Here is a 55,642-nt window from a genome sequence, read left to right as displayed (position 1 = left end):
CCAGCAGGTCCCGCAGGTCCAGTTTCACCAGTAGGTCCAGTAGCTCCAGTTTCGCCAGCAGGTCCCGCAGGTCCAGTTTCACCAGCAGGTCCAGTAGCTCCAGTTTCACCAGTAAGTCCAGTAGCTCCAGTTTCACCAGTAAGTCCAGTAGCTCCAGTTTCGCCAGCAGGTCCAGTAGCTCCAGTTTCACCAGCAGGTCCAGTAGGTCCTGTTTCTCCTATAGGTCCTGGTGTAGAACTACCTGAAGTTTTCGCATATAAAGCATAAGGCACACTCATTAATTGACTGATACCTGTAATTGTATAGTTAGAACCTCCTGTTGGATCGATTTCAGTTTTAATAAAATATAAATTATTTCCCCAGTCAATTGTATTAAAAGAGCCAGTTGTATTATTTCCAGTACCGATTTCTATAGATAGTAATCCATTGTTATTTGTAGTTGGATTTTGAGTTTCAATATAAATAGCATTGCCATTAATTGAGCCTTGTAAAAGACTAATTTGTATGCCTATATTTTGATTAATTAATATTTGGTCACTAGTATTTCTTACTATCGCTTGATAGCTGATTTTATCTGGAGCTTGAGCCTTAGCGGATAGTGAGGTTACAATCAAGATAAGAATTAAAGTAATTTTTTTCATTTTGGTTAGTTTTTAACGATTTTAAAGATTTGGGTTGTTTGGTCTATTGTATTTTCAATTAGTAGTAAATATGTGGCCATTTCTAAATGGTTAACATTAATTGTGGTAGTTTTAGTAGCTACATTTCCTTCGGTTACTAATTGACCTAAAACGTTATATAATTTATAAGTAAGTGTATTGGGTTTAAAATCATCTATGTTAATGTTTAGCTTCGATGACGTAGGGTTGGGGTAAGTAGTGATTTCTAAATTTGTTTTTATATCGACTACCGTTAATGATTGGTCTTCAAAATAAAATTGAATACCTTGGAAAACGGAGGTGTCTGCGTTGATTATTGTATTCTGAACAACTTGTCCGACAGAATAATTAACTGTACCACCCGTGTCTGTGATATCGCCACCTGCGGTTACTATTGTTTCTTGAGCTTCCATATAATTGAAGCTTGAAATAAGCACTCCGAAAAGTAAAAAAGGTCTAGGGCTTAAACGCGATAGACATGCGTTAGCCAATTTAATTGGTTTCATAAAGTAGGTTTTAAAATTTGGTAAATCACTTATTTCATCGACGAAACGATGATTTAAGTAGATCAAATGTAGTTTAAATTAATACAATAAAAAATTGATTTTATATTTTATTAATTTCTGAAGCTTTAAACCTCAATACAAACAGAAATATTTTTGAAATTTGTATAAATATTATTACAAACTAACGTGATTTTAAAGCGAGCAATAGCAAGTGACTTTAATATTATAAATTGAAGGCTTTGTAAAACTTCTTTAAATTCGAATAAAAATTACGTTCAAATATTTATTAAAAGTTAATAATTAGCCTTAAGAATATCAGTATGATGCTCCACATGATGCGCTGTCCACATAATAATTTCTCTAACAGGCATTTTTCCCATTAAAGGATGTGGTAAAACTACAGTATCTAAATTTACATCGCTGATGCGTCTGGTTTTATATTGTATTTTTTTTGCTTCGGTTTGCAATCTGTTTAAAAAATATTGTTTGTCTTCAAGCTTTGGGATTTTCATGTTTTGAGAGCCTTTAAACGTTTTGCCTTTGGCATCTGCTAAACGTTCTTGATAGCGTTTTACAATAGCATCGTATGGTCTTACGGGTCTATTTGCTTTTCCGAATTTTAAACGCAGTAAAAACTTAGGCATACTCAAAGCATTGTTAAGAGGAACTATACTTTGTAACAAATGGAGTGCTTGCTGACCTGTAGTCCACTTACCTTCTGGTCCGAGTGTCCAAGAGTCGTCTGGCTGGTTTTCTAACCAAGTAATTAATTCTGAATGTTTAGCTTCAATTAAATCGGCAATAGCATCTTTATCCATGTCAGTCATTTTGATAAAGAAAAGATACGAAGAAAAGTTGAATTTTAGTTTTGTTTATTCTAGTGCTATTAGGTGTTAAGTCGACTACAGTTTTATTGCAAACTATTTTTCAACTTCTTTCTCCTGAATTACAATTTTATCTTTCTTAAAAATAGGAACTAAGTAAGATAAGTTAAAACCAAAACCTCCACCGAAGCTACTACTGTCATAAGTTCTGTTGTAACCAGGAATATAAAGATTTTCGTAATCATCGATTTCTTTTTCGGTAATTAAGACTTTTAGTTGAATGTTGAATCCAGCAAAGAAATTATTAAAGATTTCGGCTTTTAATCCTATTTGTAATTCTGTCCAAAGTGCCGTTAAGCCATTATATTCTTTAGCTTCATTAACAGTGTAGCGATCACCCCAATATTGATTGTTAATATCATAAACGGTATAGCTGTTTCGTGTTTGATTAAAAGAACTTGCACCAATACGGAATCCGGCATAAACCATATTCTCCATATCTAGCCAGTTTTGATAGAAATTCATATCAAATCCAGCTTTAAAATAACTACCTTTTGTGGTATTGCTTAAAATTTCGTTTTCGAGAATGCGTTCTTCATTTCCAATTTCGCCAGCGATATAAATACGTTTGGTTAAACGATAATCACCCATAATTTCAAAACCCGAATAGTCATCATCTAAAAAAGTTCTCGCGAGTTTGCTTATATCAGTACCAAGTCTAAGACCATATTTTTGCTTAAATACTAATGTATCGTTGACCGTTTTTTTCTTTTCTTGCGCAAAAGCCATTGTAGAAAACAACAGCAATACGATTACGCTTCTAGTGATAGATGCGTACATGTGTTGTGTTTTCATTTTCTATAAGTGCTTGTGTGGTTTCTTCGATTTCTATATTGGTAATCCATTGATCAGCATCCGTTACTCTTGCAATTCCTAGACTCTTAAAATTACTTTTGTAACCGCAAGCTCTAGACACGTAAACAAATTCAGTATTATAAGAGATTTCTATAATATCTATATTTGAATTCGTTAAAGGATCATCATCGAGCCTAAGATCGGTGTCTTTTTCTAAGATAAAACGTGTTGTTATAAGTTCTTGTTCTGCACCAACTACAAGGGGTAATTCTACTGAATTTGCAATTTCGTTAAAGAGCAGCGTGGCATCCGAAGATACCGTTGGCTCAATAGGATTACCATCACCATCTAATTCTAATAAACCATCACCATATACTGTAATTCTAGACACATTTAATAATTCATCAGTCTCAGAGGCATCATAGAATTCTACTATTAATCTGGGTGTGGTCTGTGTAGAGGCAGGGCAAATATCATCGCGCTCGCAACAGAGCAACAATAGTGCGATTAGTAATATTATAAGACTTTTATAATTATTCATTTAATTATTTGGTGAGTTTATTAAGTAGTTCTTTCGTTATCGGTTCACTTGGTCGGTATTCAAAACCTCCATATAGCATTTTACCATTTTTATCGAAAATATTATAATTAGGAAATCCAGTAATGTCTAAATATTTAGTCAACATTAAATTTTGTTTCTCAGTTACAAAATAATGTTTTCCTTCTAATTTATATTGCGCAATCATAGGTTTCCATAACGTCTCATCAGATTTATGGCAGATGTAAATAAATTCTACTGAATCAGAAAATTCCTTTTTTAGTTGTGGTGTCGCTTCTTTAAATTCGGATCGACATGGAGAACACCAAACAGCCCAATTATCTATGTATATGATTTTTTTATCAGAAGTACGAGTTATATCCTCAATGAAAGCTTCAGCAGTGTCATAATTAAATTCTAAAAGCTCAGCGTTTTTTGGAATTTCAGGATTTTTTACTAATAATTTTATAGTTTCGGTTCTAGTATTTATGATATTTTCAAAAATACTATTAGTATACAAGTTTTCAATAAAATCTTTTTCGTTAGTCAGAAAATCTAAATTGTTGTTTTCAAATGAATAATTAATAATGTCGTAAACAGCTAACTGTAGTAAAAGCTTGTTGCTGTTAAAATCTTGTTTTAGTTCTCTTATAACTAATGAATCTAGTTTTTTAATTTCTGTTTTAACACCTTTAGGGCTTAGTTTTTTTGAATAATGAAATCTTAAATAGTTTCCAATACTATTAATTTTAGAATTAACTAAATGAGATGCTTTAAGTTCTGGTAATCTTTCTAAGTTGCTAAAAAAACTGTCATTATATTGTACTGTTTTTGATGCTTCGGGATGAAACATCTCGTAATATAATGGAAACCCTAAAAGGTTGTCAACGGGCACGTAATGTTTTTCTACAAACAACCAATCCTTTAATGTTTGACTAACATTATTTTCAGCTAAAAAACGATCAATATTATTGGCATCAGCACCAAAAATACTGTCATAAAAGGTTTTGTAAGAATCAGGATTTAAGTCTTTCAGTTTGTTGTAATAAGTTCTCATGTTCAATTCTCTTGAAGCTAAAAACGTAAACAACTCTTTGTTTAATGCTGCTAATGACCCACTAAGTTTTGCATCCGTAAAAACATCTTTTTTGGTGTCGTAATTGTCTTTAAAAATAATGTTTACAGAATCACTTGGTTTTAGAATCAAATTAAATTCAACAGCTTTATATGCCAGTGTGATCGTTTGAGGATTATTAAGTAATAATGAGGTTCTAAATTCACCTGAATCTTCAATGCTTATGGTCTCAACTTTAAATTGCTCATCACCTAATAAATTATTGATATAAATTTTAAAAGTATTGATGGTATCATTAATAGGTCTATTCTCTATTGTGCCCGAAACAATGACTTCGGAATAATCATTATTACTGATTTCGCTGTCGTAAGATTTTTCATCTTGACAAGAAATTAGGAACGGAATGATTAAAAAATAAAGAATTCTTTTCATTTTTACTTTTTCTCAAATAACACAACCGTTTCAATATGCGCTGTATGCGGAAACTGATCTACTAAACTTAATTTTTTAATGGTGTAACCAGACTCCATTAATTGTTCTGTATCTCTGGCTTGTGTTGCAGGATTACAAGATACATAAACCAAACGTTCTGCATTTAGGTTTATTATTTTTTTAAGAGTTTTTGGCGCAATTCCGGCTCTTGCAGGATCTAGAATAATCGTTCTAATTTTATTGGTGTATTCTGGGTGTTCTGATAAGAATTTACCAACATCAGCTGCAAAGAATTTTAAGCCTTCAATATTATTTCGTTTGGCGTTTTCTTTAGCGTCTTCAATAGCAGCAGCCACAATATCCACTCCAACAATTTTAGTATTATCAGATTTGTTTGCTATAATTTGACCAATAGTTCCTGTACCACAGAATAAATCTAATACCACCGTATTGTCAATGGCATCTTTATTTTCTAAGGCATAATCGACAACTTTAGAATATAATTTCTCAGCACATTTAGGGTTGGTTTGAAAAAAGCTTTTCATGCTGATTTCAAAATTTAAGCCTAATAATTCTTCAACAATTTTATCGTCACCATACACTAGAGAAATACTTCCGGTTGTAGCAATCGTTCGATCTCCGGTTTCGTCGTTAATTGTATGTAGTAAACCAGCAACACGATCGCCAAACAACTCCACTAAATAATTTGCAAATTTATCTAAGTCAAATTCTGGTAAATCATGAGAGGTTGTGACTAAGTTGAAAAGTAATTGATTGGTTTTAAAAGATTTTCTAACGACAAAATATCTAAAAAAGCCTTCTCTTTTTGGTGGATGCCAAGGTGCTAATCTGGTGTCTACGCAATACGCTTTGATGTCTTTTAGTCGGTTTTCAAATTCAGCGTCAAATAAACCAGAATCTTCTTTAAGATCGTCACCACACCACCATGTACCGCGTTTTTTGAATCCTAATGTAAATTCATCTACATCGGTTTTTAATTCGTGATTATAACCAATGGCAGAAAAACCGTATTCCATTTTATTTCTATAATGAAATGTGTTTGGAGAGGTCACAAATTCGTCAAACTTATCTTCAATGTCAGCAACTTTACCAATGCGCTTAAATAACTCTAAAGTACTTTGCTTTTTGTATTCGTGTTGCTTTTCTATTGGTAAGTTAATATATGGAGCGCCAGGAATGGTTTGGTAAGGCATGTCTATTTCATCTTCCGATGGTTTTAAGACTTCAAAAAGTTTACATTCGGCATACTTTTTACTCGTCTTTTTTACATGTCCTTTAACCAATTGACCTGGCAATGTATTAGGAACAAAAACAACGAATTCTCCATGTTCATTTCTAATACGACCAATACCTTTGCCGCCAAAAGCATAGTCTTCAATTAAAATCTCAATGATTTCCCCGCGTCTTACAAATTTATTCCGTTCTCTCTTTGGCATTTCTTATTATAATTTGAGTGCAAAGATATTCTTATTTTATAAATAGTTAGACTGAATTGGGTCTGTATAATTTAGATTAACTTTAAAAAGAATTTCAAAATAAAATGAACCTTTTCATAATTCTTTCGTCTTTAAAGTATGAGAGTGAAAAATAGACATACCAGAACAATCCATCAGCCTAAAGAAAAGGTGTCTCAATTATTTAAAACATTAGCGTCCTCCGAAGATTTAGTTTGGCCTTCTGAAAATTGGCCAGCCATAAAATTCAAGAATGGATTGCAAGTTGGAAGTAGAGGCGGTCATGGTCACATTAGGTATACCGTTATTGAGATGAATGATTTCGATTTTATTAAATTTCAGTTTTCTAAACCTGTAGGATTTATCGGAACGCACGAGTTTAATATTGAAGCTCTAAATGCGAATACAACCGTTATACATCACGAAATTAATATGACCACAACATTTAAAGCGTCGTTATTATGGAGTTTGGTCGTTAGGTGGTTACACGATGCATTAATAGAAGACGCTTTTGATAACGTAGAAAATTACTATACCACTGCTAAAAAGGAAACCTCATATAATGTTTGGGTAAAAGTATTAAGAGCGATGTATATGAGAACATCGCGACCAACTAAAACCGTTTAATTGAAAACCGACCAAAGTAGAGATGAAGCATTAGTTGAAGCTTATAAAGCCGGCAATAAAAAAGCACTTGCTATTTTGGTAAAGCGATGGCATAAACTGTTTCGTGATAAAGCTTATTGGTTGGTTAAGGACAAGGATGTGGCAAAAGACATTGCACAAGAGAGTTGGACTACTATTATACATAAGCTTGAAAGTCTAAAAGATCCTAAACAATTTAAATTTTGGGCTTATAGAATTGTTTGTAATAAAGCCATGGATTGGCTAAGAGTACAATCTAAAAATCAAAAACAAACTTTAGAATCCAATTTTGAAATTGTAAGTGAGGACAAAGCTTATTCTGAGAATGACCATTTAAAAGCACAACTGGCAAAAGCGTTAAAAGCATTACCTAATAATCAGAAAATGGTAGTTCAGCTATTTTATATAGAATCGTATAGCTTAAAACAAATAAGTGATTTGCTAGAAATTTCAGTAGGAACAGCAAAATCGAGATTATTTCACGCAAGAGAGACGTTAAAAATAACATTAAAACATATAAATTATGACCACTAATACAGAAGACATAGACCAATTAATTAAAGAGACCTTAACACAAGAAGAAGCTAAATTCTATGACGATTTAGACGAGCAAAATCTATCGCAAATGATATTCGGAATCTTTAGCGGCAAGAATAGTTGGATTGTAATTGTAATGAGCATTGTGCAAGTAATATTCTTTGGAATTTTTATTTACTGCGCCATTCAATTTTTTAATGTAGAGGCAACAAACGATCTTATAAAATGGGGTGTTTTTGGAACCCTGAGTTTGGTCGTATCTAGTATGCTAAAACTGTTTTCTTGGATGCAAATGGATAAAAAGGCGATTCTACGAGAAATAAAAAGATTAGAGCTTCAAGTTTCATCATTGTCAGGAAAAATAACGGAGTAAGTTTTAAATCGAAAAGAATATTTATTAATTTGCACGTTCTTAGGGATGATTTCTCTCCCACGCTGCTTTTTCAATACTTTGAAAGAATAAAGGTGATGAAGGAATGGATATTTTATTCATTTATTAAATTATTTTTAAAATGGCTGTTATAGACCAATTAACATCGCAAGAAGCGATAGATTTAGAAAACAAATATGGTGCGCACAATTACCATCCACTACCTGTAGTATTGAGTAGAGGAGAAGGTGTATATGTTTGGGATGTAGAAGGTAAAAAATATTACGATTTTTTGTCTGCTTATTCTGCCGTAAACCAAGGACATTGTCATCCTAAAATTGTTGCTGCGATGACTGAGCAAGCACAAACACTAACCTTAACATCAAGAGCATTTTATAATGACATGTTAGGTAAGTATGAAAAGTATGCTTCCGAAACATTTAATTTCGATAAGCTTTTACCAATGAATACAGGTGCCGAAGCTGTAGAAACCGCTTTGAAAATTTGTAGAAAATGGGCTTATGAAGTCAAAGGAATCGATGAAAATGAAGCTGAAATCGTTGTCTGTGAAAACAACTTCCATGGAAGAACAACGACAATCATTTCGTTTAGTAACGATCCTGTAGCGCGTAAAAACTTTGGACCTTATACGAATGGTTTCATAAAGATTGAATACAATAATCTAGAGGCTTTAGAGCAGACTTTGAAAAACAATTCTAATGTTGCTGGGTTTTTAGTTGAACCAATTCAAGGTGAAGCTGGAGTGTATGTTCCTACAGAAGGGTACTTATCAAAAGCAAAAGCAATTTGTGAAGCTCATAATGTTTTATTCATTGCAGATGAAGTACAAACAGGAATAGCGAGAACAGGTAAAATGTTAGCTGTAGACCATGAAAACGTAAAACCAGATATTTTAATCTTAGGAAAAGCCTTATCAGGTGGTGCTTATCCTGTATCTGCTGTGTTAGCAGATGAAAGCATTATGAATGTTATAAAACCAGGAAATCACGGAAGTACGTTTGGAGGAAATCCAATTGCAGCAGCAGTGGCTATTGCAGCTTTAGAAGTGGTGAAGAACGAAGATTTAGCAAATAATGCTCAAGTATTAGGTGAATTATTTAGAAGTGAATTATCTAAATTTATTGAAACAAGTTCTATTGTTAATTCAGTAAGAGGTAAAGGCTTATTAAACGCTATTTTAATAAACGATGACGAAGACAGCGATACCGCGTGGAATATTTGTTTAAAATTAAGAGATAACGGTCTGTTAGCAAAACCAACACATGGAAATATTATTCGTTTTGCTCCACCTTTAGTAATGACGAGAGAGCAATTATTAGATTGTGTGTCTATTATCACTAAGACTTTAAAAGAATTTGAAGTTTAGAACTTACTAAATAATACGTATAAAAAAAAGCGATTTTCAATTAAGAAAATCGCTTTTTTGTGTTTTGTAGATAAGACTATTGTCCCATCATTTCTTGCATTTTCTCTTGCATTAATTCTTGATTTTGTAAAGTTTCCCATCCAAAATAAGAAATAATCCATAGTATATAAGCTACCATTAAGATACTTAAAACGACACCAATAATTCCCATTATTCGACCTGCTTTAACATTTCCAAAACCTGAATAGCTTTCAGGTGCTTCCATGTATAATTTAGTGGCTTTACCACCAAGAATAATTGCTACGATTCCGAAAATTAATCCAGGTAAACCGTAACAACAGCATCCAATAATTGATAAGATTCCCATGATTAGGACTAAGGTACCATTTGGTATTTGTTGTTTCTCCATTGTGTTAGTTGTTTTAGTTGGTTAAAAAGGTTTTTATGATAAAACTTATTACAATAATACTAATATTTAATAAAAAAAGCCCAAAAATTATTCTATGACCGTTTTTAAATTGAAATTTAAGATGCAATACTAAAAAAGAAAATAGGGCAATAAGCGAATAAATTGCAGGATACATATAGAAAGCAGCAACAAAATCTCCACTTAAAATTAATGACATAGAACGTTGCATACCACAACCCATGCAGTCGATATTAAACGTTTGTTTCCATAAGCATGGTAACATATAATCATCAAGTCCTTTTGCGAGTATTAACATTTTGCTAAATTAACAATTTGCTAAAAACTATTGTAATTGCTATTACTATTTTTCTAAACCTTATTTTTGTGTCTTGTTTTAATTATTGAATTATGAATATATCTAGACTCATCAATTTTATCTGTATTGTGGTCGGTGGAGCAGTCGCTTTCTATGCACAAGCACAACAAGAACAAAACACCTATATCTTAATGGGGGGTATTGTATTATTGGTTTTTGGTATTTATAGAACGTCTAGAAATATACCGAGTAAATTTGATAAAGAAGAAGCGTCTTTTATAAAAACAGAAAGAGAAGATGAAGTTTAAAGTTGGAGATACTGTTGAAACTATTGATGATGCCATTTCTGGAATTATAACCAAAATTTCAGGAGACACTATTACCGTTGAAGATACTGATGGATTTGATATTACATTTGAAGCTCGAGAACTCATGCTAATGGCTTCGGGTAATAGTTTAGAGAATGCTGTTTATAATACCGATTTCGAAGCTGTAAAAAAAGAGAAAGAATCTAAAAAACGAAAGTCAGAACCTACAGTTAAACCAAAAGAACGTCACGCTCCAAAATTTGAAGTGGATTTGCATATTCATCATCTCACAAAATCGTCGAGAGGGATGTCTAATTTTGATATGCTCAATCTGCAGTTAGATACTGCTAGAGGTCAGTTAGAATTCGCCATGCGAAAACGTATTCCTAAAGTTGTATTTATACATGGAGTAGGAGAAGGCGTATTACGCCAAGAGTTAGAAACGCTTTTTAGTCGTTATAATAATGTGAAGTTTTATGATGCCGATTACAAAACTTATGGATTAGGCGCCACAGAAGTTAGGATCCTTCAAAATGTTGAACCTTAATCGTCTTCAGGGTCAAAGTCAGATATAACGGTGGTTAATGTACCAAGGTTGATTTCTGTTGATCTGAATATCGTTAAATCCGTGTCTTTTACTATAAAGTTGGTTGTAACAGTTCTTGTATATTTATTCTCAAAAGCATCATAATCTTCAAAGTCATAGGGTGTATCTTCCAAAGGATTTAAATAAAGTAGTACTAAAACACCATTAACAGCTATACGATCATCTCCAGGACCATTTTCTCCATTAGCGTCTTCTAAACGTGTCGGAATTTCGTCACCATCGTCATCAGGATCTAAATAATCAGGAAGATCATCACTGTTTGTTGGATGATTTGCATCAGTATTTAAAGGGTTAGTTAAAGGATCACCATCCCCGTCTTCATCCAATTCGTCAAGTTCATTTTTTGTTAATACATTATCACCATCATCATCGATATCGAGATAATCTGGTATACCGTCTCCGTCTGTGTCTTTTGGGTTTTCTATACCGCCTGGGCCGTATTCAGAAATACTTGGTACTCCATCATTATCATCATCTACTATGGTAGAGGTTATATAAACATCTCCAGATAATGCTTCATAATCTTCTCGTATAGTTAAATTAGAGGGTGGGATTACAGCACAAATATCACTAGCGCTTAATTCTCTATTATACGTTCTGTAGATAAAACGTGTAGTACTTGCATTAATCGTTAATTCTGATGGTACGTCTACTGTTGTGGCTGATGTAAACAGTGCATCATTAGTGGTAGACTTTGGGAATATTAAAATAAGTGCTTCATTCGGATCATCTCGTGTGTCATAGACTAAATGATAGTCTTCGAAATTAGTGCAGTATGCTAATTCTTCATCAAACTCTAAGTCTACTGTTAAGATATCACCATCATCACAGGCGGTTAAAAAAGCAAAACAAAATAGGATAAAAAAACGACGGATCATAGATTCAAATTTTAACAAAAATAACGGATTTGTAAAATTATAACGCTCCATTATCTAAATAATTTTATTTACAATATTTTTGCAAGATGAAATGAGCATGTTTAACATTTTATCATTCAAACAAATGATAAATGGCCAACCGCATGTGTCCATAAAACTTCAATACCTATAAGCACATGAATTCAGTATATTTAGATAACGCAGCCACTACAGCTTTACGACCCGAAGTTGTTGAGCGCATGACGCAAGTGCTAAACGAAAGTTATGGAAATGCATCCTCTACACATAGTTTTGGTCGTTCGTCAAAAGCACTTTTAGAACAATGTAGAAAAAATATAGCTTCTTATTTTAATGTTTCGGCTTCAGAGATTGTTTTTACATCTGGAGGCACAGAAGCTGATAATTTGGCGATGCGAAGCGCTGTAAGAGATTTAGGTGTTACCGAAATAATTACGTCTAAAATTGAACATCATGCCGTTTTGCATACAGCAGAACAACTACAAAAAGAATATAACATAGATATACGCTATGTAGATTTAGACGATTGTGGTCTCGTAAATTTCACACATTTAGAGCATTTATTGCAATCTGCGAATAAGCCACTCGTAAGCTTAATGCATATTAATAATGAGGTTGGTAATATTTTAGATATTGAAAACGTAGCTAATCTCTGTAAAACACATAAGGCATTGTTTCATTCGGATATGGTACAATCTGTTGGGCATTACAAAATAGATTTAAAAGAAATCCCTATAGATTTTATGGCCGCTAGTGCGCATAAGTTTCATGGACCAAAAGGAGTTGGGTTTTGTTTTATACGAAAAGAATCAGGTTTAAAACCGTTGATTTTTGGAGGAGAGCAAGAGCGTGGTTATAGAGCAGGTACAGAATCTATACACAATATTGTAGGTATGGATGAAGCCTTAAAAATAGCATATGCTAATCTTGATGAGGATAAAAAATACGTTTCGGACTTAAAAGACTATTTCATTCAGCAAATAAAAACACATTTACCCGAGGCTAGTTTTAATGGTAGTTGTGAAACTGTTGAGAATAGTACATATACATTGATTAATGTCTGTTTACCAATTGCCCCAGCAAAAGCACCAATGTTACAGTTTCAACTCGATTTAAAAGGTATTGCCTGTTCAAAAGGAAGTGCTTGCCAAAGTGGAAGTAGTCAACAATCGCATGTGTTATCTGCAATTTTAGCTAATGATAAACTAAAACAACCTTCTGTGCGCTTTTCGTTCAGTATTTATAACACCAAAGAAGAGTTAGATTATGTGATTTCTGTTTTGAAAGAATTTGTTAATTCTTAACAATTATCTTTTGCGATTTCGCTGTTGTGTTTGCATGAGAAGTTACATTCACCACATATACACCATCACTTAAACGTAACGTAGATAAGTTATATAGATCTTCGACAGCATCAAAACGGACTTGAATCATACGTTTACCTGTAACATCGTAAACCGCTATAGTGTTAATATCTAAACCATTTGGGTTTTGTACAGATAGTTGGTGAAGATTATTGTCTTGGTTTATTGTTAATGCGGTGGTATCAAATTCTTCAACATCTAAAGCTTGATTTGTAAACACAATAGTAAAACGATCCGTATAATTACCTGGTGTGATGTTTAGTTCGTAATCCAAATTTCTTAAATTAACGTAGGTGTCAGTGTCATTATCATGAATGTAAATACCTTGAGAATCATCGAAATTCTGAATGTCAAATATTCTAAAACGCAACGGTTGTTCTTGTTCAATATTAATGGCTACAGGAATCACAAGTGCTTCTTCAAAAGGAAAAGCCTGACCAGAATACACCTTGTCATCTAAAGAAAAATAGGCATCTGAGTTGTAGCTTTCCGTACGGATTAATTCTAACCCATAATCAAATCCGGCAGTTGCAGAATCATGAAAATTCAAAACCAATTGTCTTGTGTATTGCGATTCGTCATCACTAAAATCGACATTAATTCTAAAGCGCTTATAATCTTCAGGTATAATAGAAAGTCCATTGTTTTGGTATTGAATTCCTGATGGTTCAGTCGTTTCAGAAGAATTAGAATCATTCGAGTTGCTTCTAAAAAAATAACTGTCACCATCAGATTCTTTTGCAAACGCACGATGTGAATTTCTTGCATATACTTTTGCGGGAACACTAGGTGTGCCTGCGATACCTTCAACCATAAAGCCTTGCCCAATTGGTATGTAGCGTAAAGCTTCCTTTGTACCAATGCCTCCTGGACCAGGTGGTAAAGGAAATGGTCCATTATCCTGCTCGTCATAAGTAAAGAAAACAGCAGGAGTGGTAGTAATAATTGCACCAGCAGCATCTATTGTAAATAAAGAGTACCCACCAATATAATCTTGTAACACATGAGAGGGTACATTACCATCTTGTTCCCAAAATTGTAAAGTGCCATTAATTGATGCTTGGTTGTCTACGTCGTGTATAAATGCAGCAGAATCCATAGCACTAGGATACGGATTGCCGACTAAAGTATTTAAGCCATTTGCGACATCATTCGTAATAGTACCATTATTTGGCTTGCCTCTAAAATCATAAATTTGACTTCCTACTAAACCCGTTCCGTTACCTTTCATGGTAAAACCAAGTCCTGGTTTTATATTTCCGGTAGCACCTACAAAAACCCAATCGAGATATTGATCAGACGTTTGATATGTCCATAACCAACGTTGGGATATAGTTAAAGGGCTGGAAGAGCCATCATAACTAGAGGTAAATAATGCATCAGCACTAGAGATTAATCCTGTAGCATCATCAATTAAATTAACGCGTGCATCTTCATTTCCAAAAGCTGCTGAATTATTTCCAATAGGGGAACACCAATAATTATAACTCCATTGGTTTACGGTTCCCGTTTGATAGACACTTAATTGACCATTACCAGAGTTGCCAGTAGTCCCATTGCCTTGAAGTAGTTGAGCTTCGTCTCTTAGATATATTTTTGAATCTGCATCATCAATGTTAACATCATCCGTAACATAAATAGATTGGTTTTTCACAAAAACATACGCGTCATTTTGAACACTAAGTTGAGCAAAAGAAATACTACAGCAAAGGAGTAGAAATGAACTGAGGGAAAGTTTCATAATTTTTAAATTTTGAACTAAAGTTTAAAGAGAGTAAAGTACCTAAAAAAATTAGCTAGTCAAAATTAGTCATATAAAATGATTTCAATTTGCTGAATTCATCCAAAAGCATACTCATTTCGTTCTAAAACAGGATATAATCTAAAAACGGGCAGACAATCTCACATTAAAGACACGTGGTGTTAGATAATTTGGAATCGCATATTGTTGCTTGCTATATACATCTCTAACCCAAGTATTGGTAATAGAGTTTTGGTTGTTAAACATATTATAGATTTCAAAACCGATAGATAATTCTCTAAACGCTTCTTTCCATTTAGAATTGTATGTTTTTTCAGGATTAACTATTTCATATGAAATTCCTAAATCGGCACGTCTATAATCACGCAGTCTCAATTGATAATTATAAGGATCTGCATAACTCGGAGAACCACCAGGAACGCCTGTGTTATACACTAAATTCAAATACATTTTTAAATCTGGCATGTTCGGCACATAATCCTGAAACAAAGCTCCAAATTTTAAACGTTGATCTGTAGGTCTGGCAATATAACCACGGTCATCAATATTTTCTTCTGTTTTTAAATAACCAAAGCTAAACCAAGATTCTGTGCCTGGTACAAATTCTCCATTAAGTCTTAAATCTAAACCGTAAGCATAAGCTTTTGCATTGTTGTCGGCACTGTAGCGAATTCTTACGTTTTCTAAAGTGTAAGGATTAACATCAGTCATTCCTTTATAATAGGCTTCGGTAACTAGTTTAAATGGTCGGTCCCATATTTCGAAACTATATTCATTACCCAAAACAATATGAAACGATTTCTGTGCTTTAACGTTAGGATTCACGACGCCTTCAGAATCTCTCAACTCTCTATAAAAAGGAGGTTGGTAATACAAACCTGCAGCAACTCTAAAGAGCATGTCTTTTTCCCAATTAGGTTTAATAGCAAACTGCCCTCTTGGACTAATAACGGTTTGTGTTTTATTATCTGTAATGCCATCGCCACTGACATTCCAAGTATGTGTTCTTACACCAGCGTTATAAAATACCTCGTTGCCATTCCAATCCGTTCGTTTACTGTATTGTGCAAAAGCTTGAAGTCTATTTATTTGTATACGATTTGTGGCTCTAGTATCTTCAAATGCAACTAATGGTCCAGAAAAAGGAGTATAAGGTTGTGGATTTGTTTGACTAAAGATTGGAGGTCTAATTGAAAACCCAGCAGAATCTATAACTTCGTATTCAACCAAGCGATCTCTAATATCTTCATTCGTGTATTTTACAGACCACTCAACAGTACTTTCGTCATCAATTTTATAATCTCCTCGGTGTTCGGCATTAATAATGAAGGCATCTAAATCGTTACGCGCATGGGTTAATTGTGATCCGATTCCTTCACTAAACTCGACCTCTCCTAAATTTTCATCTCCAATATTCGTATTGACTTCTCCTAAACGGTATTGTGCCAAGATGTCGAAGTATTCTTGTTCTGTAGTATGATAAGCCGAAGCCACGAGTTTAAGCGTTAAATCTTCACTCGCAAAATAATTAGCTTTAAAAGCACCAAAATAGGTTTGGTATTGGTCTTTTTCTTGACCATCATAAAACACTAATAGCGCAACTGGGTCTTGTAAGGTTCCGAAATTAGTTTGTCTGTTTTCGGGTTTAAAATTGTATTTGTTTGAAGAGATATTCCCTAAAAAATTTAAATGAAATTTACTAGAAAAGCGGTACGTTAAATAGGTTTGTGCATCTGCAAAGACAGGTTCTACATTGCCTTCAGTCTCAAGACTATTTAGTAATAAACTATTGTCTCTATAACGTACACCTGCAATTCCTGAAAACTTACCATCTTTTGAAACAGTTTCAGCAGTAAGACTTCCTCCGAGTAAACTTAAATCTGCTCGTATACCGAAGTCAACCGGATTTCGATAGGTGATATCTAAAACAGACGATAACTTATCTCCATACTTCGCTTGAAATCCACCAGCTGAAAAATCGACATTATGGACCATATCGGTATTCACAAAACTCAAACCTTCTTGGTTTCCTGAACGAATTAAAAATGGTCTATAGACTTCAATTTCGTTGACATAAACTAAGTTTTCATCAAAATTCCCACCTCGTACAGAATATTGTGTACTTAATTCATTAGAAATATTAACTCCCGGTAATGTTTTTAAAATGTTCTCAACTCCTGGTTGTGCCCCTTTAATAGTTCTAATCATTTGTGGTGAAATGGAGGTGACTCCATCAACCGATTGTCTGGTGTTTGTATTAATAACCACCGTGGCAATTTGTTCAATCTCAATGAGCATTACAGGGTTGTATTCTATTTCTTGTCCGTTTTTTAAGTTGAATTTTTGTTCCACGCGCTTATGAGAAACGTGCGTGTAAATTACAGTAACTTCAACTCCAAAAGGGATTTTGAGTTCGTAAAACCCATTGCTGTTGGTCGCTGTGCCTTCGCCTGTATTTGTTGTGATATTTACTCCTTCTATAGGAAAATTACCTTCATCTAAAATAACACCTCTAATTATTGCGGATTGCGAAAAGGAAAGCAAACTAAACAGTAAGCTTATAAGGACTATAAAATGTAAGCGTTTCAAATATTTTATTTTTTTTAGTTAGCTTGAAATCAGGGTTTAGTATTAAACTTTAAATCTTTCTTGATATTGTATTAGACAGTTATTTTATCCAAACCAAAAAAGGAAAGGCCAAAAAGTAACTCGAAAAGTACAATAAACTTCAATTTACAGTTAGCTTAAATCAATGCGTAAAATTAATTTAAACTAAAGGTGTAAGAAAATTAGAGTCTATTTTCTAAAAAATGTCGCTTCAAATGTAGAACTATTTCCAACATTATCTGTTACAATTATTTTTAATTCGTTCTTGGTATCTTTTACGATATTATCATTAAAATCGTGTATTAAAGTATCTGTTTTATAATCGTATTCCATTAAAATCCATTTGCCATTAACTGTGGCTCTATATTTACTAATCCCAGTTAATTTGTCATCAATTTTAACTTTAAGATAGCGATAGTTACTGATCCATTTCTTATCATGAAAGTTGATAGGTGTTATAGTCGGAGGATCCATGTCAGTTGATAATGCATAGGTTCCTAAAGCTTTGCTACTAGCAGTTAAAATATTACCTTTCCGAGAAGTAGAAACATAGTAAGGCTTCCAATAATTACCATAAAATCTGGCGACATAAAGTTTGTCTTGATGTTCAGCTTTGTAATTGCTTAAGTCGTAATTAATATAAAAATTTTTCTGCATGGCGATGTTGTCATCACCAAGGAAAAGCGTATCAGAGCTGACTTTGAAATCAATATAGGAATCATCATACACTGTGTTTGGGTAGAAGTCAACAGTGATGTTTCCTGAAGTTAATTTTGTGGCTTTATCACTACTCACAAACGATTTTTTAGAGACATCCAAAATGCTATCTTTCTCAATAGTTTCAAGTTTTCCGTTTATAGGGATAACCACCCAAGATTCATTTTGGTTGTAATCTCGAATTCTCACTTTATAAACCGATGAGGTGCTGTCTTTTATTTCAACATAACCATTGTCATAAACATCTTTATAAATACTTAAAGGATTATTCTTTTGAATAAAAAGCTTTTGGATTTTAGCTTTCTTACTCACAAAATATTCATAGTCTAACAGTCGTTTTATGTGTTTGGTTTCTTCAAAACTAATACGTTTAAAATCAATTTCTAAGCTTTTATTTCCATTGAAAAACGTTTGAATATTACTCACTCCATTGTTATTTGGAGCTAAATCTTGTTTGTCAAAAGAGATGACACCAAAACCAACATTACCATAAGCCTTAATTTCTTCCACAGCATAATCTCCAGATTTTTGCGGAATTAATCGTAGTGGAACACGTTCGTTTTTACCATTAATAGTTGCATTTTCATCTTTAGGATAAGCAAAAACACCTGAAACATAAGGTGGTTTAGAGTCTTTAACTTCCATACCAAACAGTAATGGGTTCATTGGTCGTTCTAAGTTGTCTCTTATTTCAAAATGTAAATGAGGGCCACCAGAACTCCCTGTATTACCAGAATAAGCTATTACTTCGTCTGGCTGAATTAGCAATTCTTCGCTATGTGGAAATACCTCTACCTCAAAACTTTCTTTATCGTATTGGCATTGCTTAATATAAGCTTCTAAGCGTTCAGAGAATTTTTGAAGATGACCATAAACGGTGGTATAGCCATTAGGATGGGTTATATAGATCGCTTTTCCGTAACCAAAATGTGAGATCTTTATTCTACTGATATAGCCTTCTGCAGCCGCATAAACTTTTAGGCCTTCTTTTTGTTGCGTTTTAATATCTAATCCACCATGAAAATGAGTAGATCGAAGCTCTCCAAACGTACCCGCAAGCACTAAGGTAATATCCAATGGATGTCTAAAATAATCTTGTGGGTATTCTGATTGCCCGTAAACAGAACACGATATTAAAAAAATGAGAAAAAATTGTTTCATAAAATCAACTATTATAGCGAAAATATCAATTTGATTACGATTTGCAAATTATAAAATCGTATTATTTTTATTAACGGTTTAATTCACTTGAACTTATAATATTAAAAAATAAATGTAAAAGAATTGTATTTCTTCATTAGGTATGTTAACTTTGTTTCGATAGTATTGAATTGCTTTAATGAGTAAAATAGAAGACATTGTTGATGCGTTAGAGAATAAAATCAGTAAGATTTTACATAAGCAGGAGGTTTTAAAACAGACCAATGCTAAACTCTCAGATCAATTAGAACAGCAACAACAAAGGCTTCTAGAGCAGCAGGAAGAAATTTCTGCTTGGGTAGAAAAATATGATACACTCAAAATGGCGAATTCAATGCTTGGTAGTGACGAAAATAAACGAGAAACGAAGCTCAAAATAAATGCACTTATTAGAGATATTGACCACTGTATAGGACAATTATCAGAATAATATTGTAAATTTAGATTATAATGTCAGAACAATTAAAAATTAAACTTTCTATTGCAAATAGAGTTTATCCATTGACGATAAACCCAAGCCAAGAAGAAGGTTTACGTAAGGCCACAAAAAAAATTGAGGCTATGATTGGACAATTTGAGCAGAATTATTCTGTAAGAGATAAGCAAGATGTTTTGGCCATGTGTGCCTTGCAGTTTGCCGCTCAAGTAGAGCAAAAGTCAATAGATAAAGAGTATGTAAATGAAGAGGTACAGGAAAAGCTAGAAGCTTTAAATGAACTTTTAAATCAACATATTTAACTCGTACGTTCTTTTAAATACATAAGGTTACTGCCTACATTAGTTACATTTTTTGATAAACTCAACGATCAATTCTTTAAAAAGGGTGAGTTTAAGTTGTAAAATCGTGCTGTTAGTGCTGAACTCGTTTCAGTATCTTAGACAGATTTTTGATCAGCTTGTTAGCCCTAAACTTGTTTTTAAGGAGTTTATACAAAACCGATAACTGATGTAGGCTTTTTTTTTATACACTAAACTAAATAATGAACATGGACACTAACACAATTTTATATATTGTTGGAGGAGTAATATTAGGAGTAATACTAGGATATATAATAGCTAAATCTTTAGAAAAAGGTAAAGCTTCAAAACTAATTGCAAATGCAGAAAGTGAATCTCAATCTATTTTAAAACAAGCAAAATCGGAAGGAGAATCTCTAAAAAAAGATAAAATACTACAGGCTAAAGAAAAATTTATTGAGCTAAAATCAGAACATGAAAAAGTGATTTTATCTCGTGATAAAAAAATGGCTGAAGCGGAAAAGCGCATTAGAGATAAAGAATCGCATGTTTCTAATGAACTTAGTAAATCAAAAAAGGCTAATCAATCTCTTGAAGATAAAATTAAGGATTATGATTTTAGATTAGAATTTCTAGATAAAAAGCAAGAGGAAATAGAAAAGGCGCATAAAAGCCAAATAAAACAGTTAGAAGTCATTTCTTCATTATCTGCAGAAGAAGCAAAAAGTCAATTGGTAGAATCGCTTAAAGAAGAAGCTAAGACGGATGCTTTGGTGTTTATTCAAAATCACTTAGAAGAAGCTAAGTTAACAGCACAACAAGAAGCAAAGAAGATTATTATAAATACCATTCAACGTATTGGAACAGAAGAAGCTGTTGACAATTGTGTGTCTGTATTTAATATAGAGTCTGATGATGTTAAAGGTAGAATTATTGGTAGAGAAGGTCGAAACATTAGAGCTATTGAAGCGGCTACTGGTGTTGAGATTATTGTAGATGATACGCCGGAAGCTATTATCTTATCTTGTTTTGATTCTGTAAGACGTGAAATTGCACGTTTATCATTACACAAATTGGTGACTGATGGTAGAATACATCCTGCAAGAATTGAAGAGATCGTTAAGAAGACCGAAAAGCAAATTGAACAAGAAATTATAGAAGTAGGTAAGCGTACGGTTATCGATTTAGGAATTCATGGTTTACACCCTGAGTTGATTAAAATGGTAGGTCGTATGAAATACCGTTCGTCTTACGGACAAAACTTACTACAACACTCACGTGAAGTTGCTAAACTTTGTGGCGTAATGGCAGCTGAACTAGGTTTAAATCCTAAATTAGCAAAACGTGCAGGTTTATTACATGATATCGGAAAAGTACCATCATCTGAAACAGATGTTGAAACTCCACACGCTATCTTGGGAATGCAATGGGCAGAGAAACATGGTGAAAAACCAGAGGTTTGTAATGCTATTGGAGCTCACCACGATGAAATTGAAATGACAACGTTATTAGCACCAATTATTCAAGTGTGTGATGCTATTTCTGGTGCAAGACCAGGTGCAAGACGTCAAGTATTAGATTCTTATATACAACGTTTAAAAGATTTAGAAGATGTGGCCTTTGGGTTTACAGGTGTTAAGAAAGCTTATGCGATACAAGCCGGTAGAGAACTGCGTGTTATTGTAGAAAGCGAAAAAGTTACAGATGAGCGCGCTGCAGGTTTATCATTTGAGATTTCTCAAAAAATACAAACCGATATGACGTATCCTGGACAAGTAAAAGTTACAGTGATTAGAGAGACGAGAGCAGTGAATATTGCAAAATAATAAGAGTTACATATGTATTACTAAAATCCGGTTTTATACCGGATTTTTTTATGCCTTTTTTTAACTATCAATTAAATAAAATTAATGGCTCTTTAAAGTTAGACTTTTTTTTTGATGACATTTTTAATAGGCTTCGATGTTTAAGTATATCAACTATTAAATCAATTATTATGAAAAAAATCAATTTCTTGCTGTTTGCTTTTTTTGCATTACAATTAAGTGTCTTTGTCAGTTGTGATAAAGATAGTGAACCTATTGACGACGATGGTGGTGGTGGTGGACCACAAGCAGAATACGCATTAGGATGGAGTGGAGAGGACGACTTGGAAACCATTCCGACTTCAACCAATTTCAGTTTTGGGAACACCAGCTTACCTTCTTCTGTAGACTTGGTGCCTAAATTTCCTCCAATTGGAGATCAAGGTCAATATGGGACGTGTGTATCTTGGGCAGTAGGCTATAATATTAAGACTGCTTTAAATGGAATGAGTAAAGGCTATTCTACATCACAATTGGCTTCTACTTCCAACCAATTTAGCCCTAAAGATTTATTTACAGCTATTCCAGACAACATGAAAGGCGAAGATTGTAATGGAACTAATTTTTCTGAGGCACTCACTATTCTTCAAGATAGAGGTGTTGCTACTATGCAAACTGTACCCTATAGTGCTCTTGGAGATTGTTCTAGCTCTAATTTACAATCGAGTTGGACGAATGAAGCTAGTCAAAATAAAATAAAATATTGGAGAAAAATAGAGGCGAGTATTCAAAGTGTTAAACAGAATTTAGCGAATAATATTCCTGTAATATTAGGTGCGAAACTAGCCGATAATTTTATGAGTTGGGATAGTAATGTGGTTTTATCTTCGAGTACATCTTATAATAATGTAGGGCAACATGCTTATCACGCGATGGTCATTGCAGGGTATGATGATTCAAAAGGATCTGCGGGTGCTTTTAAAGTTATTAATTCTTGGGGTGACTTTTGGGGAGACAACGGATACATTTGGATAGACTATAACTATATGTTGAATGAGTTTTGTTCTGGTGGTAATGGTGACAAGCCACTTTTTATAGCGTCAGATCAAGAGGGAGGGGGAGATAATAATCCTCCAGATAATGTAGATCCGGTCACTACAGGTGTAGATTTAGCTCCATGGGTTTTTGCAGATTATTCAAATTATCAGTTGAGTGGAATTCCAAATGAACGTGTGATTGATTTTAATATTTACAATATTGGAAACCAAACAGCTTCGGCAAATGATGATTGGTCTATCTATTATATTTATTTCAATGCGTATAATGCTAATGATTATGGTGTAATTTATTATGATCAATTCAACACCTCAATTGCTCAAAACACCTACAATTGCCCAACAGCGGATAACTGTGTTTTTAATTTAGAAATTCCATCTGGTAGTAGTTTTACACAAACGGCTTGGGGATTAGATAGTCAGGTGAGAACCTATTATATGCCAGAATTATCAGGATATTATTATTTGGTTCTCATTGCGGATGCTGAAGACAAATTTAATGAACAAGATGAGTTGAACAATCTCTTTTATACAACTCTAAATCCAAAATATTTTGATTTTGGTTACAGTTCTAGATCATCATCTCAAGACGGAAACGAGACCAGTGATAATTTTAGTCAATTCAATTTTGTTAATAACGGTGAGCCAAACTTACAGGCTTTAAAGAAAAATAATCACCAAACCGTGGTTACGGATAATTTTAAAAATGCCTATACACAACAGGAAATTTTAGAGTTTATCAAACGTGAAAAAATCAACGGAAATATCGATAGTAAAGTTGATGCTTATATTCAACATACTAAGGATAAATATTATGGAAATTAAGATTTAAATAATTTATGAAGTTTCAATGCCTATGTTCATTAACGTTAGCATAGGCTTAGAAACTTCATTTCAATATATAAACTACATGAAACATTTCGTTTTAGTATTGCTCGCATTTGTCCAATTATCTTGTGCAACTCAAAATTCTTCACCTGGTGAAGATAACAGCATTAAAAAATTAATCATAAAAGATCAACCCGTTTATATTGAAAACAAGACGATTAATGATATTGTTGATTTTACGTTTTTTTTAGAAAAACATCTCATTAGTGAAGGTGTTTATCAGGTTAATGTAAAATCCGGTATTACCTTTAAAAAATGTATTTTCAAGAAGCCTGTAACTGCTTTTAGGAAAATGGTGGATGGTAAGATTGTACTTACATCTTTTCAAGGGAACGTATCGTTTATAGATTGTGTTTTTCAAGACGAGGTAAATTTTAGAGGAAGCCGCATTATGGGTAGAACAGATTTTACGGGGTCAACCTTCAATGATAGCGCTAATTTTGAAGAATTAAACTGTTATGACAATGCCTATTTCAATCAATGTGTGTTTGAAGGAGTGTCACGATTTCAAAATGCATTTTTCAATCAAAAAGCTAATTTTATGAGTGCTGAATTTGATGAAGTTATAAGCTTCCAAAACAGTATGTTTAATTCAGAATTACAATTTAGTGCGAGCAAGTTCTATAAATATGCGGATTTCACATTAGTTGACTGTAGAGGGAAAGTCCTTTTTAATTATGCTGAATTTACTGAAAAAGCAGATTTTAGCCATTCCATATTTGCTCAAGATTTCCACTTTGTAAGCACAAAAAACAATACTACTAATTTTAACAACTGTAGATTTTTAGGAAAAGTTAGCTTTAATAAGCTAGACGTTTTAAACACGTTGAGTCTTAATGAAAGCTATTTTTTGTTAGACATGCCCAAAATAGATGTTTCATCAAAAAAACTAATTAAAAATAGCAACTAAGCTTGGTCAGAAACAAGTGCTTTTTGCTTTTTAAAAGTTAGAATGAACGCAGTACCTTCATTAAGTTTACTTTCTAATTCAATTTCACCATTTAAAGCTTCAACCTGTGTTTTTGTGATATAGAGTCCAATACCTCTAGAGTCTTTTCTATCTGTGCCATGAAATGTTTGGTACATGTCAAATAATTGATCCTTAAATTTTGCGGTGTCTATACCTATTCCATTATCTGAAATAAGAATTTTTATCGTGTCTTTAGTATGAATAGATTGAATAACTATTTGAGATTTTTTATTAGGATCTGCATATTTTATACCGTTTGAAATTATGTTGTAAAACACGCTTTCTAAATAAGACCGGTTAGAAAATAAGGTTTCATCTTGTCTTAAGGCATTGTGGATCGTAACCTCGTTTTTGGTACTGTCTAATGTTAAACTTTCTGATATTTTGCTAATACAGCTGTGTAAGTTGATATGCTCATTAAACTGGTGTAAATTCACTTTAGACTTTATACTAATAATGTCATCTAAATCAACTATTGTTGTTGTTAACGATTCTGAAATAGATCTTAAATGCCCAATAAGTTCTTTTTTTTCAGATTCTTCTTTAGCCTCATCATAAAACTCTAATATGTTCTTTAGATTCCCAATATGAGTATTCAAATTATGAGAAACGATATGAGTAAAACTGTATAATCGTTTGTTTTGACTAGTGATAAGTTGAAGGTTTTTTTTGAGTTGCGCTTCACTGTTTTTAGTCGTGGTTATATCTGTATGGGTGCCAATAATACGAGAAGGTTTGCCTTTATGATCTCTTTTTGCAATTTTTCCTTTATCTAAAATCCATTTATAAGAACCATTTTTACATTGAATACGATATTCATGTTCATACAAATCAATTTTACCATCCAATAAGGAATTAAAATCACTGTAGTAGGATTCCTTATCATCTTCATGCACCTTATTATCCCAAAATTCAGAAGTGTTTTTTAGCTCATTTTCAGCATAACCAATAATCTGTTTCGATTCTTTAGAGTAAAATACTTTGTTGGTAATAATATTCCAATCCCAAAGTCCAACATTAGATAATTCTAATGCAATTCTATGTTTCTCGTCTTCTAGTGAGCACTCCGAGGTTGTGCCGTTTTTATAACGATTTGACTTATAGTTTTTTAGGCTTAGACTGGGGAATTTCATTGCTTTTTCTTTAATTTTAAGACACAAATAGAATCAGTTTGTCACAATAAAAATGATGTTTTATTTTCTTGGATGAAATTTATTTAAAACCTCACTGAGATGAGAACGATCTACATGCATATATATTTCAGTAGTGGTAATACTTTCATGGCCAAGCATCATTTGTATAGCTCTTAGATCTGCTCCATTTTCTAATAAATGTGTCGCGAAAGAATGTCTAAAAGTATGTGGTGATACGTTTTTATTTAATCCTGTTTTTTCTACAAGTTGTTTGATGATCGTAAAAATCATAGCTCTTGTGAGTTGTTTGCCGCGCCTATTTAAAAATAATATATCTCTGTGTGCATCAATCACAGGTATATGAGGTCTAATATCTTTAATATATATAGTAATGTATTTTTTAGTTAATGGACTTATAGGTACAAAACGTTGTTTATCACCTTTTCCTGTAACTTTTATAAAATCTTCTTCAAAAAATAAATCAGATAGCCTAAGGTTGGTCAGCTCACTAACACGTAAGCCGCAACTGTATAAAGTTTCTATAATCGCTCTGTTGCGTTCTCCTTGTGGTAACGATAAATCTATAGCAGAGATTAACGCATCTATTTCATCTATAGATAACGTATCTGGCAACTTTCTGCCAATTCTTGGGGACTCAATTAAATCTACAGGATTATTTGTTCTATAATTTTCAAAAATTAGGTAATCAAAAAAATTGCGAAGTCCAGAAATCAATCGCGCTTGCGATCTTGGATTTAAGGATTTTGATACCGAGTATATAAATTGCCTTAAACTTTCCGATTCAATTGTCAGTGGACTTTCAGTACTCTCAAATTCATAAAGATATTTGATGAGTTTCTTTACATCAAAAGTGTAATTATCAATTGTGTTCTGGGCTAGACCTCTTTCGATCTTTAAATATTCTATGTACATTTTTATGGCATCTTCCCACTTCATTTAATATTTTTTTTTGAAATCATGCTCACATTTATAAATATAATCGATATGTAAATATATAACGAACTTTAAAACAATTTAAATTATGAAAAATTTATTTTTTGCTGCGTTTGCAGTATTTGCTTTTACAAGCATTAATGCACAATCATTTGGTGCTTTGGGCGGATTATCTTTATTGTCAGCTAAGGTTGAACAAAGTGGTTTTCAGGGTAGTAAAGACTCTCAGGCAGGGTTTCATTTTGGAGCTTTTGGGGAATTTAAAATATCAGACCAGTTTGCGATTCAACCAGAATTAACGTTTACAATCGCGGGTGATGTTTCCATTTTTTCTATTAATGGAATCGCTAAATACTATGTAGCGGAAGGCTTTAATGTCCAAGCAGGTCCACAAATTGGATTTGTAGGTGGTGATTTTGCTAAATCAATTGATACTTATGATAGTGGCTCAAAATTAAATTTTCAACTGGCATTTGGCAGTGGATATGATATTACCGAAAACGTCTTTGTGCAAGCGCGTTATGGTTTTCAATTGAATAATCATTATACCGGTAGTGTAGATGCGAAATCTAAACTCACAGGATTTTTATTCACGGTAGGCTACAAATTTATTTAATTCAAATAAATTTTATAAATAGGTTTTAACAGACGGTTTAACCTTAATAGGTAGCCCACAATTTGAATAGCATTTCGTTAGAAGCGATGGAGAGAATGCTATTCAAATTATGGGCTATGCTATAACTTAGGTATTGCCAATCGGGCAGATTCTGATGGGTTTAATAATAACTTGGGTACATTTCAGTTTAGTGTGGGCTTTAGATTAATTAAGGTAGGTATACTGCTAAAACTGAAAAACATGAATTAAGTTTGTGTTAAATTGTTAATAAGTTAAATTTTAAACATCTAAAAATAAGTTAGTTATTTGCAAGTGTTAAAAATAATGTTAATAACTATACGGTGAAATTTTCATATTAAATAAAAAAGGCTTTAGTTTGTAGTAATCAATTTAAAACTTATAATATTATGAAAAAATTATTTTTATGTGCTGCGTTTGCAGCGTTTGCTTTTACAAATGTAAATGCTCAAGAAGTGAAATTTGGTGCTAAGGCTGGTTTAAATCTTGCTACTATTGGTGGTGATTTTGAAGATGCAGAGTCTCTTACATCATTCCATATTGGAGGTGTTGCTGAGATTATGATTTCTGACAAATTCTCTGTACAGCCAGAATTATTGTATAACTCTGTAGGTGCATCAACTGATTATACTGAATCTTTTGAAGGTGTTACTGTAAATGCTGAAGGTAAAATAAAATTAAACTACATTAGCTTGCCTATTATGGCAAAGTATTATGTGGCTGAAGGTTTTAGTGTTGAGGCAGGTCCACAAATAGGTTTTTTGATGTCAGCAAATGAAGAATATGAAGTTTCTGGTGGAGGTTTTTCGGAAAGCGGTGATGAGGATGTAAAAGATAACTTCAAAAGTATAGATTTTGGATTTGGTATAGGTGCTGGATACAAAATGGAGAGTGGTTTAAATTTTGCATTACGCTATAACTTAGGTTTATCTAATATTGCAGAGGATGCTGGTGATGATTTTTCAGCACAGAATAATGTATTTCAAGTATCAGTAGGATATACGTTCTAAGTAGAATTACTTATTTCAAAATAAATATCAAAGAGAGGCAATTTGCCTCTCTTTTTTTGTTTAAAAACTTTCAGTAGAAGAAGAGTCAGTCTCAATTAATGGTTCAGGAGTCTATTTCAGTTTTTACAGTCTTTACTATAGATGAAAATTTTATATCCATCCAAAATTACAATATGCTTTTATAATGCAAGGTCATATTAAGGAGACGTTTTAGTGATGCCAATATTAGGTAAGTATAAACCCAATGAAAAATTCAGCGTTTTACTTGGGGCACAATTAGATTATATCCTAGAAGAAGGAATAAAAAGGTTAGGCATAAGGATAGCGATTGGTTTATCATATGATGTTACAAAACATTTTTTAATCGATTTACATTATTCTTATAGATTGACTAATAGAATAGAAGATATGGAAGATTTCGATTTTAAATTCAGTAGCAACTTTTTTCAACTTAGGATAGTTAATTTGCCATAATCTGAAAATATATTGTTTATTGTAAAACAGCTAATTAGCTGTTTTATCTGATTAAAAACATATAATATCGATGAAATACACTATATTTTAACATAATTGCGCTTTGTACTATAGAACTAAAGTCTACATTTGCCGACCAATTAAATTATCAATTTAAACTTAAATTATGAAAAAATTATTATTTACAGCTGCAGTAGCAGTATTAGGATTTACAAGTGTAAGTGCACAAGAAGAAGCTACAACTACAGGTTTTGCTAAAGGTGACCTTTTTGTTAGTGGTTCTGTTGGTTTTAACAGTTCTAAAACTGGTGATGCTAAAAGTAACGATTTAAACTTTTCTCCATCTGTTGGTTATTTTATTTCTGAAAACATAGCTTTAGAAGTTAACCTTATGGTAGGTACTGAGGAGAATGCAGCAGAAGATAAATTAACAAGTGTTGGTGCTGGTTTAGGTGCGACTTATTTCTTTACTCCTTCTAGTAAATTTTCATTTACAGTAGGTGCTGGTGTTGATTACGCAAACAGTAAGTTTGAGCCTAATGGAGGTGGTGAAGCAAAAGTAGATACTTTTGGATTTGCTGTTGCACCAGGTGTACATTATTTTATTTCAGACAAATTTGCTTTAAGAGCTTCAGTAGGTGCTTTATCTTACGAAAGTACTAAAGTTGATGGAGCTGATGATGCAACAAACGATTTTGGATTAAACATTGATTTGTCTGATATCAACTTTGGTATCGTTTACAAATTCTAATAAATTTAAAATTTATTTTATATTAAAAACCGAAGCAATCGCTTCGGTTTTTTTATGCGCATATTTTATATATTTACTACATGAAACGAGCATGCTGAAAGTTTTGTTTCAAATGAAGTGTTTACTAGCGAACAGCATGTGACCATAAAAAATAATAGATATAAACACATGAAAAAAATAATCATCATCAACGGTCCTAATCTTAATCTATTAGGTAAGCGCGAAACCAATATATATGGTAATCTCACCTTTATGGAGTTTTTTGATTCTGTAGTAGAAAAATATCCTAATGTAACTTTAGAGCATTTTCAGTCTAATATAGAAGGCGAGCTTATAGATAAATTGCAAGAGGTTGGTTTTACTTACGATGGTGTTATTTTAAATGCTGCCGCTTACACGCATACGTCTGTAGGGATTGGTGATGCTGTTAAAGCTATTACAACTCCGGTTGTAGAAGTGCATATTTCTAATACATTCTCAAGAGAAAAATTCAGACATAAATCGTTTATCTCTCCTAATGCTAAAGGCGTCATTTTAGGCTTTGGCTTGCAGAGTTACGAGTTGGCTATAGAGAGTTTTATTTCAAAATAGTAGCAACAACCCAGACCATAAGCAAAAGCGTTCTAACTGTTGCGACTATTAATTTGTTTTATATGAAGAGGTTGATCAAAATACTTTTATTTTTTATTGTAATAACGGGCTCGGTTGGTTTGCAAGCGCAGACTGATTTTGGTATTAAAGGAGGACTCAATTTCACCTTTTTTAATGTTGAAGAAGCTAATTTTGGTGAGAACTCAGATGTACAATTAGGATTTTATGCAGGTTGCTTTGCCGATTTTGAAATAGAAAACGATTTTCATTTACAACCCGAATTACTTTTTATAAGACTTGGAGATTTTAAGTTTTTAAATGCTCCACTTTATTTAAAGTACAATATCAATGATGATTTTAATATCCTTGTTGGTCCGAGTCTTAATTATTTCTTCGATTTTTTTAATGCTAAACTTAAGGTGAGAGCAGATTTAGGATTTGCTTATAATCTAACTTCAAAATTAGATCTACACATGAAATACACCATAGGTTTTGAAGAAATCTCACCGAACGGATTGTTTCTTGGTTTAGGGTATAAATTATAAATTCCATTGTTTTTTTACAAAAGAGTTAACCTTTATAGTAATAGAGTTGACTAGACCATTAAACTTTTACGATTGTTTTTTTGCGAAAACAACAAACTTGTTAAACAGCTGTTAAGCCTTATTGTTACTAGTATTTTGGTTATTAGCTTTGATGCTTTAACCCAAATAAAACAATAACAATTATGAAAAAATTAATAGTTTTTACAGGAGTATTTTTATTTGCTTTAACATCAGTTAATGCGCAATCAGATTCAAAAACGGTTCAGCTAGGAGCCAAGGGAGGTGTCAACTTTTCTAAGATAACAGGTGACGATTTTGAGGATGTGGATGCAAGAACAAGTTTTAATGTTGGTTTAGTTGCCGAAATTCCGCTTTCGGAACGTATTTCCTTTCAGCCAGAGGTTTTTTATTCAGGTCAAGGTTTTGATATTGTACAAGGTGAAGATAGAATTTTTAACGCTAGTGAAGATATCGAATATCAATTAGACTACATCCAAGTTCCATTACTACTTAAAGCTTATTTAGTAAAAGGATTGAGTGTTGAAGCAGGTCCACAGTTTGGATTTAAAATCCATGAAGAATTTGATTCGGAACCAAACTCAGATGGTGGAGATTTAGAAATAGATGAAGATGATTCTTATGTTAAGGATTTCGATACGAGTTTAGCATTTGGTACGTCATATAAGTTTGATGGTGGTTTCTTTATCAGTGCACGTTACACCATGGGATTATCTAGCATATTTAAAGACGATACACTTTTTGAAAATGTAGATGGTAAAAATGAAGTTTTGCAAGTTGGTCTAGGCTTTATGTTCTAGTCTAACAATCAAAAATAATGGTATAAAAAAAGTTCCAGATAATTCTGGAACTTTTTTGTTTTTGTATAAAATATAATTCTAATTATAAGTGTATCACTTCATCATAAGCAGCTGCAACAGCTTCCATAACGGCTTCACTCATGGTTGGGTGAGGATGCACTGTTTTTAATACTTCATGTCCTGTAGTTTCTAACTTACGACCTAAAACAGCTTCAGCAATCATATCGGTAACACCAGCACCAATCATATGGCAACCTAACCATTCTCCATATTTAGCGTCAAAAATCACTTTTACAAAACCATCTTTTGCACCACTAGCACTTGCTTTACCAGACGCTGAGAATGGGAATTTACCAATCTTAACATCTAAACCTTGTGCTTTGGCTTGTGCTTCGGTTAAACCAACACTTGCAATTTCTGGTGAGCAATACGTACAACCAGGAATATTTCCGTAGTCTAAAGCTTCAACATGTTGACCAGCAATTTTTTCTACACAAAGAATCCCTTCAGCAGAAGCAACGTGTGCTAAAGCTTGTCCTGGAGTAACATCTCCAATAGCATAATAGCCAGGAATGTTTGTTTGGTAGAAATCGTTAACCAAGATTTTATCTCTGTCAACAGCAATACCAACATCTTCTAATCCTATATTTTCAATATTAGATTTAATACCAACCGCAGATAATACGATATCGGCTTCTAATACTTCTTCTCCTTTTTTAGTTTTTACAGTGGCTTTAACTCCAGCACCAGAGGTGTCAACAGAAGTCACTTCTGCAGAAGTCATAATCTTAATACCAGATTTTTTAAAGCTACGTTCTAGTTGTTTAGATACATCGTCATCTTCAACAGGTACTATTTTGTCTAAATACTCTACTATAGTCACTTCTGTTCCTAATGAATTGTAGAAATATGCAAACTCTACACCAATAGCACCAGAACCTACAACAATCATCTTCTTAGGTTGTTTTTCTAAAGTCATGGCTTGTCTGTAACCAATTACTTTTTTACCATCTTGTGGTAAACTTGGTAACTCGCGAGAGCGGGCTCCGGTAGCAATTATAATATGATCAGCAGAATATACAGTCCCGTCAACCTCAACTTTCTTTCCGGTTTTTAGGGTTCCAAAACCTTCAATAACGTCAATTTTATTCTTTTTCATTAAGAATTTTACGCCATTACTCATACCTTCAGCAACACCGCGACTACGTTTTACAACAGCGCCAAAATCGTGTTCAGCACCAGAAACTTTAAGTCCGTAATCTTCAGCATGTTTAAGGTATTCAAATACTTGAGCAGATTTTAAAAGGGCTTTTGTCGGAATACAACCCCAATTTAAGCATACCCCACCAAGGCTTTCTTTTTCTACAACAGCAGTTTTAAATCCTAATTGTGATGCTCTAATTGCAGTTACGTAGCCACCTGGACCACTTCCTAATACTATTATATCGTATTTACTCATGAGAAAGTTTTTTTATTGAATTTTTGAAGTTACAAAAATAACAAATTCCAAAAAGAAAATGCCAAATTCCAAAACGTTTAAAGTGCCATATGTGTTTTCTAAGATGATATTTGGGATTTAGTGCTTGTTATTAAAGGATTATAGCTATAAATCATCTGTAAAATGTTTACGCTTTTTATCGTGTTGAAACTTGTCTTTGTTATAAACTTTTGACTGTCCTTTAGGGATTGATAAAGACTCCCAATGTTCTCCTTTTATTAATTTTCCAATAAATACAATCTGACCAACATGATAAGCGTAATGCATCATTTGTCTATTAATGGCCTCAGTTACAGAATGACCTTGATGTCTTATGTAAATAATGTTCTCTAAATCTGATACGTTCAAAGGAGTAATGGCTTCAAATAGACAACTCCAACCTTGATTCCAGGCCGTTAATAATGCTTCTTTAGAATCAAAATTAGCTATAAATTCTTCGTCGCGATGTCTCCATTCTTTTTCACCATCTTCAGTTAAAAAGTTGGTCCATCGACTCAACATATTACCAACAAGATGTTTTACTATTATGGCAATGGAATTTGAATCTTGAGCAAATTCTTTTTTGAGGTCATCAAAAGACAATTGAGCCATCGTTTTGTCTCCAAGAGATTTGTAATATTCAAATTGTTTTATGGTGCTTGTTAAATAACTATTCAAAATATAGAAGTTTAATAATTGGTGTGAGAAGCTTAAAACAGAGTACCAGTAAGTTACATTATGTAGTCCAATAATTAGGATCTAAATAGGGATGTCTTCATCGGAATTTAAAAAATCAATGCGCTATATAAGTGTAAGTTTTATAACGATTTTAAGACTCTTTAGTAAACTAATCTCTAGTTTTACTAATTTACTATTTATAAATGAATTCTTAATGAGAAATTATATTATTGTCCTTTTCGTTGTTTTGCTTTCGAGCTGTAAAAATGAAAACGCTAACACTATTAAAACAGATTTAGAAACGAATCCGAAGACCTTAAAAGCTGATGCTATTATCAGTAAATCTATTGCCGTTTCTGGTGGTGAACGCTTTAAGCAATCGAGTTTAAAGTTTGAATTTAGAGATGTTTATTACCAAGCATTACGTAAAAATCACGAATTCCTTTTGGTACGTGTTTTGGTGAATGAGAAAGATTCTATTTTTGATATGTTGAGCAATGTAGGGTTTGAGCGTTACCATAACGATGCCTTTGTAAAGCTTGAAGATTCAATCGCTAATGTGTATTCTGCTTCAGTAAATTCGGTGCACTATTTTTCGGTATTACCTTATGGATTAAATGATACCGCGGTTAATAAAACGCTTTTAGAAAGTGAACAAATTAAAAACAAGGATTACCATAAGATAAAAGTAACTTTTGATGAGTTAGGTGGAGGAGAAGACCATGAAGATGTTTTTGTGTATTGGGTAAATAAGGAGACTTTTAAGGTCGATTATTTAGCATATTCATACGCTGAAGTTAGTGGTATTGGTATGCGCTTTAGAGAGGCTTATAACGAACGTTACATTAAAGGACTGCGCTTTGTGGACTATAATAACTATAAAACAGAAGACACGTCTATTCCAGTTGAAAATCTTGGAAAGGCTTTTGAAGCGGATCAGTTAAAATTACTCTCTAAAATTGAACTCGAAAATATAACCGTAGATTTAGTTAACAACTAATTCTTCAGATGTTTTACTGTTTTTTGTTATAGTAACTTTATAAAGACCACCGTTAAAATCGTCGGCCATATCGTCATACTTATCTTCACCTAATAAGCCATTTGCAAATTTTGGTGTGGTATTACTATGACCAACAACTAATACCGTTTTGCCTTTTGTTTTTTCCATAAAGGCATCAACTTGTAAATCAGAAGGATTGTAGAACTGAATTTCTAAATTATTTGCTTTTGCAGTTGGTGTAGCGGTTTGCTTTGTTCTGTTGTAATCTGTGGAATATACAGCGTCAAATTTTATGTCCTTAAAATGTTTTGCCCAATTTTCAGCACGCATGAGACCTATATCCGTAAGATTTGGGTTATGGTTAGAGCTGTCCGTTCTATCTTTTTCTGCATGTCTAATTAAATAATAAGTAGAGACATCTTCTTTCTTTTCTGTTTTCTCAGCACAAGAAGGAAATACAAATAATGAAATAAGCCCTATTAGAAGTAATTTTTTCATAATGAATTGGATTAGTGTATGCTAAGATAATATCTTTAGATTAAAGACGGTAATCTAGATATAAAAATTAAGACGATTGATAAATAAGGTATTAAGGTAACTGATTTAAGTTATCCTATGCCAATTCTAACGCAATCTCTATCATGTTTTTAAACGTGGTTTCACGTTCTTTACTTGTTGTGCTTTCACCTGTAACTAAAGAATCTGAAATGGTTAAAATAGCTAAAGCATTTACCTTATGTTTTGCAGCAACCGTATATAGTCCGGCAGCTTCCATTTCTACACACAGTACCCCAAATTCTGACCATTTTTTATAGGCTTCTTTTGTGTCTTCATAAAAGACATCAGAAGATAAAACGTTACCGGCTTTTATCTTGATATTTTTAGCACGAGCGGCTTCTACAGCTTTCATAAATAAGCCAAAATCTGCAGTTGGAGCATAATTGGCACCACCAAATCGCGACTCATTAACACCAGAGTTAGAAGAGGCAGCCATCGCTAAAACGACGTCTCTTATTTTTACATCCTTTTGATAAGAACCTGCACTACCTACTCTTATGAGGTTTTTTACACCAAATTCTGTTATAAGTTCGTTGGCATAAATTGAAATGCTAGGTACTCCCATGCCTGTTCCCATTGTAGAAACGCGTTTACCTTGGTAAGTCCCAGTATAGCCAAACATACCTCTAACTTCATTGAAGCATTTTGGGTCTTCAAAAAAAGTTTCAGCGATCCATTTGGCTCTTAATGGGTCTCCTGGTAATAATATAGTTTCTGCAATTTCGCCTTTTTGGGCTCCGATATGTACACTCATGCCACAAAGTTAAGCAAAGTGATTTAATTAATAGGCAGCAGTTGACACAAGATTATTCATCATTGCAACTCCAGATGAAGCTCCAATTCTATCGACACCTATATCTATATATTTTTGAGCCGTTTCGGCATCTCTAATACCACCTGAAGCTTTAATTTTAAGTTGCTTTCTTACGGTTTTTCTCATTATTTTAACCGCTGTTAGCGTTGCGCCGCTTTTTGAGAAACCTGTAGACGTTTTTACAAAATCAGCTTTAGCATCTATACAGATTTCACAAGCTTTTACGATTTCGTTTTTTGAAAGTTCACTAATTTCTAAAATAACTTTTAGTGTCGTGTTCCCAATAGCGGTTTTAACTTTGCTGATATCTTTGAGCACTGCAAGGTAATTCTTGCTTTTAAGTCTACCAATATTCATTACCATATCAATTTCTGTGGCACCTTGGTCGATAGCTGTTTTAGCTTCAAATATTTTAGCTTCTGTAGACATGGCTCCTAACGGGAAACCGACGACGCTACAGATTTTTACTTCAGATCTACCCAAAGCTTGTTTAGCTAGTAAAACATTACTACTGTTAACGCAAACAGAGTGGAAATTATATTTTAAAGCTTCGTCGCAAAGTTTTAAAACTTCTGCTTCAGTAGCAGATGCACTTAATAAAGTGTGGTCTATGTATTTATTTAATTTCATTTTATTATAAGTAGGGTTATAACATAATTAGCTTTAGTAATTCTCTGAACATGAGGTATTACTAGACAATAATTAAAAAGTCTTAAAGTTTCGTTGGAATTAAATAGCTCGACAAAACTAATCATTTATCCGTTAAAAGGAGTAATAAAAAAAATATTTTATCATGCAGTTCGTCGAATAATTGTTGATAACTCTTAAACTATTTAATTTTTAGGATGATAGAAACTCAATTTAATAAGATTTTTTTCCAATGTTATTTGTTTTATTAATCATTATAAAAAAGGAAGAGCAACACTCCTTTCAAGCGCTTGAAATTTGTGTTGCTCTTAACCAACCAATCAATATAAGGACTATTTAAAATCTATATTGTTACAATGTTATTAAACTTTCTGTGTAACTAAATCACCTTGATTTCTAAAGACGAGCTGTCCATCGAATTCATCAAGTAAAATAATACTGTCTGTAGTAACACGACCAGCTAATATTTCTTTACTCAGTTGATTTAAAACATCTTTCTGTATCACTCGTTTTACAGGTCTTGCTCCGTATTCTGGATTATAACCTTTATCTGCCAAATAACTTACTGCTTCTGGTGTAGCATCAAACGTAATTCCTTGTTTAGCGATCATTTTAGTGATGCCTTTTAGTTGTAAACCTACAATATCAATAATGTTTTCTTTAGATAATGGAGTAAACATTATGGTATCATCAATTCGATTTAAAAACTCTGGTCGTACGGTTTGTTTTAATATGGCCAAAACATCCACTTTTGCCGCTTCAATTGCTGAAGGAATATCCTTTGTAGCTTCAAAACGCTCTTGTATAATCTGGCTTCCTATATTAGAAGTCATTATTATAATAGTGTTTTTAAAATCAGCAACACGTCCTTTATTGTCCGTTAAACGACCTTCATCTAATACCTGTAATAGGATATTGAAGGTATCTGGATGTGCTTTTTCAATTTCATCTAGCAGCACTACAGAATATGGTTTTCTACGAACGGCTTCTGTTAATTGTCCTCCTTCATCATAACCAACATATCCTGGAGGTGCACCAACCAAACGACTTACAGCGTGGCGTTCTTGATATTCGCTCATATCTATACGTGTCATCGCATTTTCATCATCAAACAAATATTCGGCTAATGCCTTTGCTAACTCCGTTTTACCAACACCTGTTGTTCCTAAGAATAAGAAGGTTCCGACTGGCTTTTGTGGGTTTTGAAGTCCTGCTCTAGAGCGACGGACAGCATCACTAACCGCTTCAATAGCTTCTTCTTGTCCAACAACACGTTTATGTAATTCGTCTTCAAGTTTTAGTAATTTTTCACGATCACTTTGAAGCATTTTGGTTACCGGAATTCCAGTCCATTTCGCAACGACTTCTGCAATATCCTCATAAGTTACTTCCTCTTTAATTAAGGATATTTCATTCTGTTCAGATAATTCCTTTTGAAATTTTTCAAGTTGCTCTGTGGCTTCCTTAATTTTTCCATATCGGATTTCAGCTACTTTACCGTAATCACCATCACGCTCTGCGCGCTCAGCTTCAATCTTAAAGTTTTCGATTTCTTGTTTGATATTCTGAACATTATCGACAACTTCTTTTTCAGATATCCATTTCGCATTCAGCTCATTTCGTTCTTCTTTAAGATTTGCTAAATCAGCTTTTAAGCTTTTTAGTTTTGTCTCATCTTTTTCACGTTTAATGGCTTCATGTTCAATTTCAAGCTGCATAATCTTACGATCTAAAACATCTAACTCTTCTGGTTTAGAGTTGATTTCCATTCGTAATTTAGACGCCGCCTCATCCATTAAATCAATAGCTTTATCTGGTAAAAAACGATTGGTAATATAGCGTTGCGATAATTCTACAGCACCAATAATAGCTTCATCCTTAATTTGAACTTTATGGTGTGCCTCATATTTTTCTTTAATACCACGAAGAATAGAAATAGCGCTTTCTGTATCTGGTTCATCAACTTTTACCATTTGAAAACGACGTTCTAAGGCTTTGTCTTTTTCAAAATATTTTTGATATTCATCTATTGTCGTTGCTCCAATAGCTCTTAACTCTCCACGTGCTAAAGCCGGTTTTAAAATGTTTGCAGCATCCATGGCGCCTTGTCCACCACCAGCACCAACGAGTGTGTGAATCTCGTCAATAAATAGAACGATATCTCCGTCACTTTCTGTAACTTCTTTGATAACTGCTTTTAGGCGTTCTTCGAATTCGCCTTTATATTTTGCGCCAGCAATTAAAGCTCCCATATCTAAAGCAAAGATCTGTTTGTCTTTTAGATTTTCTGGAATGTCACCATCAATTATTCTATGTGCTAAACCTTCGGCAATGGCTGTTTTACCTGTTCCTGGTTCTCCGACTAAAATCGGATTGTTTTTAGTTCTACGCGATAAAATTTGAAGTATTCTTCGTATTTCTTCATCACGTCCAATAACAGGGTCTAATTTTCCATCTCGTGCTAATTGGTTTAAATTTTTGGCATATTTACTAAGGGAGTTATAAGTTTCCTCTTGACTCTGAGACGTTACTCGGTCTCCTTTTCTTAACTCTTCAATAGAGGCATTTAAACCTTTTTCAGTAACACCTTGATCTTTTAAAATTTGAGCAATTTTACTTTTAGATTTAAAAATGGCTAAAACCAAATGTTCAATGGATACGAAATCATCATTCATCTTTTTAGCTATGATTGACGCTTCGTTTAAAGTTTTACTAGCTTCACGTGATAGCATAATATCTCCACCTGAAACTTTAGGAAAACTCTCGAGTTCTTTGTCTAATATTTGTTGAAGTATAGACACGTTAACATTCAACTTTTTAAGTAGGAATGGTAATACGTTTTCATCAACATTGAAAAGCGATTTAAAAATGTGCTCATTTTCAATTTGCTGATGACCAAAACCTTGAGCGAGCTGCTGTGCTTGCTGTATGGCCTCTTGCGATTTAATGGTATAGTTATTAAAGTTCATCTTTTATGTTTTTAGTCGTCACTTTGAGGACAGTCGAAATGTCTTTATGACTAGACTAAACTCAAACCAACTTTGTTTTAATTTATTGTTGTGTTCGGTTAACAATGGGCAATTATCTTACCAATATGAAAATGTAGGAATTAAACGACAAAATGTCTGACTAACTACGTTTAGGTATGACGTTTTGGCTGTTTAGAGGTTGGGATTGTGGATTGTATAGTTCATGTATGGGTTGGTTATAGTGTAACTTTCCAATTACATTCTATTTTTGAAAAAAAAGTACTATACATTATGATCAAATTTTACTTCATTCTATTTTCTCTTTTATGTTTAAATCTCAATGCACAGTCTGTAGAAGACGACTTTGAGGGCATTGGAACAATAACCACATGGTTTGGGGATGATTGTGAAATGGATAGTAGTGCTAATAATCCTTATCAGCAAGGCGTTAATGTTTCTAATACGGTTTTAGAATATAATGATATAGGTGGTCAATATGGCAATGTAAGATTTGATGTTAGTACCAATTTCGACTTAACTATAAAAAATAGCTTCAGCCTCAAGATTTATGTGCCTTCTGGTGGAATTACAGGGAATCAAACAAATCAAATCTCATTAAAACTTCAAGATGGTACATTAAGTGAGCCTTGGACAACTCAGAGTGAAATTATAAAACCTATACTTTTAGACCAATGGCAGGAAGTGATTTTTAATTTTGAAACAGATAATTATATCAATTTAGATGTTGGTTCTGTTCCTCCGATTCAAAGAACAGACTTTAATCGTGTTGTGTTGCAAATTAATGGAGAGAATAATACGGATTTGGTTTTAGCGTATATAGATGATATTTTACATTTAGATGTGGTTAGTAACGATCCTGTTTATGACTATTTAGTATGGTCAGATGAGTTTGATGGCAATGGCGCTATTAATTCTTTGAAATGGTTTCATCAGACACAATTACCAAATGGAGACAGTTGGTATAATGGGGAGGTACAACATTATACAAATCGTGAGGATAATTCTTCGGTTAGTGAAGGGGTTTTAAATTTAGTAGCTAAAAAAGAAACGTACACCGACCAAAATGTAACTAAGCAATATACGTCGGCAAGATTAAATTCAAAATTTGCATTTACTTATGGTAAAGTTGAAATTAGAGCAAAGTTACCATCTGGAGTAGGGACGTGGCCAGCAATATGGATGCTTGGTAAAAATATTAATGAATATGGAGCATATTGGGACAATGAAGGTTTTGATACCACATCATGGCCTGCTTGTGGAGAAGTAGATATTATGGAGCATTGGGGACATAACCAAAATTATGTACAAAGTGCAATGCATACACCTTCTAGTTACGGATGTACATTCAATGTAGGTGGGCAAACCGTAAGCACAGCATCTTCAGCATTTCATGTTTATTCTTTAGAATGGTCACCAGAAAAAATGGTATTTGCTATAGATGGCAATGTACATTATACGTATAATCCAGAAGTGAAAGATGCGAACACATGGCCTTTTGATGCGGAACAGTATTTACTACTTAATTTTGCTATTCAATCTAATATAGAGACTGGTTTTACTCAAGATGCTATGGTGGTTGATTATGTTAGAGTATATCAAGAAAGTCCATTGTATGTTGATGATTTTGAATCTACTGAATTGATGTTTTTCTATCCAAATCCGGTAAAAGATGTTTTAAATATCACTTCTCAACAATTTCCAAATAGTAATGCCACATTACAAATCGTTGACCTTAGTGGTCGTTTAGTTTCTGAAAGTCAGTGTCAATTTATAAATGGTAAAATGAATTTTGATGTTTCAAGTTTAAGCGATGGAGTTTATTTCTTATCGCTAAGTTTTGAAAATATTATAACAGATACGTTTAAATTTATAAAGCAATAAGTCTTGTAAGTTTCTAACTTATATACGACATTTATAGTATGGGAATTTTTGATAAGTTATTTAGTGGTTCTTCTGAACCTAAGGAAGAAAAAATATTGCCTTGGCAAGCGTTAACTGATATTTCGCAGTTAAATACTATAGCCGAAAAATCTATATCCAAAACACAGCTTATTTTTAAGCATTCTACGCGTTGCGGAATTAGTAGCATGGTGATGAAACAGTTTGTAGCGTCATACGATATAGAAATGAACGCAGATTTGTACTATTTAGACTTGCTAAGTTATAGAGATGTCTCTAACGAAATAGGTTATAAGTTTCAAGTGATGCATCAATCTCCTCAGCTTTTAGTGATAAAGAATGGAGTAGTGGTTGCGCATGCGAGCCATGGAGCTATTAATGATATGGCTTTGGATCAGTTTATTTAGATTAATGTTCGTAAAAATTTCATTTACTGCTGTTTAACGAAATAATTTGATGTTTGTAAGTTTATTTTGATTTTTTAACATATTCAAGCGAATTTGATGTTTTGTTAAAATTATCATAATAATTTGCTATATTATATTGACCCCTGATTTTATTAATTGAATCAATTTTGGTGTTAAAATAATATTGCTCTACAACACCGCTTAATGAGATTTAAATATTTACTTCTTTTATCCTTTGTTATTTTTTGTTTATTGTCTTGTGGGCCTTCCAAGGCTTATAAGAGTTGGGAGCGTAATTATAATAAGGGGGTGAGTTTGTTTGAGGCGGATTCTACAAAAGAAGCCTTGGTTTTTATGAAAAATGCCTATGCTATTGGAAATGATATTTTCAGAGATAAGGATTCAATGTTAACCTCCACTACCATTTACTATGCTGATTTTAATAAAAGTCTCAGAAACTTTGATGACGCCGCTGAGCTATATAAAAAAGCTATAAGTATAGCTAAAGCTAATAATGATAAAGAAAAGCAAGTCGGTTTTTATAAAAAGTTAGGTTTAACCTATAAAGGAAGGGATAATAAGGCATCTGTAGAATCTTTTAATGCTTCTAAAATCTTATTAGAGGACCTTAATAAAACAAATACATTGGCTTATGCTGATATACTTTACCAAATGTCATCCATACATAAGTTTTTGGCGGAATATGAGAAAGCGATTGCTTTAGTAGATTCATCTAACGTTGTTGTGAAAAGATTGTTGGATAGTACGAAGCAGTACCCTAGAAATTTGATTATGTTAAGTCAAATCTATTGGAGTCAAAGGAATATAGAAAAAGCAGTTCCAACATTAGAAAAAGCTATTTCTTATTACGTGTCTGAAGAAGATAAATCTACACAAGAATATGCGGCAGCACTTTATACTATGGCCATTTTATATGGTGAAAATGGTGACTATGAAAAAGAAATAGAAGCCTATAAGGAGGTCATGCAAATTTTGGGTGAAAAGCATGGTGCCTATCATAATGTTTTAAATAATATAGGGCAAGCCTATACTAATTTAGGTGATTATGAACAAGCTTTAAATTACACTGAACAATCATTAATAGCCATTAATTCTGAAAACCCAAATTATGCAACGCGACTTCAAAACAAGGCATTTATATTAGTTAGACTAGGAAACTATAATAACGCGGAAGTAGTCTACCAACAGGCATTATCTAGTATGGAAAACCGACTTGGTGAAAATCATCCTAATTATGGGCAACTTTTAAATAATGTTGGTGAGATGTATTATGCTAAAGGTGATTTGTCTAAAGCTAAAGATTATTTTAAAGAGGCTTTGGACGTTTTTTTGAGAAATTATGAAGAGACAGATAAGCGCTACAGCTATCAACTTAGTGATTACGCAAAGACACTTTTTCAATTAAACGAACAGGAAAAGGCAATTGCGTTAATGAAAAAGAACTTAAAATTGGAGGAGGATAACCAACGAATTAATACTCAAAACTATTACAGCTTACAAACCTCCTTAGGTAGAGCTTATAATGAGCTCCAAAACTATTCTGAAGCATTGCCATTATTAGAAAATGCAGCTGTGCAATCACGTTTAATTTCAGGTAAAGACCATCCAGTAAATAGAACAATATTTAGCGAATTAGCAAAAACATACATTGGATTAAATGATATAGATAAAGCAATTCCTACTCTAGAAACGTCTAACGAAAATCTGAAAAATCAAATCGATGAGATTTTTAAATTTAGAAGCGAAAAGGAGAAAAAGCAATTCTTAAACACAGTTATTCACAATTTTAATGCATTACAAGCACTAGAATTTAAAGATAAAGGGGATAAAGAAAAACTTAATGAACTTAATTTGAATAATCAATTAATGTTAAAAGGATTGTTACTCAATAATTCTAAAGATGTATTAAATGAATTAGCTAAACTCAATGATTCTCTAATAAATGCAAGGATAGAATCCTACAAAGCATCAAAACGACAATTGTCTAAGCTTATGACAATAACGGTCGAAAAAAAGACTCAGAAAATAGATAGTTTAAGCACTGTAATTAATGTAAAAGAAACAGAATTAGTTAAATTATACAGTACAAATTTTTCAAATAATTACAGTTTATTAAAAGATTGGACAACGGTTAAAAATGCTTTAAACAATAATGATGTTGCAATTGAATTTTCAAATTATAAAACCTCAACAAGTAATGGTGAAAAAAGTACTCAATATGTAGCCTACATATACACTAAAAATTCTAAAGCGCCAGAGTTAGTGCCCTTATTTGAAGAACGTGAATTAGTTGAAATTTTAGAAAGTTCGTCACCGAATGTATTATATGCAGCGAGAGGTGCAAAAGCGAAAAATGTGGCAAATACAACGGATTTGTACGATTTATTATGGTTGCCTTTACAAAGCCATATAAATAATGTTGAGCGTATCTATTACTCACCAAGTGGATTGTTAAATCAAATTCCTTTTGCTGCTTTAGGAAAAAAAGATGAGTCCATATTAGCGAATCAATATGAAATGATTCAATTAAGCAGTACAAATAATTTAATTGAAGAACAAAATAGTTTAGATACTGATAATGTGCTTTTAATAGGAGGTATAAATTACGATTATAATCCTTCTAATATTACTGTAAATCCTAAAAAAATAAAAACAGACAGTTCTTTGATAGAAAACACTATAAATACAGAGGATACTACTATAGCATGGAAAGCATTACCAGGTACACTAAACGAAATTACGACTATTGAAAAATTATTTTTAACAAATAATAAAAGTCCAGTTGTTTGGACGGATAAGTCAGCAACTGAAACAAAATTTAAAAGTTTGAATGGAAAAAGCCCAAGTGTGATTCATATAGCTACCCATGGTTTCTTTTTTGAAAATCCAGAAGACACCAACAAGAATTATGATTTAGAATCAGAAAGTGTTTATAAGGCTTCTGAGGATCCTCTAATCCGATCAGGATTAATTTTTTCTGGTGCTAACTATGCTTGGGAACATGGTAACAATCCAAACGAGGAAGATGATGGCATTTTAACAGCTTTAGAAATTTCAAATTTAGATTTATCAAATACCGACTTGGTTGTTTTAAGTGCCTGCGAAACAGGGTTAGGAGATATAGATGGAAGTGAAGGTGTTTACGGTTTGCAACGGGCTTTTAAAATGGCTGGTGTAGATTATATCGTTATGAGTTTATGGGAAGTACCAGATAAAGAAACCGCAGAATTTATGGAACTATTTTATAAGGAATGGATTACCAATAAAAAGGAGATCACATTTGCTTTTAATACAACACAACGTTTAATGCATAAAAAATATAAAAATGAACCAGTAAAATGGGCTGCGTTTGTATTGTTTAAATAAAATCATTTTAACCTTTTGAATTATAAGTACTATGGAAAATATGATGTCAATAATAAAATATATTAAGCCACAGATGAAAAAAATAGCTTTAGTCTTACTACTATTAAGTTTTTGTTATAGTAATGCTCAAATAACGACGTATCCTTATTCGGAGAATTTCGAATCTGGACCAGCAGGTTGGAGTTCTCTTGGCACAAATAATAGTTGGGAGCTTGGTAATCCTTCAGGATTTATAATTAATTCTGCGGCTTCAGGGACAATGGCTTGGGTTACCAATTTAGATAGTGAATACGCTAATAATGAGAGTGGTTATGTGCAAAGTCCAATATTTGATTTTTCTTCTTTAACGGAACCTACTGTACAGTTAAATATTTGGTTAGATTGCGGGTCTGGAGATGGTGCTGTTTTACAATCTTCAATTGACTCTGGTGTTACTTGGCAAAATGTTGGTGGTTTTAATGATGATGAAAATTGGTTTAATGATGATTTTATAAACGCTAATCCAGGTGGTCAACCTATTGGATGGGCAGGTGGTGGACCAAGTGGAGACACAGAGAATTGGTTCACGGCAATACACGACTTAACCGAACTAATAGGAGAGAGCAATGTAATTTTTAGAATGGCTTTTGGATCAGACAATACAGGTTTTTCTAACGATGGAATTGCATTTGATAATTTTAAAATATACAGTCAAGATTGTTATGCAGGAGAGGATACAAACTTATTTGCTTGTGTAGGTTCTAGTTCAGGATTACTAAATCTAAATGACTTACTAAGTGAGGGAGTAGCCTCTGGCTATTGGGATCAAGAGGATTCAAATTTTAACATAACAAATGGAGTGATTGATTTAAGTGAGGTTGAATATACTGATTTATATAATTTTACATATACAGTTAATGGTGAAAACAACTGCACTGATTCGGCTTTAATTCAGTTGAATCTCCAAATAATTCCAGATGCAGGATCGGATAATACTTTAACAATATGTACTGCAGGAGAAGTGTATTTATATTCATATTTAGATGATAGTGTCTCTAATGATGGAATATGGGAAAGTTTAAATGAACCACCAGTGTTTATTGAATGGGGAGTAGTCGATTTAAGAGATTACGCTATAGGGTCTTATGACTTTAAATATACAATGACATCCGAAAATTGTGGTGAAGAAGATTCATCAATATTAACCATTGTTATAGAAGCATTAAGTGCTGGTGAAGATGGTGTTTTAGATGTTTGTGACTCTTTTACTGAGGAAGATTTGTTTAATGCTCTAGGTGGAAATCCTGGTCTAGGAGGAGTTTGGTCTCCAGCTATTAATGGACCTGGTAATTATACATATACACAGCCAGCAACAACTAATTGTCCTGAAACTTCCGCGACAGTCGTAGTTAATGAAATTGTACAGTTATCCGCTGGTATAGATACAGTATTAGAATCTTGTAGTGAATCTTCGTTAGAGGAGTTTCTTGTTGAGCTTGGTGGTGATGAAGGTGGAATTTGGAGTCCTAATAATTATAATGGAAGTGGTATCTACACATATACACATCCTAGTACTGATTGTACCGTTGAATCGTCTGCTACTGTTTATTTTTCTATTCCGGATCCACCAAATGCTGGTTCAGACGCTGATGTTAATGGAAATTTTGGCTCTAGTGACTTGGATGATTTAAGAGGCCAATTAAGAAGTGCTAACTATAATAGCAATGTAGATGATGGAATTTGGGTTCAGGTAGATAATGGTTCTCCTAATGTCTTAACTTCCGTAGAAGGTGAAGTTGATTTTCCTAATACAGGTGCTGGTGATGCTCAGGTCTATGAATTTGAGTATCAGGTTAGTGGTGTTTGTACGGATGATATTGCGACAGTTATAGTTAGAATTTATGGTGACGATACTGCAGGTACGGATGGTACATTAATTATTTGCCCAGGTGGAAATTTTTCGTACTCTTATTTATTTAATGAATTAGGTGGTAATCCAAGTATACGAGGATATTGGGTAGAGGATATCGATGGTCCAGGAATTTATACTTATATCGCTCAAGATAATCAAGGATTTGATGCAGATGAAGCAACTGTTACGGTTATCGAAGAAGAATTAAAATCTGCAGGTCAAAATGGTGAATTAAATAGTTGTGTAGGAGAAACACCATTAGAAGAAGATCTATTCTTAGCTTTAGGTGAAACTGCAGAACTAGGAGGCTCATGGGAAGAAACTACCACAGGTGTTTATGAGTATAGCCATGCCGCAACAGCATGTTATCCAGTAGTTTCAGCTACGGTAACACTAATTGAAGAACTACAAAAATCTGCAGGTACTGATGCATCTATAAACATTTGTGAAGGAGAAACCCTAACTAATGCGGAATTATTTTCTGCCTTAGGAGAAACAGCAGACACAGGTGGAATATGGGAAGAAACTACTACAGGAGTTTATGAGTATAGCCATGCTGCTACAACATGTTATCCTTTAGTTTCAGCTACAGTAACATTAATTGAAGAAATACAAAAATCAGCTGGTGAAAATGGAACACTAGAAATAGGAAATGGCACAATAGTTACTGAAACACAATTATTTGAAGCTCTAGAAGGTAGTCCTGACCTCGGAGGAACCTGGTCGCCAGAACTTGCAGGAGAAGGTACGTATACATATACACATGTAGAAGGTATATGCTCGGAAAGTTCTGCAGAAGTAGTCGTTATTGAAGGCTCATTATCTATTGATGACGAAGACTTAGAGACTATTAGTGTATACCCTAATCCAGCTAAAGCGGTTATACAAATTAGGAACTCAAATACTATAGCTATTAAAGCTATAGAAGTATTTACGATTACTGGTCAATTGGTAATGCGGGTTGAAGATAATTTCACTGAAATTAATGTCTCTAAACTAGAATCTGCAATGTATTTTCTTCAGATTAAAACAGAAATAGGACAACAAACAATAAAGTTTATAAAGGAGTAAGGTATTATAGAGAATAATTAATAAGTAAATTAAAAGGGATTATTGTTATGTATATCTACTGAAATAAAAAGGATATAACTGAAGTGTGCGAAATACTCTAATGGTTCATAAAATATCACCGTACTATACATGTTCCGATTGTATTATCTCGTTTGGGTTTTTATAAAAAACAAATTGTCATTTTCAATCCTAGAAAACCTGCAATAGCTGCGAGGAAATTTTCTGTAGAATATGTTTGTTTCCACCCAAAAAGTAGGTTAATGATTTCTTTAAAAGCATATGCCGTGCGATTGAAGCCAAGGCAATAATCTAATGTTTAGTTTTGTCTTCTGGTTTTCCATTGAAGTTTATCTTCGAAAAGTTAAAATGATAAGCCACTTTTTTTATAAAACTTTGATCCTAGTGGTTAGGACGGGGTATTGCTAATACAACATAAAAACGGATATAAAACAAAACCCTCAAAACCTTTATGGTTTTGAGGGTTTTGTTTTTCTTGCATGTAGGTCATTGAATGTATAGGGATATTCAAGAAAAATGCCTTTAGGAGTAGGGTTTAAAAACCAAACCTAAAGGCATTACTTATTAAATACAATAGATGCTATTATCTATTATATTTAATAATTATCTTCTTACTAAATGTTGCTGTTTCTGTTTCAGCTTTAATAATATAAGCTCCTTCCGAAATGTGCTTCACAGGTATTTTAATATCATGTGACATTGGTAGGTTAGTAGCATTCCATGACGCTACAGTTTGACCTGAAACATTAATCAAATACAATTGATTAACTTCAACAGAAAGCGGTGTTTTTACATTAATTTCTTCAGAATCATGTAAGTATCTTACCGATATATCTTTAAATTCTTCTTCTATTGTAGATAATACAGCATTCTCTTGGAACACTAAGTAAAATCTATCATTATAGGTGCCAGCTTCTAAATTCGATTGGAAGTTAACATCATTGAATCTCGTATAAGTACCTTCTACAGCATCAAAAATATAAACATCGATAGATTCATCAAAGTTTTCAAGATCAGTAAGTCCAACTTCAATATTACCCGTTTCACCAATAATAACGTTTAATGGGTATACTTTGGTGTCATCAAATTCACCAACACCTTGGATAACATATTGTTCTCCTTCAATAAGGAATGACATATCACTTGGGAAATCGTCTGCATTGAGGGCATCATAGCCATAATCTACTCCGTCTGTAGCAACATTATCTGATGTAAAACCTAAAAGTAGATGTCTTATTGCTCTTTCTGGCGTCGTAAAGCTAAAACGTATACGTCTAATTACACTTTCCTCTCCATTAGGAAGGTTAACATAATCTTGGTTACTATCACTAGGTCTAAAGAATACAGATTGTGGGCCTTCTTTCATAAAGACACGCTGTGCGTTATTAAAAACTAATGTACCGCCATCTCCATCAGCTTCAACAAAGAAACCTTGTCCTACCGGTATATAACGACCAGGTATCTTAGAAGCAGTTCCACCGCCATCTCCATCTATTTCTACGGGTGTAGTTGCTGGTAAACCTCCAGTTTTAGTTAAGTAAGAGTATCTTCCTAGGTATTCTGATAAAATATGACTAGGATTATTTGGTGCTTGTTCCCAGAAGGTTAACCCTGATCCTGTACGAAGCGCTGATTCATTATCATCAATAAAAGTATGAGCATCTATAGCAGAAGGATATGGATTACCTAAAAGCGTTTCATTATTCGCACCAATAGGATGTGTTATAGTACCATTATTCGGCTGACCAGTGAAGGTGTAATTTTGCTCTGAAGGACTAGTACCACTGCCTTTCATTGTAAATCCTAATCCAACGCTGATACCAGTATTTTGACTAATACGATTCCAGTCAGCATAAGCACCTGTTAAGTTTGCGTAAGTATATAACCAACGACTACTTATAGTTGCATGACTTGTGCCTGGTGCATCATTGTTTGTGGTCCATGATACAGGGGTTATACCATCATATAAAATCGATGCTAAAGCATAAGTTCTATTTGCCGCGCTGCCTGCGTTACTCACAGGGCTTCCCCAATAGTTATAATTAAATTCATTTCCGGTTCCTTGCTGGTCGCGTTCTAGTTTACCAGTTCCTGCATAATCAACAATACTACCCATAGGTTGTAAGAGTTGTGATTCACCAACTAAATCTAAAGTACCATCTATTTTCAGGTATTTATTGACTTGAAGTGGTTGATCACTTTCAATACTCAATGTGTTATTATCTACCAATAAACCAAGAAGTGTAGTTTTTTCTAGGTTTGTAGTTGTTCTATTCGTCGTAATCTCAGTCGCTGTTCTAACAATATTCCATGTTTGTAAACTATTAGGAACAACATTATTTTCCTTAGAATTAGGTATCTGTTGCACAGCACTAGCAGACCATGTTGTCTCATTATCCCATGCATCATCTAATCTCGAATTATAAGGAATAGGGGCATCTTCCACTTGAATAAGGGTCATAGCATTTAATTTTCCAGAATTAGGTGAGGCTGTTGAAATATCATTTATGTTACCAGCAACTACACTTGTCTGAGGGCCTGTATTCATTTGGTAATAACCTATTAGATTATTCCATTGTAAATTACCTGTAATTTCAAGAGGTATAACTTCACCCATAACATTAGAACCGTCTTGTTTTATTTCTTGGTTCATCATTTCTCTAATTTGAGCTTGAGATAACTCAGTGTCCCATATACGGACTTCATCAATTTTACCATCAAAATAGTTAATTGGTGAGTTATCTGATCTATCCATAGCGCCAACCAATGCTTTGTTTGCGTTTGTTGCTGGTGTAGAACCTGCTCTTGTACGTACTACAAAACCATCAATATATAGCGTATAATTAGAACCATCAAAAGTTACGGCTACATGGTACCATTTATTAGAGTTTATAGGCTGATTTGCAATAACATTGGTACTGCCGTTATAACGGAAATATAGACGATCATCTACAAGACTTAAATCATAACCAGATGCTGTTGATGTTCCGTCTCTTTTTGAAAAAATCGTTTTTGTGCCCGTAGTATTATTGGTTTTTATCCATGCTTCAACACTAAAATTGGTATTGTCTAAATTATAATTATTTCCAAAGTTAATATAGTCGTCACCACCATCAAAGACTAAGCTAGTTCCACAATCTGGTATGGTAATAGTTACCGTGTCAGTAGTATTTCCACAAGGTGAGTTATTAATAGCTGTCCAAGTTAGGGTATAGGATGTACCACTTTCTCCAGTGAATTCTGAATTATAAGCCGTAGCATTCTCAAAATAACCTGTTTCTGGCGTAGCTGTCCAAACACCTGTAACATTATTAGCAGCTAAAGTTACCGTTGTAATTTCACAACCCATTGTTGTTTGATCGGAACCAGCAGATGCTATAACATAAGGTGTGATGTTAAAATCTATAGTTTCTATAGCTACATCACATGGTCCGGCAGGATCATTTGATGTAAATGTAAACGTTGTTAAACCTGTAGTTGCAATAGTGTAAGTTGCAGAAGCTACATTCCCTGTAACTGTGGTTGTTATTGGTGTCCCAGAAATACTCCAAGTACCTCCAGTTGCACTGCCACTTAATGTAGCACTTAAAGCTATTGTACCATCAGACTGACAGACTGTATCTGGTAAAGTTGTAATAGTAACAATTGGTTCAGGGTTAACAATTAAAGTTCCTGAAAATGTTTTATTTCCACAACTAGCATTCGTTGAGATAGTGTAATTAAAAGTACCAAATTCAGTTGGCGTTCCACTAATTATATATTCTAACCCATCAAATGTAGTGGTTAAACCCATAGGTAATCCAGATTCTGATGGCCCACTTAAACCACCACCAACTTTAAAAGAGATATCAGTTATAGGTGTATTTTCACAGACAGTTTGATTTTCTGTACCAGGGGCTGAGGTTAGATTAATAAAGGTAGATAGTGTTGCAAAAGAGACATCATCAATAGCAAAGTTATTACCATTAAGATCTCCTACTACATTTCTAATTTCAACGGTAGCAGTTGTATTCGATCCAGAATTCCATACTCCATAAAAACGCTCCCAATCAGCGCCTTTTACTAAATCAAGGGTTGAACCTACATCAGCACCGTTAATTCTAAATCTTAAATCACTAGGAACTAGTAAATAACATCCTCCGCAAGTGTCTGATATATCAATGCCCCAAGCTGAAAAATAATAGTCGGTATTAGGTTCTACTGTAATAACCTGTCTCCAAGCAGCTAAAGCTAATACATCACCATTTACAGCAAGATATTGCCCAGCTCCATCACCTGTATGATCAGGGACACTTCTAAAAATACCAGGATAGAATGGTTCTACATCACTAGTTACAGTTAATCTATTTTGATAAAGCGTTGGAGTTGCACGATAGTTATACCCAGGATCAAAATCAAAGCCAAGAGATGCCATATTGTCGGCGAAGGGGCCATTTACTGTTTGTCTAGGGTTAGAGAATGAACCATTAATAACTAGTTCTTGTGATACATTAATAGAATCTCCATCACTACATCCATTAATAGTTGTACCAATAACCTGAAATTGTCCGGCAATGTCAACATATATGGTGTCACCTGTTTCACCTGTATTCCACTCCCAACTAGTAATGGGTTGGTTTGCTGTAGCAACTAATTGCACCATATTACTTTCATCCTGAGGTGTAGAAGGCACATCAGAGGGACAATAGTCTGTAATAATTATAATTTCTGGAGAAGGGAACACATTTACTGTAACCGTTTCTGTTGTTGGGCATTCATCATTATTTGTAACAGTTACAGTATATTGAGTTGTTACTTCAGGATTAACTGTAATTTGATTATTGCCAACAGAAGGTGTTGTTGCGCTTGTAGGTAAACCGGCATCTACCCCAGTGTCGGCAGACCATGAGTACGCAAAAGCATTGCCTGCGCTAGCCCCCTGTACTTGTAAATTGTCTATGTATAAATGTGGTTCAGCTTTATCTTTAACTCCGTAGGTATTATCTTCACATGTTCCAATAATTTGTTCCCACCATGAACATGTATTAAATGTAGAACCATCATCAACTCTCAGTCTAAACTGTATTAAACTTGAATTATTAAATGAAGCAGGCAGTGCTATATTTGCAGTTTGCCATCTATTTTGATAAGCTGCATTGTTTCTTAAAACAACTACATTTGTAGAAGTCCAAGCTCCAGTATTACCTGAGCGATATTGAACTAAAATATTTTTAGTATCTCCAAATCTAGAACCTCTTCGATACTGAAACCCAAATCTAAAATTTTGATAATTTACTAAATCTGATCCATTGACGTTTAAACGCCACCAACCACTATCATCTGAGCCTCCATATCCTCCACCGTCTTGCCAATCATCTTCTTGCATTAGAGAGTTTCCGGCAGGAGTATTTATTGTAAAAGGACCTCCATTTGTAGCAATTGCTGAAGGACTTCGAGTCTTAAAAGGAATATTATTACTACCACCAGGTGAGAAAAAGTTTGAATTAATATTTGGTGTTGTGCTAATATCTACGAGACTTCCATAGCTATTCCCTGTATTAAAATCGTAGTTTACAATGGTTTCAGCACTAAGACTTGCACCAAAGACATTGGCTGTTAAAACACTAGGTTCACCAGCACATATAGGACTGTCTGATACTGTAACGGAAGTTATGACAGGTGCTTCTAATACTTCAATAGATGTAGACGAATTACTACAGCCAGTTGTGGTGTTTGTAAATAAAAAGTTAACGTTTCCAGGACTTATACCAGTAATAACACCTCCGTTAGTTATTGTGGCAATAGCATTATTGCTGCTTATCCAAGTACCACCAGAAGAAGGTGATAACGTATGCGTTTCGTTTTCACAAATTTCGTTATCCGTTGGGTAATTTCCTATAATAGGTAAAGGGTTAATAGTAACTGTACTTGTGGTAGAACTACAATCAGTTGTTGAATTTGTATAAGTAAAGGTTACTGTACCATCACTTTGTGGTGTAATGGCTCCACTATTGTCTATGGTTGCAACACTTACGTTGCTACTAGTCCATGTGCCACCTGTAGATGGGCTTGCAGATTGCGTATTGTCATCAATACAAATATCATAATCACTTACACTAACTATAGGTAATGGGTGCACTACAATAGATAGTATGTTACTTACTTTAGGATCACAAGCAGAAAGATCTGTAGTCATTTCTACATATATTGTATAATCAGCTATTGGAGCAGGTACTGGTGTAAATGTTGAAACAGCAGTTATTCCTTCACTAACTCCGTCGATAAACCATTCATAAAACTGTGTAGTTCCTGCGTTGACTGGAGTAGCAGTGAATGTTACATTTTCACCTAAACATATCTCATTATTCGCATCGTTTGATGCAATAGTTACACTCGCACTTGCCGCAGGATCCAATACGGTTACTGTTGCAGTACAAGTATCAATATTACCAGAAGTATCGTATACGGTTAAGGTCACAGTGTTTGTTCCTAAATCATCACAGGTAAAATCATATTTATTTAATGACATTGATGATATAGCACAGTTATCATTTGAACCATTATCGATATCTGAAGTTAAAATACTTGCGTTACCAGATGCGTCTAATGTAATGGTGTAATTTTTACATGTAGCATTTGGGTTAATATTATCTTCAACAGTAATAAGTTGAGTTACATTAATAGAGTTTCCACTAGCATCAGTTACAGAATATGTTCTTGTAATGATTTCAGGATTAAAGTTTCCATTAGATACATCACCTGTATGAATGACAGTAATTGTTCCAGCACAGTTATCTGCTTCGTCGTTAACTAACGCAATATTAGCAGCAGGAACATCACTCGCACACTGCACACTGACAGGCGCAAGGTTAGAAGCTGTAGGATCCGTATTATCAAGGATGTTAATATCTTGAGTAACGTTAATAGAATTTCCACTCGCATCGGTTACGGAATATGTTCTAGTAATGGT

44 protein-coding genes, 1 other RNA gene and 1 pseudogene are annotated in these 55,642 nt (G+C 33.5%); 24 read left to right on the top strand and 22 right to left on the bottom strand.

Translation table 11 applies throughout. The features are described 5' to 3' along the window. From BLT80_RS20445 to rlmD, 7 genes and pseudogenes are all read right to left on the bottom strand, one after another. Positions 1–641, bottom strand: a pseudogene (locus BLT80_RS20445) (beta strand repeat-containing protein); the annotation flags it as partial. 5 nt (positions 642–646) lie between these two features. Continuing rightward, the gene (locus tag BLT80_RS18605; protein ID WP_092470832.1) at positions 647–1,165 is read right to left on the bottom strand and encodes a T9SS type A sorting domain-containing protein; all 519 of its coding nucleotides are present in this window, start codon (positions 1,163–1,165) and stop codon (positions 647–649) included. A 293-nt stretch (positions 1,166–1,458) separates the two neighbouring features. Next, positions 1,459–1,983, bottom strand: coding sequence for a DinB family protein (locus tag BLT80_RS18600; protein ID WP_092470951.1), 525 nt, complete (start codon positions 1,981–1,983; stop codon positions 1,459–1,461). A gap of 102 nt (positions 1,984–2,085) precedes the next feature. Next, on the bottom strand, positions 2,086–2,844 hold the full coding sequence (locus BLT80_RS18595; RefSeq protein ID WP_245710301.1) for a DUF6048 family protein: 759 nt from the start codon (positions 2,842–2,844) through the stop codon (positions 2,086–2,088). Then, positions 2,810–3,385, bottom strand: coding sequence for a DUF6452 family protein (locus BLT80_RS18590; RefSeq protein ID WP_139181107.1), 576 nt, complete (start codon positions 3,383–3,385; stop codon positions 2,810–2,812). The genes BLT80_RS18595 and BLT80_RS18590 overlap by 35 nt, the downstream gene beginning before the upstream one ends. 4 nt (positions 3,386–3,389) lie before the next feature. After that, the gene (locus tag BLT80_RS18585) at positions 3,390–4,889 is read right to left on the bottom strand and encodes a TlpA family protein disulfide reductase (protein WP_092470826.1); all 1,500 of its coding nucleotides are present in this window, start codon (positions 4,887–4,889) and stop codon (positions 3,390–3,392) included. Between the two features lie 2 nt (positions 4,890–4,891). After that, positions 4,892–6,346 (bottom strand): 23S rRNA (uracil(1939)-C(5))-methyltransferase RlmD, encoded by a 1,455-nt coding sequence (gene rlmD, locus BLT80_RS18580; RefSeq protein WP_092470824.1) that lies wholly within the window; start codon positions 6,344–6,346, stop codon positions 4,892–4,894. A 138-nt stretch (positions 6,347–6,484) separates the two neighbouring features. Between rlmD and BLT80_RS18575 the strand changes: the two genes are divergently transcribed. The 4 genes from BLT80_RS18575 (at position 6,485) to rocD (ending at position 9,303) form a co-directional block, all read left to right on the top strand. Further along, positions 6,485–6,991, top strand: a complete 507-nt coding sequence (locus BLT80_RS18575; RefSeq protein WP_092470822.1) for a hypothetical protein — start codon at positions 6,485–6,487, stop codon at positions 6,989–6,991. Further along, positions 6,992–7,543, top strand: coding sequence for an RNA polymerase sigma factor (locus BLT80_RS18570; protein WP_092470820.1), 552 nt, complete (start codon positions 6,992–6,994; stop codon positions 7,541–7,543). It abuts the gene before it with no gap. Beyond that, a complete protein-coding gene (locus BLT80_RS18565; protein WP_092470817.1) occupies positions 7,533–7,919 on the top strand; it encodes a DUF6768 family protein in 387 nt (128 codons plus the stop codon). The genes BLT80_RS18570 and BLT80_RS18565 overlap by 11 nt, the downstream gene beginning before the upstream one ends. 139 nt (positions 7,920–8,058) lie before the next feature. Then, positions 8,059–9,303 (top strand): ornithine--oxo-acid transaminase, encoded by a 1,245-nt coding sequence (gene rocD, locus BLT80_RS18560; protein WP_092470815.1) that lies wholly within the window; start codon positions 8,059–8,061, stop codon positions 9,301–9,303. A gap of 76 nt (positions 9,304–9,379) precedes the next feature. Here rocD and BLT80_RS18555 read toward each other — a convergent pair whose 3' ends face one another. Then, positions 9,380–9,712, bottom strand: coding sequence for a CCC motif membrane protein (locus BLT80_RS18555; protein ID WP_092470813.1), 333 nt, complete (start codon positions 9,710–9,712; stop codon positions 9,380–9,382). A 13-nt stretch (positions 9,713–9,725) separates the two neighbouring features. Continuing rightward, positions 9,726–10,028 (bottom strand): DUF2752 domain-containing protein, encoded by a 303-nt coding sequence (locus BLT80_RS18550; protein WP_092470811.1) that lies wholly within the window; start codon positions 10,026–10,028, stop codon positions 9,726–9,728. Positions 10,029–10,120: 92 nt separating this feature from the next. On the opposite strand from BLT80_RS18550, the gene BLT80_RS18545 reads away from it, so the two are divergent. After that, positions 10,121–10,336: a hypothetical protein gene (locus tag BLT80_RS18545; protein ID WP_092470809.1), complete on the top strand. Its 216-nt coding sequence runs from the start codon at positions 10,121–10,123 to the stop codon at positions 10,334–10,336. Further along, the gene (locus tag BLT80_RS18540; RefSeq protein ID WP_092470807.1) at positions 10,326–10,883 is read left to right on the top strand and encodes a Smr/MutS family protein; all 558 of its coding nucleotides are present in this window, start codon (positions 10,326–10,328) and stop codon (positions 10,881–10,883) included. Before BLT80_RS18545 ends, BLT80_RS18540 begins: the two co-directional genes overlap by 11 nt. Here BLT80_RS18540 and BLT80_RS18535 read toward each other — a convergent pair. Further along, entirely contained in the window at positions 10,880–11,872 is a 993-nt protein-coding gene (locus BLT80_RS18535) for a hypothetical protein (protein WP_092470805.1), read from the bottom strand. The genes BLT80_RS18540 and BLT80_RS18535 overlap by 4 nt on opposite strands. A gap of 125 nt (positions 11,873–11,997) precedes the next feature. Here BLT80_RS18535 and BLT80_RS18530 point away from each other — a divergent pair, with 125 nt between their 5' ends. Beyond that, positions 11,998–13,143 carry a cysteine desulfurase family protein gene (locus BLT80_RS18530; RefSeq protein ID WP_092470803.1) on the top strand — a complete coding sequence of 382 codons (1,146 nt, stop codon included), beginning with the start codon at positions 11,998–12,000 and terminating at the stop codon, positions 13,141–13,143. On the opposite strand, the gene BLT80_RS18525 is transcribed toward BLT80_RS18530, so the two are convergent. The 3 genes from BLT80_RS18525 to BLT80_RS18515 form a co-directional block, all read right to left on the bottom strand. Next, complete coding sequence (locus BLT80_RS18525) at positions 13,133–14,944, bottom strand: T9SS type A sorting domain-containing protein (protein ID WP_092470801.1); 1,812 nt, start codon at positions 14,942–14,944, stop codon at positions 13,133–13,135. The two genes, BLT80_RS18530 and BLT80_RS18525, sit on opposite strands and share 11 nt — an antisense overlap. A gap of 141 nt (positions 14,945–15,085) precedes the next feature. Beyond that, on the bottom strand, positions 15,086–17,554 hold the full coding sequence (locus BLT80_RS18520) for a TonB-dependent receptor (protein ID WP_092470799.1): 2,469 nt from the start codon (positions 17,552–17,554) through the stop codon (positions 15,086–15,088). A 207-nt stretch (positions 17,555–17,761) separates the two neighbouring features. After that, a complete protein-coding gene (locus BLT80_RS18515) occupies positions 17,762–19,450 on the bottom strand; it encodes a M23 family metallopeptidase (RefSeq protein ID WP_092470797.1) in 1,689 nt (562 codons plus the stop codon). Between the two features lie 178 nt (positions 19,451–19,628). On the opposite strand from BLT80_RS18515, the gene BLT80_RS18510 reads away from it, so the two are divergent. From BLT80_RS18510 to BLT80_RS18485, 6 genes are all read left to right on the top strand, one after another. After that, positions 19,629–19,919: a hypothetical protein gene (locus BLT80_RS18510; protein WP_092470795.1), complete on the top strand. Its 291-nt coding sequence runs from the start codon at positions 19,629–19,631 to the stop codon at positions 19,917–19,919. Positions 19,920–19,939: 20 nt separating this feature from the next. Continuing rightward, entirely contained in the window at positions 19,940–20,227 is a 288-nt protein-coding gene (locus tag BLT80_RS18505) for a cell division protein ZapA (protein WP_020897946.1), read from the top strand. A gap of 59 nt (positions 20,228–20,286) precedes the next feature. Beyond that, positions 20,287–20,417: non-coding RNA, 6S RNA (gene ssrS / locus BLT80_RS18500), on the top strand. A gap of 58 nt (positions 20,418–20,475) precedes the next feature. Continuing rightward, positions 20,476–22,053 (top strand): ribonuclease Y, encoded by a 1,578-nt coding sequence (rny, locus tag BLT80_RS18495; RefSeq protein ID WP_092470793.1) that lies wholly within the window; start codon positions 20,476–20,478, stop codon positions 22,051–22,053. A gap of 170 nt (positions 22,054–22,223) precedes the next feature. After that, a complete protein-coding gene (locus tag BLT80_RS18490) occupies positions 22,224–23,912 on the top strand; it encodes a C1 family peptidase (protein WP_175455649.1) in 1,689 nt (562 codons plus the stop codon). Positions 23,913–23,997: 85 nt separating this feature from the next. After that, on the top strand, positions 23,998–24,885 hold the full coding sequence (locus BLT80_RS18485; RefSeq protein WP_175455648.1) for a pentapeptide repeat-containing protein: 888 nt from the start codon (positions 23,998–24,000) through the stop codon (positions 24,883–24,885). Here BLT80_RS18485 and BLT80_RS18480 read toward each other — a convergent pair. Beyond that, positions 24,882–26,078, bottom strand: coding sequence for a PAS domain-containing sensor histidine kinase (locus BLT80_RS18480; protein WP_092470787.1), 1,197 nt, complete (start codon positions 26,076–26,078; stop codon positions 24,882–24,884). The genes BLT80_RS18485 and BLT80_RS18480 overlap by 4 nt on opposite strands. A 60-nt stretch (positions 26,079–26,138) precedes the next feature. Continuing rightward, the gene (gene xerD, locus BLT80_RS18475; RefSeq protein ID WP_092470785.1) at positions 26,139–27,035 is read right to left on the bottom strand and encodes a site-specific tyrosine recombinase XerD; all 897 of its coding nucleotides are present in this window, start codon (positions 27,033–27,035) and stop codon (positions 26,139–26,141) included. 85 nt (positions 27,036–27,120) lie between these two features. Between xerD and BLT80_RS18470 the strand changes: the two genes are divergently transcribed. The 6 genes from BLT80_RS18470 to BLT80_RS18440 all read left to right on the top strand — a co-directional run bounded on the left by BLT80_RS18470 (position 27,121) and on the right by BLT80_RS18440 (position 31,855). Next, complete coding sequence (locus BLT80_RS18470; protein ID WP_092470783.1) at positions 27,121–27,648, top strand: outer membrane beta-barrel protein; 528 nt, start codon at positions 27,121–27,123, stop codon at positions 27,646–27,648. A 407-nt stretch (positions 27,649–28,055) separates the two neighbouring features. Continuing rightward, positions 28,056–28,676 (top strand): porin family protein, encoded by a 621-nt coding sequence (locus BLT80_RS18465; RefSeq protein ID WP_092470781.1) that lies wholly within the window; start codon positions 28,056–28,058, stop codon positions 28,674–28,676. Between the two features lie 640 nt (positions 28,677–29,316). Continuing rightward, positions 29,317–29,901 carry an OmpW family outer membrane protein gene (locus BLT80_RS18455; protein WP_092470777.1) on the top strand — a complete coding sequence of 195 codons (585 nt, stop codon included), beginning with the start codon at positions 29,317–29,319 and terminating at the stop codon, positions 29,899–29,901. Between the two features lie 168 nt (positions 29,902–30,069). Then, positions 30,070–30,492, top strand: a complete 423-nt coding sequence (gene aroQ / locus BLT80_RS18450; protein WP_092470949.1) for a type II 3-dehydroquinate dehydratase — start codon at positions 30,070–30,072, stop codon at positions 30,490–30,492. Between the two features lie 62 nt (positions 30,493–30,554). Further along, on the top strand, positions 30,555–31,037 hold the full coding sequence (locus BLT80_RS18445) for a porin family protein (RefSeq protein ID WP_092470775.1): 483 nt from the start codon (positions 30,555–30,557) through the stop codon (positions 31,035–31,037). 182 nt (positions 31,038–31,219) lie between these two features. Further along, positions 31,220–31,855, top strand: a complete 636-nt coding sequence (locus BLT80_RS18440; protein WP_092470773.1) for a porin family protein — start codon at positions 31,220–31,222, stop codon at positions 31,853–31,855. An 82-nt stretch (positions 31,856–31,937) separates the two neighbouring features. On the opposite strand, the gene lpdA is transcribed toward BLT80_RS18440, so the two are convergent. Together lpdA and BLT80_RS18430 are read right to left on the bottom strand one after the other, a co-directional pair. Further along, positions 31,938–33,314: a dihydrolipoyl dehydrogenase gene (gene lpdA, locus BLT80_RS18435; protein ID WP_092470771.1), complete on the bottom strand. Its 1,377-nt coding sequence runs from the start codon at positions 33,312–33,314 to the stop codon at positions 31,938–31,940. Between the two features lie 144 nt (positions 33,315–33,458). Beyond that, positions 33,459–34,013, bottom strand: coding sequence for a DUF1572 family protein (locus BLT80_RS18430; RefSeq protein ID WP_092470769.1), 555 nt, complete (start codon positions 34,011–34,013; stop codon positions 33,459–33,461). Positions 34,014–34,224: 211 nt separating this feature from the next. Between BLT80_RS18430 and BLT80_RS18425 the strand changes: the two genes are divergently transcribed. After that, positions 34,225–35,010 (top strand): DUF6503 family protein, encoded by a 786-nt coding sequence (locus tag BLT80_RS18425; protein WP_092470947.1) that lies wholly within the window; start codon positions 34,225–34,227, stop codon positions 35,008–35,010. On the opposite strand, the gene BLT80_RS18420 is transcribed toward BLT80_RS18425, so the two are convergent. The 4 genes from BLT80_RS18420 to clpB form a co-directional block, all read right to left on the bottom strand. Beyond that, the gene (locus tag BLT80_RS18420; RefSeq protein ID WP_092470767.1) at positions 34,996–35,508 is read right to left on the bottom strand and encodes a SixA phosphatase family protein; all 513 of its coding nucleotides are present in this window, start codon (positions 35,506–35,508) and stop codon (positions 34,996–34,998) included. The genes BLT80_RS18425 and BLT80_RS18420 overlap by 15 nt on opposite strands. A 115-nt stretch (positions 35,509–35,623) precedes the next feature. Continuing rightward, positions 35,624–36,322: a purine-nucleoside phosphorylase gene (gene deoD, locus BLT80_RS18415; protein ID WP_092470765.1), complete on the bottom strand. Its 699-nt coding sequence runs from the start codon at positions 36,320–36,322 to the stop codon at positions 35,624–35,626. 27 nt (positions 36,323–36,349) lie between these two features. Then, positions 36,350–37,012, bottom strand: a complete 663-nt coding sequence (deoC, locus tag BLT80_RS18410) for a deoxyribose-phosphate aldolase (RefSeq protein ID WP_092470763.1) — start codon at positions 37,010–37,012, stop codon at positions 36,350–36,352. A gap of 380 nt (positions 37,013–37,392) precedes the next feature. Beyond that, entirely contained in the window at positions 37,393–39,999 is a 2,607-nt protein-coding gene (clpB, locus tag BLT80_RS18405; RefSeq protein WP_092470760.1) for an ATP-dependent chaperone ClpB, read from the bottom strand. A gap of 291 nt (positions 40,000–40,290) precedes the next feature. On the opposite strand from clpB, the gene BLT80_RS18400 reads away from it, so the two are divergent. The 4 genes from BLT80_RS18400 (at position 40,291) to BLT80_RS18385 (ending at position 48,675) form a co-directional block, all read left to right on the top strand. Beyond that, complete coding sequence (locus tag BLT80_RS18400; protein WP_092470758.1) at positions 40,291–41,901, top strand: glycoside hydrolase family 16 protein; 1,611 nt, start codon at positions 40,291–40,293, stop codon at positions 41,899–41,901. A 38-nt stretch (positions 41,902–41,939) separates the two neighbouring features. Further along, on the top strand, positions 41,940–42,326 hold the full coding sequence (ytxJ, locus tag BLT80_RS18395; RefSeq protein WP_092470756.1) for a bacillithiol system redox-active protein YtxJ: 387 nt from the start codon (positions 41,940–41,942) through the stop codon (positions 42,324–42,326). A gap of 204 nt (positions 42,327–42,530) precedes the next feature. Then, a complete protein-coding gene (locus BLT80_RS18390) occupies positions 42,531–45,713 on the top strand; it encodes a CHAT domain-containing protein (protein WP_092470754.1) in 3,183 nt (1,060 codons plus the stop codon). Between the two features lie 73 nt (positions 45,714–45,786). Continuing rightward, positions 45,787–48,675, top strand: coding sequence for a T9SS type A sorting domain-containing protein (locus BLT80_RS18385; protein ID WP_175455647.1), 2,889 nt, complete (start codon positions 45,787–45,789; stop codon positions 48,673–48,675). Positions 48,676–49,276: 601 nt separating this feature from the next. On the opposite strand, the gene BLT80_RS18380 is transcribed toward BLT80_RS18385, so the two are convergent. After that, positions 49,277–55,642: LamG-like jellyroll fold domain-containing protein (locus BLT80_RS18380; RefSeq protein ID WP_139181106.1), on the bottom strand; the 6,366-nt coding region annotated here is incomplete at its 5' end.

It is taken from the genome of Winogradskyella thalassocola (genome assembly GCF_900099995.1).
GTDB classification, from domain to species: Bacteria; Bacteroidota; Bacteroidia; order Flavobacteriales; family Flavobacteriaceae; genus Winogradskyella; species Winogradskyella thalassocola.
The sequence above is the reverse complement of the archived record's forward strand: the minus strand, read 5'-3'. Positions and strand labels throughout refer to the sequence as shown.

Bases quoted from the DNA above. Each gene is read 5' to 3' on its own strand.
- rlmD (WP_092470824.1), bottom strand. From the start codon at position 6,346: ATGCCAAAGAGAGAACGGAATAAATTTGTAAGACGCGGGGAAATCATT.
- BLT80_RS18390 (WP_092470754.1), top strand. From the start codon at position 42,531: ATGAGATTTAAATATTTACTTCTTTTATCCTTTGTTATTTTTTGTTTA.
- BLT80_RS18385 (WP_175455647.1), top strand. From the start codon at position 45,787: ATGAAAAAAATAGCTTTAGTCTTACTACTATTAAGTTTTTGTTATAGT.
- BLT80_RS18400 (WP_092470758.1), top strand. From the start codon at position 40,291: ATGATCAAATTTTACTTCATTCTATTTTCTCTTTTATGTTTAAATCTC.
- BLT80_RS18515 (WP_092470797.1), bottom strand. From the start codon at position 19,450: ATGAAACAATTTTTTCTCATTTTTTTAATATCGTGTTCTGTTTACGGG.
- BLT80_RS18470 (WP_092470783.1), top strand. From the start codon at position 27,121: ATGAAAAATTTATTTTTTGCTGCGTTTGCAGTATTTGCTTTTACAAGC.
- BLT80_RS18505 (WP_020897946.1), top strand. From the start codon at position 19,940: ATGTCAGAACAATTAAAAATTAAACTTTCTATTGCAAATAGAGTTTAT.
- BLT80_RS18545 (WP_092470809.1), top strand. From the start codon at position 10,121: ATGAATATATCTAGACTCATCAATTTTATCTGTATTGTGGTCGGTGGA.
- aroQ (WP_092470949.1), top strand. From the start codon at position 30,070: ATGAAAAAAATAATCATCATCAACGGTCCTAATCTTAATCTATTAGGT.
- lpdA (WP_092470771.1), bottom strand. From the start codon at position 33,314: ATGAGTAAATACGATATAATAGTATTAGGAAGTGGTCCAGGTGGCTAC.
- BLT80_RS18485 (WP_175455648.1), top strand. From the start codon at position 23,998: ATGAAACATTTCGTTTTAGTATTGCTCGCATTTGTCCAATTATCTTGT.
- BLT80_RS18420 (WP_092470767.1), bottom strand. From the start codon at position 35,508: ATGAAAAAATTACTTCTAATAGGGCTTATTTCATTATTTGTATTTCCT.
- BLT80_RS18540 (WP_092470807.1), top strand. From the start codon at position 10,326: ATGAAGTTTAAAGTTGGAGATACTGTTGAAACTATTGATGATGCCATT.
- BLT80_RS18590 (WP_139181107.1), bottom strand. From the start codon at position 3,385: ATGAATAATTATAAAAGTCTTATAATATTACTAATCGCACTATTGTTG.
- clpB (WP_092470760.1), bottom strand. From the start codon at position 39,999: ATGAACTTTAATAACTATACCATTAAATCGCAAGAGGCCATACAGCAA.
- rny (WP_092470793.1), top strand. From the start codon at position 20,476: ATGGACACTAACACAATTTTATATATTGTTGGAGGAGTAATATTAGGA.
- BLT80_RS18585 (WP_092470826.1), bottom strand. From the start codon at position 4,889: ATGAAAAGAATTCTTTATTTTTTAATCATTCCGTTCCTAATTTCTTGT.
- BLT80_RS18565 (WP_092470817.1), top strand. From the start codon at position 7,533: ATGACCACTAATACAGAAGACATAGACCAATTAATTAAAGAGACCTTA.
- BLT80_RS18490 (WP_175455649.1), top strand. From the start codon at position 22,224: ATGAAAAAAATCAATTTCTTGCTGTTTGCTTTTTTTGCATTACAATTA.
- BLT80_RS18530 (WP_092470803.1), top strand. From the start codon at position 11,998: ATGAATTCAGTATATTTAGATAACGCAGCCACTACAGCTTTACGACCC.
- BLT80_RS18510 (WP_092470795.1), top strand. From the start codon at position 19,629: ATGAGTAAAATAGAAGACATTGTTGATGCGTTAGAGAATAAAATCAGT.
- deoD (WP_092470765.1), bottom strand. From the start codon at position 36,322: ATGAGTGTACATATCGGAGCCCAAAAAGGCGAAATTGCAGAAACTATA.
- BLT80_RS18555 (WP_092470813.1), bottom strand. From the start codon at position 9,712: ATGGAGAAACAACAAATACCAAATGGTACCTTAGTCCTAATCATGGGA.
- BLT80_RS18445 (WP_092470775.1), top strand. From the start codon at position 30,555: ATGAAGAGGTTGATCAAAATACTTTTATTTTTTATTGTAATAACGGGC.
- BLT80_RS18600 (WP_092470951.1), bottom strand. From the start codon at position 1,983: ATGGATAAAGATGCTATTGCCGATTTAATTGAAGCTAAACATTCAGAA.
- ytxJ (WP_092470756.1), top strand. From the start codon at position 41,940: ATGGGAATTTTTGATAAGTTATTTAGTGGTTCTTCTGAACCTAAGGAA.
- BLT80_RS18425 (WP_092470947.1), top strand. From the start codon at position 34,225: ATGAGAAATTATATTATTGTCCTTTTCGTTGTTTTGCTTTCGAGCTGT.
- BLT80_RS18575 (WP_092470822.1), top strand. From the start codon at position 6,485: ATGAGAGTGAAAAATAGACATACCAGAACAATCCATCAGCCTAAAGAA.
- BLT80_RS18465 (WP_092470781.1), top strand. From the start codon at position 28,056: ATGAAAAAATTATTTTTATGTGCTGCGTTTGCAGCGTTTGCTTTTACA.
- BLT80_RS18455 (WP_092470777.1), top strand. From the start codon at position 29,317: ATGAAAAAATTATTATTTACAGCTGCAGTAGCAGTATTAGGATTTACA.
- deoC (WP_092470763.1), bottom strand. From the start codon at position 37,012: ATGAAATTAAATAAATACATAGACCACACTTTATTAAGTGCATCTGCT.
- BLT80_RS18595 (WP_245710301.1), bottom strand. From the start codon at position 2,844: ATGAAAACACAACACATGTACGCATCTATCACTAGAAGCGTAATCGTA.
- BLT80_RS18605 (WP_092470832.1), bottom strand. From the start codon at position 1,165: ATGAAACCAATTAAATTGGCTAACGCATGTCTATCGCGTTTAAGCCCT.
- BLT80_RS18550 (WP_092470811.1), bottom strand. From the start codon at position 10,028: ATGTTAATACTCGCAAAAGGACTTGATGATTATATGTTACCATGCTTA.
- xerD (WP_092470785.1), bottom strand. From the start codon at position 27,035: ATGAAGTGGGAAGATGCCATAAAAATGTACATAGAATATTTAAAGATC.
- BLT80_RS18525 (WP_092470801.1), bottom strand. From the start codon at position 14,944: ATGAAACTTTCCCTCAGTTCATTTCTACTCCTTTGCTGTAGTATTTCT.
- rocD (WP_092470815.1), top strand. From the start codon at position 8,059: ATGGCTGTTATAGACCAATTAACATCGCAAGAAGCGATAGATTTAGAA.
- BLT80_RS18440 (WP_092470773.1), top strand. From the start codon at position 31,220: ATGAAAAAATTAATAGTTTTTACAGGAGTATTTTTATTTGCTTTAACA.
- BLT80_RS18535 (WP_092470805.1), bottom strand. From the start codon at position 11,872: ATGGAGCGTTATAATTTTACAAATCCGTTATTTTTGTTAAAATTTGAA.
- BLT80_RS18480 (WP_092470787.1), bottom strand. From the start codon at position 26,078: ATGAAATTCCCCAGTCTAAGCCTAAAAAACTATAAGTCAAATCGTTAT.